61 protein-coding genes (1 of these 61 running past the window's edge) are annotated in these 56,687 nt (G+C 45.5%); 29 read left to right on the top strand and 32 right to left on the bottom strand.

Annotation, left to right across the window (positions count from 1 at the left end):
- A protein-coding gene (locus A3IE_RS23195; protein WP_020396396.1) for a polysaccharide lyase crosses the window boundary here: on the bottom strand, positions 1-354 show its beginning. It extends 633 nt beyond the left edge of the window; 354 of the gene's 987 nt are visible here — the first part of the coding sequence; the start codon lies at positions 352-354; the stop codon falls past the left edge of the window.
- Positions 355-720: 366 nt separating this feature from the next.
- Here A3IE_RS23195 and A3IE_RS0114745 point away from each other — a divergent pair, with 366 nt between their 5' ends.
- From A3IE_RS0114745 to A3IE_RS20855, 3 genes are read left to right on the top strand one after another with little or no spacing between them, the layout of a single operon-like run.
- Entirely contained in the window at positions 721-1,281 is a 561-nt protein-coding gene (locus tag A3IE_RS0114745) for a uracil-DNA glycosylase family protein (RefSeq protein ID WP_020396395.1), read from the top strand.
- A gap of 18 nt (positions 1,282-1,299) precedes the next feature.
- Positions 1,300-1,962 carry an arylesterase gene (locus tag A3IE_RS0114740; protein WP_020396394.1) on the top strand — a complete coding sequence of 221 codons (663 nt, stop codon included), beginning with the start codon at positions 1,300-1,302 and terminating at the stop codon, positions 1,960-1,962.
- The gene (locus A3IE_RS20855) at positions 1,943-2,584 is read left to right on the top strand and encodes a thermonuclease family protein (RefSeq protein ID WP_020396393.1); all 642 of its coding nucleotides are present in this window, start codon (positions 1,943-1,945) and stop codon (positions 2,582-2,584) included. Before A3IE_RS0114740 ends, A3IE_RS20855 begins: the two co-directional genes overlap by 20 nt.
- An 8-nt stretch (positions 2,585-2,592) precedes the next feature.
- Here the strand turns inward: A3IE_RS20855 and A3IE_RS0114730 are convergent, their stop codons facing one another.
- The 4 genes from A3IE_RS0114730 to nfsA all read right to left on the bottom strand — a co-directional run bounded on the left by A3IE_RS0114730 (position 2,593) and on the right by nfsA (position 5,476).
- Complete coding sequence (locus A3IE_RS0114730; protein WP_020396392.1) at positions 2,593-2,937, bottom strand: zinc ribbon domain-containing protein YjdM; 345 nt, start codon at positions 2,935-2,937, stop codon at positions 2,593-2,595.
- Positions 2,938-2,963: 26 nt separating this feature from the next.
- Complete coding sequence (locus A3IE_RS0114725) at positions 2,964-3,500, bottom strand: GNAT family N-acetyltransferase (RefSeq protein WP_020396391.1); 537 nt, start codon at positions 3,498-3,500, stop codon at positions 2,964-2,966.
- Positions 3,501-3,672: 172 nt separating this feature from the next.
- Positions 3,673-4,662: a glucokinase gene (glk, locus tag A3IE_RS20850; protein WP_020396390.1), complete on the bottom strand. Its 990-nt coding sequence runs from the start codon at positions 4,660-4,662 to the stop codon at positions 3,673-3,675.
- A 76-nt stretch (positions 4,663-4,738) separates the two neighbouring features.
- Positions 4,739-5,476: an oxygen-insensitive NADPH nitroreductase gene (nfsA, locus tag A3IE_RS0114715; RefSeq protein ID WP_020396389.1), complete on the bottom strand. Its 738-nt coding sequence runs from the start codon at positions 5,474-5,476 to the stop codon at positions 4,739-4,741.
- 101 nt (positions 5,477-5,577) lie between these two features.
- Here nfsA and A3IE_RS0114710 point away from each other — a divergent pair, with 101 nt between their 5' ends.
- Positions 5,578-6,537, top strand: a complete 960-nt coding sequence (locus A3IE_RS0114710; RefSeq protein ID WP_020396388.1) for a hypothetical protein — start codon at positions 5,578-5,580, stop codon at positions 6,535-6,537.
- Here A3IE_RS0114710 and A3IE_RS0114705 read toward each other — a convergent pair.
- A complete protein-coding gene (locus A3IE_RS0114705; protein ID WP_020396387.1) occupies positions 6,534-7,757 on the bottom strand; it encodes a multidrug effflux MFS transporter in 1,224 nt (407 codons plus the stop codon). The genes A3IE_RS0114710 and A3IE_RS0114705 overlap by 4 nt on opposite strands.
- Positions 7,758-7,951: 194 nt before the next feature.
- On the opposite strand from A3IE_RS0114705, the gene A3IE_RS0114700 reads away from it, so the two are divergent.
- The 6 genes from A3IE_RS0114700 (at position 7,952) to A3IE_RS0114670 (ending at position 13,007) form a co-directional block, all read left to right on the top strand.
- On the top strand, positions 7,952-8,536 hold the full coding sequence (locus A3IE_RS0114700; protein WP_020396386.1) for a superoxide dismutase: 585 nt from the start codon (positions 7,952-7,954) through the stop codon (positions 8,534-8,536).
- A 142-nt stretch (positions 8,537-8,678) separates the two neighbouring features.
- Positions 8,679-9,266 carry a class I SAM-dependent methyltransferase gene (locus tag A3IE_RS0114690; protein ID WP_020396384.1) on the top strand — a complete coding sequence of 196 codons (588 nt, stop codon included), beginning with the start codon at positions 8,679-8,681 and terminating at the stop codon, positions 9,264-9,266.
- A 29-nt stretch (positions 9,267-9,295) separates the two neighbouring features.
- Complete coding sequence (locus A3IE_RS0114685; protein WP_020396383.1) at positions 9,296-9,949, top strand: class I SAM-dependent methyltransferase; 654 nt, start codon at positions 9,296-9,298, stop codon at positions 9,947-9,949.
- A gap of 145 nt (positions 9,950-10,094) precedes the next feature.
- Positions 10,095-11,294, top strand: a complete 1,200-nt coding sequence (locus A3IE_RS0114680; protein WP_033407302.1) for an aspartate aminotransferase family protein — start codon at positions 10,095-10,097, stop codon at positions 11,292-11,294.
- 12 nt (positions 11,295-11,306) lie between these two features.
- Entirely contained in the window at positions 11,307-12,224 is a 918-nt protein-coding gene (gene argF / locus A3IE_RS0114675) for an ornithine carbamoyltransferase (protein ID WP_020396381.1), read from the top strand.
- Positions 12,225-13,007: an exodeoxyribonuclease III gene (locus tag A3IE_RS0114670; RefSeq protein WP_020396380.1), complete on the top strand. Its 783-nt coding sequence runs from the start codon at positions 12,225-12,227 to the stop codon at positions 13,005-13,007. It begins immediately after the preceding gene.
- Positions 13,008-13,049: 42 nt separating this feature from the next.
- Here the strand turns inward: A3IE_RS0114670 and A3IE_RS0114665 are convergent, their stop codons facing one another.
- Both A3IE_RS0114665 and A3IE_RS0114660 read right to left on the bottom strand, forming a co-directional pair.
- Positions 13,050-15,461: a hypothetical protein gene (locus A3IE_RS0114665; RefSeq protein WP_033407300.1), complete on the bottom strand. Its 2,412-nt coding sequence runs from the start codon at positions 15,459-15,461 to the stop codon at positions 13,050-13,052.
- 192 nt (positions 15,462-15,653) lie between these two features.
- On the bottom strand, positions 15,654-17,030 hold the full coding sequence (locus tag A3IE_RS0114660; RefSeq protein ID WP_020396378.1) for a copper amine oxidase: 1,377 nt from the start codon (positions 17,028-17,030) through the stop codon (positions 15,654-15,656).
- A gap of 325 nt (positions 17,031-17,355) precedes the next feature.
- Between A3IE_RS0114660 and A3IE_RS20845 the strand changes: the two genes are divergently transcribed.
- From A3IE_RS20845 to A3IE_RS0114640, 4 genes are all read left to right on the top strand, one after another.
- The gene (locus A3IE_RS20845; RefSeq protein WP_020396377.1) at positions 17,356-17,901 is read left to right on the top strand and encodes a protein-tyrosine phosphatase family protein; all 546 of its coding nucleotides are present in this window, start codon (positions 17,356-17,358) and stop codon (positions 17,899-17,901) included.
- A gap of 263 nt (positions 17,902-18,164) precedes the next feature.
- Entirely contained in the window at positions 18,165-19,361 is a 1,197-nt protein-coding gene (locus tag A3IE_RS0114650) for an RtcB family protein (RefSeq protein ID WP_020396376.1), read from the top strand.
- 183 nt (positions 19,362-19,544) lie between these two features.
- Positions 19,545-20,444 (top strand): hypothetical protein, encoded by a 900-nt coding sequence (locus A3IE_RS0114645; RefSeq protein ID WP_020396375.1) that lies wholly within the window; start codon positions 19,545-19,547, stop codon positions 20,442-20,444.
- Between the two features lie 10 nt (positions 20,445-20,454).
- On the top strand, positions 20,455-20,655 hold the full coding sequence (locus A3IE_RS0114640) for a hypothetical protein (RefSeq protein ID WP_020396374.1): 201 nt from the start codon (positions 20,455-20,457) through the stop codon (positions 20,653-20,655).
- Here A3IE_RS0114640 and A3IE_RS0114635 read toward each other — a convergent pair.
- The 12 genes from A3IE_RS0114635 to A3IE_RS0114580 are packed head-to-tail and all read right to left on the bottom strand — an operon-like array spanning position 20,642 to position 31,933.
- A complete protein-coding gene (locus A3IE_RS0114635) occupies positions 20,642-21,145 on the bottom strand; it encodes an ureidoglycolate lyase (protein ID WP_020396373.1) in 504 nt (167 codons plus the stop codon). The genes A3IE_RS0114640 and A3IE_RS0114635 overlap by 14 nt on opposite strands.
- 1 nt (position 21,146) lies before the next feature.
- Positions 21,147-22,142, bottom strand: a complete 996-nt coding sequence (alc, locus tag A3IE_RS0114630; RefSeq protein WP_020396372.1) for an allantoicase — start codon at positions 22,140-22,142, stop codon at positions 21,147-21,149.
- A gap of 13 nt (positions 22,143-22,155) precedes the next feature.
- Positions 22,156-22,665: a 2-oxo-4-hydroxy-4-carboxy-5-ureidoimidazoline decarboxylase gene (uraD, locus tag A3IE_RS0114625; protein ID WP_020396371.1), complete on the bottom strand. Its 510-nt coding sequence runs from the start codon at positions 22,663-22,665 to the stop codon at positions 22,156-22,158.
- The gene (gene puuE, locus A3IE_RS0114620) at positions 22,662-23,603 is read right to left on the bottom strand and encodes an allantoinase PuuE (protein ID WP_020396370.1); all 942 of its coding nucleotides are present in this window, start codon (positions 23,601-23,603) and stop codon (positions 22,662-22,664) included. The genes uraD and puuE overlap by 4 nt, the downstream gene beginning before the upstream one ends.
- A gap of 24 nt (positions 23,604-23,627) precedes the next feature.
- Positions 23,628-24,809, bottom strand: coding sequence for a urate hydroxylase PuuD (locus A3IE_RS0114615; protein ID WP_020396369.1), 1,182 nt, complete (start codon positions 24,807-24,809; stop codon positions 23,628-23,630).
- 57 nt (positions 24,810-24,866) lie between these two features.
- Positions 24,867-25,955, bottom strand: a complete 1,089-nt coding sequence (locus A3IE_RS0114610; RefSeq protein ID WP_020396368.1) for a BMP family ABC transporter substrate-binding protein — start codon at positions 25,953-25,955, stop codon at positions 24,867-24,869.
- 33 nt (positions 25,956-25,988) lie between these two features.
- Positions 25,989-26,918: an ABC transporter permease gene (locus tag A3IE_RS0114605; RefSeq protein ID WP_020396367.1), complete on the bottom strand. Its 930-nt coding sequence runs from the start codon at positions 26,916-26,918 to the stop codon at positions 25,989-25,991.
- A gap of 4 nt (positions 26,919-26,922) precedes the next feature.
- Positions 26,923-27,978 carry an ABC transporter permease gene (locus tag A3IE_RS0114600; protein ID WP_020396366.1) on the bottom strand — a complete coding sequence of 352 codons (1,056 nt, stop codon included), beginning with the start codon at positions 27,976-27,978 and terminating at the stop codon, positions 26,923-26,925.
- On the bottom strand, positions 27,975-29,513 hold the full coding sequence (locus tag A3IE_RS0114595) for an ABC transporter ATP-binding protein (RefSeq protein WP_020396365.1): 1,539 nt from the start codon (positions 29,511-29,513) through the stop codon (positions 27,975-27,977). The genes A3IE_RS0114600 and A3IE_RS0114595 overlap by 4 nt, the downstream gene beginning before the upstream one ends.
- A gap of 26 nt (positions 29,514-29,539) precedes the next feature.
- Positions 29,540-30,355: a xanthine dehydrogenase accessory protein XdhC gene (gene xdhC, locus A3IE_RS20840; protein ID WP_020396364.1), complete on the bottom strand. Its 816-nt coding sequence runs from the start codon at positions 30,353-30,355 to the stop codon at positions 29,540-29,542.
- A gap of 33 nt (positions 30,356-30,388) precedes the next feature.
- Positions 30,389-30,718 (bottom strand): SMR family transporter, encoded by a 330-nt coding sequence (locus tag A3IE_RS0114585; protein ID WP_020396363.1) that lies wholly within the window; start codon positions 30,716-30,718, stop codon positions 30,389-30,391.
- Positions 30,719-30,730: 12 nt separating this feature from the next.
- A complete protein-coding gene (locus A3IE_RS0114580) occupies positions 30,731-31,933 on the bottom strand; it encodes an exo-beta-N-acetylmuramidase NamZ family protein (RefSeq protein WP_020396362.1) in 1,203 nt (400 codons plus the stop codon).
- 317 nt (positions 31,934-32,250) lie between these two features.
- Between A3IE_RS0114580 and A3IE_RS0114575 the strand changes: the two genes are divergently transcribed.
- Both A3IE_RS0114575 and A3IE_RS0114570 read left to right on the top strand, forming a co-directional pair.
- Positions 32,251-34,356 (top strand): reprolysin-like metallopeptidase, encoded by a 2,106-nt coding sequence (locus tag A3IE_RS0114575; protein WP_020396361.1) that lies wholly within the window; start codon positions 32,251-32,253, stop codon positions 34,354-34,356.
- Positions 34,357-34,381: 25 nt separating this feature from the next.
- Positions 34,382-34,921, top strand: a complete 540-nt coding sequence (locus A3IE_RS0114570; RefSeq protein ID WP_020396360.1) for a DinB family protein — start codon at positions 34,382-34,384, stop codon at positions 34,919-34,921.
- Here the strand turns inward: A3IE_RS0114570 and A3IE_RS0114565 are convergent.
- Positions 34,918-35,802, bottom strand: a complete 885-nt coding sequence (locus A3IE_RS0114565) for a TetR/AcrR family transcriptional regulator (RefSeq protein WP_020396359.1) — start codon at positions 35,800-35,802, stop codon at positions 34,918-34,920. The two genes, A3IE_RS0114570 and A3IE_RS0114565, sit on opposite strands and share 4 nt — an antisense overlap.
- A gap of 167 nt (positions 35,803-35,969) precedes the next feature.
- On the opposite strand from A3IE_RS0114565, the gene A3IE_RS0114560 reads away from it, so the two are divergent.
- The 12 genes from A3IE_RS0114560 to A3IE_RS0114505 all read left to right on the top strand — a co-directional run bounded on the left by A3IE_RS0114560 (position 35,970) and on the right by A3IE_RS0114505 (position 48,954).
- A complete protein-coding gene (locus A3IE_RS0114560; RefSeq protein ID WP_020396358.1) occupies positions 35,970-37,007 on the top strand; it encodes a branched-chain amino acid ABC transporter permease in 1,038 nt (345 codons plus the stop codon).
- A complete protein-coding gene (locus A3IE_RS0114555) occupies positions 37,004-38,794 on the top strand; it encodes a branched-chain amino acid ABC transporter ATP-binding protein/permease (RefSeq protein ID WP_020396357.1) in 1,791 nt (596 codons plus the stop codon). Before A3IE_RS0114560 ends, A3IE_RS0114555 begins: the two co-directional genes overlap by 4 nt.
- Positions 38,794-39,546 carry an ABC transporter ATP-binding protein gene (locus A3IE_RS0114550; protein ID WP_020396356.1) on the top strand — a complete coding sequence of 251 codons (753 nt, stop codon included), beginning with the start codon at positions 38,794-38,796 and terminating at the stop codon, positions 39,544-39,546. The genes A3IE_RS0114555 and A3IE_RS0114550 overlap by 1 nt, the downstream gene beginning before the upstream one ends.
- Positions 39,547-39,587: 41 nt before the next feature.
- The gene (locus A3IE_RS0114545) at positions 39,588-40,727 is read left to right on the top strand and encodes an ABC transporter substrate-binding protein (RefSeq protein WP_020396355.1); all 1,140 of its coding nucleotides are present in this window, start codon (positions 39,588-39,590) and stop codon (positions 40,725-40,727) included.
- A gap of 78 nt (positions 40,728-40,805) precedes the next feature.
- Positions 40,806-42,659 carry a feruloyl-CoA synthase gene (locus A3IE_RS0114540; RefSeq protein ID WP_020396354.1) on the top strand — a complete coding sequence of 618 codons (1,854 nt, stop codon included), beginning with the start codon at positions 40,806-40,808 and terminating at the stop codon, positions 42,657-42,659.
- A 25-nt stretch (positions 42,660-42,684) separates the two neighbouring features.
- On the top strand, positions 42,685-43,455 hold the full coding sequence (locus tag A3IE_RS0114535; RefSeq protein ID WP_020396353.1) for a crotonase/enoyl-CoA hydratase family protein: 771 nt from the start codon (positions 42,685-42,687) through the stop codon (positions 43,453-43,455).
- Positions 43,452-44,708 (top strand): thiolase family protein, encoded by a 1,257-nt coding sequence (locus A3IE_RS0114530; protein WP_020396352.1) that lies wholly within the window; start codon positions 43,452-43,454, stop codon positions 44,706-44,708. The genes A3IE_RS0114535 and A3IE_RS0114530 overlap by 4 nt, the downstream gene beginning before the upstream one ends.
- A 9-nt stretch (positions 44,709-44,717) precedes the next feature.
- Positions 44,718-45,485 (top strand): 3-hydroxyacyl-CoA dehydrogenase, encoded by a 768-nt coding sequence (locus A3IE_RS0114525; protein WP_020396351.1) that lies wholly within the window; start codon positions 44,718-44,720, stop codon positions 45,483-45,485.
- 9 nt (positions 45,486-45,494) lie between these two features.
- The gene (locus A3IE_RS0114520; protein WP_020396350.1) at positions 45,495-45,911 is read left to right on the top strand and encodes an acyl-CoA thioesterase; all 417 of its coding nucleotides are present in this window, start codon (positions 45,495-45,497) and stop codon (positions 45,909-45,911) included.
- A 23-nt stretch (positions 45,912-45,934) separates the two neighbouring features.
- Positions 45,935-47,728 carry an acyl-CoA dehydrogenase gene (locus tag A3IE_RS0114515; RefSeq protein ID WP_020396349.1) on the top strand — a complete coding sequence of 598 codons (1,794 nt, stop codon included), beginning with the start codon at positions 45,935-45,937 and terminating at the stop codon, positions 47,726-47,728.
- Between the two features lie 161 nt (positions 47,729-47,889).
- Positions 47,890-48,297, top strand: a complete 408-nt coding sequence (locus A3IE_RS0114510; protein WP_020396348.1) for a DUF3461 family protein — start codon at positions 47,890-47,892, stop codon at positions 48,295-48,297.
- A gap of 84 nt (positions 48,298-48,381) precedes the next feature.
- Positions 48,382-48,954, top strand: coding sequence for a glutathione peroxidase (locus A3IE_RS0114505; protein ID WP_020396347.1), 573 nt, complete (start codon positions 48,382-48,384; stop codon positions 48,952-48,954).
- 5 nt (positions 48,955-48,959) lie between these two features.
- On the opposite strand, the gene A3IE_RS0114500 is transcribed toward A3IE_RS0114505, so the two are convergent.
- Positions 48,960-49,373 carry a DUF1877 family protein gene (locus A3IE_RS0114500; protein WP_020396346.1) on the bottom strand — a complete coding sequence of 138 codons (414 nt, stop codon included), beginning with the start codon at positions 49,371-49,373 and terminating at the stop codon, positions 48,960-48,962.
- Between the two features lie 137 nt (positions 49,374-49,510).
- A complete protein-coding gene (locus A3IE_RS21685; protein WP_051062539.1) occupies positions 49,511-49,702 on the bottom strand; it encodes a VOC family protein in 192 nt (63 codons plus the stop codon).
- Positions 49,703-50,070: 368 nt separating this feature from the next.
- Here A3IE_RS21685 and A3IE_RS0114490 point away from each other — a divergent pair, with 368 nt between their 5' ends.
- A complete protein-coding gene (locus A3IE_RS0114490) occupies positions 50,071-50,673 on the top strand; it encodes an NUDIX hydrolase (RefSeq protein WP_020396345.1) in 603 nt (200 codons plus the stop codon).
- A gap of 21 nt (positions 50,674-50,694) precedes the next feature.
- On the opposite strand, the gene A3IE_RS0114485 is transcribed toward A3IE_RS0114490, so the two are convergent.
- The 9 genes from A3IE_RS0114485 to A3IE_RS20810 all read right to left on the bottom strand — a co-directional run.
- Positions 50,695-51,138, bottom strand: a complete 444-nt coding sequence (locus A3IE_RS0114485) for a YiiD C-terminal domain-containing protein (RefSeq protein WP_020396344.1) — start codon at positions 51,136-51,138, stop codon at positions 50,695-50,697.
- Positions 51,139-51,245: 107 nt separating this feature from the next.
- Complete coding sequence (locus tag A3IE_RS23440; RefSeq protein WP_425425141.1) at positions 51,246-51,503, bottom strand: SH3 domain-containing protein; 258 nt, start codon at positions 51,501-51,503, stop codon at positions 51,246-51,248.
- A gap of 127 nt (positions 51,504-51,630) precedes the next feature.
- A complete protein-coding gene (locus A3IE_RS0114475) occupies positions 51,631-51,972 on the bottom strand; it encodes a type II toxin-antitoxin system PemK/MazF family toxin (RefSeq protein WP_020396342.1) in 342 nt (113 codons plus the stop codon).
- Positions 51,973-52,341: 369 nt separating this feature from the next.
- Positions 52,342-52,593: a J domain-containing protein gene (locus A3IE_RS20830; RefSeq protein WP_020396340.1), complete on the bottom strand. Its 252-nt coding sequence runs from the start codon at positions 52,591-52,593 to the stop codon at positions 52,342-52,344.
- A gap of 135 nt (positions 52,594-52,728) precedes the next feature.
- A complete protein-coding gene (locus A3IE_RS0114460) occupies positions 52,729-53,343 on the bottom strand; it encodes a hypothetical protein (protein WP_157832883.1) in 615 nt (204 codons plus the stop codon).
- Between the two features lie 112 nt (positions 53,344-53,455).
- Positions 53,456-54,289 carry a DUF2167 domain-containing protein gene (locus A3IE_RS20820; RefSeq protein ID WP_020396337.1) on the bottom strand — a complete coding sequence of 278 codons (834 nt, stop codon included), beginning with the start codon at positions 54,287-54,289 and terminating at the stop codon, positions 53,456-53,458.
- Positions 54,290-54,473: 184 nt separating this feature from the next.
- On the bottom strand, positions 54,474-55,358 hold the full coding sequence (locus A3IE_RS20815) for a tetratricopeptide repeat protein (RefSeq protein WP_020396336.1): 885 nt from the start codon (positions 55,356-55,358) through the stop codon (positions 54,474-54,476).
- A gap of 443 nt (positions 55,359-55,801) precedes the next feature.
- A complete protein-coding gene (locus A3IE_RS0114440) occupies positions 55,802-56,197 on the bottom strand; it encodes a hypothetical protein (protein ID WP_157832882.1) in 396 nt (131 codons plus the stop codon).
- A gap of 45 nt (positions 56,198-56,242) precedes the next feature.
- Positions 56,243-56,687 (bottom strand): IS982 family transposase (locus A3IE_RS20810; RefSeq protein ID WP_020396334.1); only part of this gene is annotated, 445 nt, incomplete at its 5' end.

Raw genomic sequence — 56,687 nt, 5'->3', positions numbered from 1 at the left:
CTTATCCAAGCCCATCGTCCAGTCAGGACAATTCCAATCCCGCAAATGATCCTTTTCCCCATAGAGGCCAAGCTGATTCTGGTTAAAATTTACTACCCAAGCCTTCCCTGAGCTTAAGGGAGTTGTACCTTCACAATAAGCATTGAGCTTAAAGGATTGATACCCGATATTTTCCCCTGGTTTTGATGGGTGACGCTTGGGATCGGATAAATGACTCAAATATTTCCATACGGGATGCTCTTGAGGCGGATTCGCGGCACCATTATACAAAACCAATACTTTATCCCAGTGTTGATCATGCGGATTCCACTGTAGTTTAGCGGCCATATCAAAGGGTTGGCGCGCATCTTTCATAGAAATAATTCTCACCGATTCAACAGGAAGTGTCTCAGCGGATTTAGTTGATGCCGAAGTATTTACAGCGGTAGGTGTGGCGGCTAGTGCAGATTTCCCCAAAAAAACTGTACACACCAGCGTTCCTGCTAGTTTAGCTATCCTTGTCTTTTGCATAAAAATTAGCCCTAATTCAAATAAAAACAATGCCCATTTTTCTGAAGGCCTTATAATCCCTGAGCAGGCTGGAAAAGCCTTCGGAAGGGTGTTAGGGTAATGCATCCTCGTTGAGAACAAAAGCCACCTGATTTAGTGATCCAGACCCCGATATACACCCAACTGATTCAACACCAGCACGAACTCAAACACTGTACGCGTTGTGTCAATATGCATCCCCCTGTTATTACTTGTCCACCCGTGGTAACGCGTATTATGTCGATTGGGCAAGCGCCTGGGCCTCACGAAGCAAAAGCAGGCCAGCCTTTTGGTTGGACAGCCGGCAAAACCCTGTTTCAATGGTTTGCGAGTATTGGGGTGCAGGAGGAGGCATACCGCGCACAAGTCTACATGGCAGCGGTCTGCCGCTGCTTTCCCGGCAAACAAATCCAGCTCAAAGGAAAGACAGGCGATCGTGTCCCATCCCCTGAAGAAATCGCCGCTTGCCGCCCTTGGTTAGAACGAGAACTGGCACTTTTACAACCTGAGCTCTTGATTTTGATCGGCAAACTCGCCATAAATCAATTTCTGGCTGTGGATAAATTGACCGACGTGATTGGCAACATATACCAAATTGAAGTACAAGGACGAAATGTAGATCTACTACCTTTACCTCACCCTTCCGGTTTATCTACATGGTTTCGTACTGAGCCGGGCAAAACCTTATTACGACAAGCCTTGTCCAAGTTAGCAGCACATCCAACTTGGCAACACACTTTTAAGCATGAATAGGAAGAAAGGATAAAATCTGTGATAATACAATGGCCTAAAGGCGCTTGGCTCTTTTTATGTAGCTTATTATTAATAATGCCCTTGATACCTACGCTAGCCTTGGCCGAAACCACGCCTACTCCACCCAAAACTATCTTAATCTGGGGCGATAGCTTAAGTGCTGCCTATGGTATACCGGTGGAAAAAGGCTGGGTTAATTTATTGCAAGAAAAACTGGGGACATCCTTTAAACTTGTGAATGGCAGTATTAGCGGCGAAACCACTAGCGGCGGACTAACACGCCTGCCTGAGGCTTTAAGCACACATAAGCCCGATTATGTTTTGCTTGAATTAGGTGCAAATGACGGGCTGCGCGGTCAACCGACGACGGAAATGCAAGCGAATTTGGAGAAAATGATTCAACTGAGCCAAGCCGCTAATGCCAAAGTCATCTTAATCGGCATTTATATGCCGGCTAATTATGGCAGCGTCTATACCAAGCGTTTCGCACAAGTTTATCAGGATTTAGCTAAACAATATGAATTAACCTTTATGCCCTTTTTATTAGAAGGGGTTGCCCTCAATCCCGATCTCATTCAGGCCGATGGCTTGCATCCGAATGAGAAAGCACAAACTATCATTTTAGAAAATGTCTGGAAAACCCTAGAGCCTGTGTTGTCCCATGCCACCGCGTCCCACTAAATTCAGTAGCTTCACCCAAAAACATTGGCGTCATTTAAGTATAGCCACTTTAGTGGTCGGACTTATTTTAGCGAAAATTTTTGCCCCCGATTTATTAGACGGCAATCAAAATACCACTGTAGATATTCCCAAAACGACAAGTCCTGCACCAGCTACTAAACAAGGCTTAGAACAATTAAATACTCAACTAGCTAAATCCAAGATTGATCATATTAGTGATGGCGATAGCTTTTCGGTGCGAACACCGGACGGCCAAATTTATAAAGTTCGTTTGCGCGGTGTAGATGCCCCAGAGAAAAGCCAAGCTTATGGTGAGAAGTGCAAACAAAGTCTGATTGAGTTAACGGGGCGCAGTACGATTGTGGTGACTGCTCACAAAAGTGATCGCTATGGTCGCTTAGTTGTTAGTGCTAAGGCTGGCGGAAAAGATTTAGCTATGGAGCAAATTCGTAAAGGCTGTGGCTGGTTCTACGTCGCCTATGCTAGTGAATTAAGCCCTGCTGAACGCGAGGCTTATGCTGCACTGGAGCAGCAGGCGCGCAAAAATGACACAGGATTATGGCGCGAGGCTAAGCCACAAGCGCCTTGGGATTATCGCAAGCAGAAACGTGAGGCAGATTAAGATGCTGATTAAGCCTTACGGACAAACTCAGACTTTAATTTCATCGCCCCAATACCGTCGATTTTGCAATCAATATTATGATCGCCCTCCACCAAACGAATATTTTTGACCTTGGTACCTACTTTTACTACCAAGGAACTGCCTTTGACTTTTAAATCCTTAGTAACCGTTACTGAATCACCTTCTTGCAATTCAGTGCCGTTCGCATCTACAACTTTTAATTGATCACTCTCTAATTCCGATGCAATGCCAGATTTTGGCCATTCATGCGCACATTCGGGGCAAATATATAATTCCCCATCTTCATAAGCATATTCAGACTGACACTGTGGGCAAGCAGGTATTGGAGGCATGGGGATTCCTTAGTTAAAAAGGCGCATTATACCGCCTGACGAGCCAAACCATACACCATATGATCCACAACTTTACCATTTAAGTTTTCTGAACAGGTGATAACACCTTCTAAACGCATGCCTAAGCGCTCGCAAACAGCACAACTGCGGTTATTCTCCGGTGCAACGCGTATTTCTACTTTTTTCATATTCAAATCGTTAAAAGCATACTCAATCATACGTTTGCAAGCTCGGGTCACAATACCATTGCCTTGTGCACTTTTAATAAGCCAATAGCCGATCTGCAATTTGCCTAAGGTATAATCAATAAAGTGAAAACCAATACCCCCCACCATTTCATCTTTATAAAAAATTCCACAGTTCACACTGCGTCCGGCCGCATACTCGTGGAGATAACCATTGATGAAATTATAAAATTCTTGCTCGGTGCGGCAATAGAGAGGCCAGCCCATCCACTTCATTAAATGCTCATAATTCTCACGCGTGGCTTTAATGTAGTGTTTAGCAAATGTGCGGTCTACTAAACCTAATTCAATATCCTCATCAACTTTCATTGTAAACATGTAGCACCATCCTGTTAGCTATATCAATATTGTTGTGCGAAGGTGCTCAGTATAATCTTCCATCACTTTGTGCAAGCTGAAACAAGACAAACTGTAGCGAGTGAGGGTTAGGGAGTAGTAAGCCGCACAAAGAATAGGCGGCTTTTGTCAGGGAAAGCTTGTGCAAAAAACCTTAAGCGCGCCAGGTCAGACCAATGCGTTCAAATCGGACTGACAACGCACTAGCAGCACCGCGTAAGGCCGGCTGATCGGCATTAATAATATAAACCGGAATACCGCGCATAAAGTTTTGGAAACGCCCTTTCGTTTCAAACATTTCACGGAAATTCGATTTAATAAAATAATCACCCAGTTTGGGGACAATACCACCACCAATATACAAGCCACCCGTTGCACCCAAGGTCAGCACTAAATTCGCTGACACAATACCCAACCATTCGCAGAACATATTCATGACTTCAATACAAATTGGGCAAGATTTATTCACCGCACGTGCTGAAATTTCTTCAGGTAATAAAGGTTCAGCTTCAATACCATTTAATTTGGCGATCACTACATAAATTTCTTCCAAACCGGTTCCTGAGAGCAAGCGCTCAGCGGACATATGCCCATAACGCTCCCAAAACGCCGAGAAAATCGCTAATTCGCGCGCATTGCGTGCCCCAATAGTGACATGCCCACCTTCACCAGAAATAGGATACAGGCCTGCGGCTGAACGCACTAAACCGGATACGCCTAAGCCGGTTCCTGGCCCTAATAGGCCAATCGTGCCATCAGGATCGGCACTCCCCTGCCCAACCAACTTGAGTTCATTAGGCGATAGCAAGGGAATGGACAAGGCTAGCGCCGTAAAATCATTGATCACTTTGACACGCTGAAAGCCAAACTGCTGACCAATCGCACTAATACTAAAACTCCAATCATGATTGGTGAGCTTGATTAGATCGCCCGTCACTGGTGTTGCTACATCAATACAGGCCTGTTTGATGGCATGAGGCGGCGCTTTGCTTAAGAATAAACTGATCACATCGGCAAGACTGGGAAAAGCATCAATTTCATAAGTTTCTACATATTGTGGCACTAATAAATTCTGCGCCAACAAACCTAAGCGAATGTTGGTACCACCCATATCAATTACTAAAGCATCCAGCAATGTAGTCATTGTCGTCTCTTGCTATTCCAGCGGTTACTCATGTGATTCTTTTATTTTACATCATGAAAAAAAAATCTTCATCGAATTACTGGCGCAAAAAACCACGCTTTTGTAAAAAGCTTAGCATGTGCTGACGCAGCTTTCCCTGTATTGCTTTCGCAGTTTGTGCTGACCACGTTGAAGTACGTGCATTACGGGTTCGTGCTTGATAATAGCTTTGCATCTTGGCGTCGTACTGTTGGATGTTTTCTTGTATTAAGTCCGTTTGATACTTTCCCTCATGCAAAATACTTGTGACCGGAAGACGAGGCTTTAAGCTCGTTTCTTGATTCGGATAGCCCAAACACATCCCGAAAACCGGATAGACCAAATCAGGCAAGTCCAATAACTCACTTAAGGTTTCTGGATCATTACGAATGCCACCGATGAATACTCCCCCCAAACCCAAGGATTCGGCAGCACTTAATACATTCTGTGCCATCAAAGCCACATCAACGGTTGCCGCGATAAAATGCTCCGTGTGTCCTTGTAAGACCCCCTCACCTTGTGCCATACAGCACTGATTAATTCGATATAAGTCGGCACAAAACACTAAGAACTCAGGGGATTGTTCAATCCAAACCTGTCCACCCGCCAAAGCTGCTATGCGTGCTCGGTGCTCAGCATTCGTCACACGGATCACCGAATAGGCTTGAATAAAACTAGAGGAAGCCGCCGCTTGACCGCATTGAAGCAAAGTGTTTAACAATTCGGGGGCAATAGCTTGTTCAGTAAACTGGCGCACTGAACGGTGATTTAGTAAAGTGTCAATCAAGGGATTCATTCGTTTATCCATAGTCAAACGCGCTTACATTGCCTTCTGAGCATAAACTCTCAATAATACCGTATCGACCCTCATAAAATAGCTAAACAAGCCTTTATCTTATGAATAATCCAAAGTTAATCACCAGTACTAGCCCTAAAAACTTGCTATTTTGGCTGGCTAGTGTAGGAACTATCACTTTTATTGCCCTCGTTCAATGGCTAGTGGATTGGCGTGGCGTTTTCCAAGCATGGCAAAACGTAGCGTGGCAAGCTTTATTCATCGCTGCGACTTTCGTTGCAGCCAGTTATGCTGCACGCGTCTGGCGCTTGATGGACTTTTTTCCTAACACCCTAAGCCATCACCCCAAACGTGCAACACACCTCGCCCTACTCGATCATTTTTTTAATCAATTCGGTTTACCACGTCAAGCTAATAACGCTTTCGCTGCGATGATGCATCGTGTTTCGGGGATTGCCTATGCCGAATCTCAATCCGCTACTTTGTGGTTTCGCTTACTTGATTGGCATACCTTGCTATGCTTTCTAATTTATCCCCTACTCGTGATTACGCCGTTTCGACGTCTCGCAGTTATAGTCATTGCGTTATGGTTATTGATTCCGCTGGTTATTTATGCGACTCGTCATATACTACAGCGCCGCTTTTTAGGCGATGACACTAACCTAGGTATCTTAGCTCAACAAACTTTAAGCGGTTTACCGGATAATTTTATTGCCTTCTTAAAAAGCTGGGGCATTACTTGGCTCATTTGGGGAGCTTACCTGCTCGGATTAGCTTGGTTCCTGCGTCAACTCATGCCTGATCATAGTTTTAATGTGCTAATTCTGGCGTTGGTAGCAGGCGAATTGGCTTTATTCATCCCACTACGCTCGCTCTTTAACATGCCATTGTATGAAGTCGGTGTGGTATTTGCGCTATTTGGATTTATCGGTTGGCAAGCGGCTCTGGTTCACGCACTTAATCTGCATTTATTTAGCTTAGCCGCTGCGTTAATCGCGGGGAGCATAGCTTGGTTATTTAGCGATAAGACTCAACAACCAAGCATGATGACGAAAATTTAAAGGGTTTGCGCCGTCTTAGGCATTGGCTTTGCTAAACTTTCTACCCAGATCATCAGCAATAAGCCCACAGCACTGAGTGTAGTAAAGCCAATCACTAAGGGTTGTACGGTGCCATTATAGCTTTGCCCAATCCATGTTCCCAAAGGAATCGCCACAATATTAGACACAGTCCCCACGATCGAAGCGCCCATGCCCACATATTTATCCAAGGTCTCCATGGCTAAAGCATTCAAATTTCCAAACAACAAGCCCACGCAAAAAAACAGTACGATCAGATAAGGCATCAACACCCACAAAGGTGGTTGCTCCACACTTAGCCACTCCATCACTAAAAATAAGGTCGATAAGACCGTCATCACGATTAGGGAGCGGCGCGACAATAAGCGCATTCCTAGGCGGAGCACCAACTTGGCATTCACAAACGACGCCACTCCCACCGCTAGTGCGGTAATGGCAAAATACAGTGGAAATTGGCTGCCTAACGCATACTGCACCTGCAATACCTGTTGTACGGAGTTGAGATAGCCCATAAAAGCGCCGAAAATAACCCCGCTAATCACACTATAAATCATGGCGTGTTTATCTTTTAAGGTAGAAATAATCGCCTCACGCTGCTCTTGCCAAGTAAAGGGAATGCGCTTTTCCCGAGGTAAGGTTTCTGGCATCCGTAATACAAACCAGAAGCATACGAGTAGTGCCAACAGAATAAATACCATAAAAATGGCTCGCCAACCTGCTAGATAAATAACAAGCTGCCCCAAGGCGGGTGCTAAAGCAGGTACTAAAATAAAAACCATCATGGTGAAAGACATAATTTGCGCCATTGCACGTCCGACAAAGCAGTCACGCACTAAGGCCATGGTAATCACACGCGTCGACGCGGCCCCTAAGCCTTGTAAAAAACGTCCCAGCAACATAATGGTAAAATTGGTCGAAAACATCGAAATCGCGCTACCCAGTATGAATAAGCCTAAACCAGCGTAAATCAAGGGTTTGCGCCCCGTACTATCAGAAATCGGGCCAAACACGATTTGTCCAACCGCCAAACCCATAAATAAAACAGAAATAATTAATTGCGCATGATTCGGATCCGCCACACCTAAAGTAGTCGCAATCTCGGGCAAGGCTGGCAGCATTGCATCGATGGCTAAAGCGGTAATAGAAGTTAGGAACGCGGTTAGTACAATAAACTCAACGCGCCCAGGGAGTTTAGGATTCACTTATTATTCCTTGATCAATCGTCGTATTCTGAAAAGCTTGGCGAGGCCAAGTTTGCGCAGTGTAATCCAAGCCCAAACTTTAGAAAAATGTTCGACTAGAAAAGACGTTTATTGCGCAATAGTAGCTGAATAGCCTATCTTACTGTTTTGCTCTACTTTGCTTTCAACACAAATGATATTTAGGAGTACTCATTATGGCTTTCACTTTACCCGCTTTGCCTTACGCTCAGGACGCCTTGGCGCCACATATTTCAGCTGAAACCTTCGAGTACCATTATGGCAAACACCATGCTGCTTATGTGAATAACTTAAACAACCTCATCCCAGGTACAGAGTTTGAAAATAGGTCGCTCGAAGAGATTATCAAAACCTCTAGTGGCGGCATTTATAACAATTCCGCACAAGTCTGGAACCATACTTTTTTCTGGAATTGCATGAAACCACAAGGGGGTGCAGCCCCTACCGGAGCTTTGGCAGAAGCGATTAACAAAAAATGGGGTTCTTATGAAGACTTCAAAAAAGCCTTTCAAACCTCCGCTGTCGGCAATTTTGGATCTGGTTGGACATGGCTGGTGAAAAAAGCCGACGGTAGCGTTGATATTGTCAATATGGGCGCAGCAGGCACACCCTTAACCACGGGCGATAAAGCCTTATTGTGCATCGATGTTTGGGAGCACGCTTATTATATTGATTATCGTAATTTACGCCCCAAATTCGTCGAAACTTTCCTAAATCAATTAGTCAACTGGGATTTCGCGGCGCAAAATTTTGCAGGTTAATGATTCAGCTTAGCTTCAGTGAAATAGCTTATTTTCCCAAAGCCGGTCAAATTGTCCGGCTTTTTTTGCATTTAGGACTTGCTGAATTTTGACATTGCAGTTAAAACATCGCCCCAACACCCGTCTGCTTGTGAAGGAATTTATGATAACTAAAACCCTAAGATTAAATGAAACCTCCTCGTTTCTGGTAGAGTGGATTAAGGCTCCCCTTAGAACAGCTTCTATCATTCCTTCTAGCGAACAACTAGCCAAAAAAATGGTTAAGGGCTTAGGTGCTGACAGTGGCCCTGTGATTGAGTTAGGCCCGGGCACAGGGGTATTTACCCGTGAATTACTCCATGCAGGTGTGGCGGAAGCGGATTTAACCTTAGTTGAATTAAATCGAAACTTCGCGTACAGGCTCAAATCACGTTATCCCCAATCGCGCGTTTTCAATGCACGTGCAGAGCAGCTCCATAAATTAAAACTAGCGCCTGCGGGTGCTGTAGTGAGCGGTTTACCTTTCCTTTCCATGCGCGATCAAATTGTCGATGAAATTCTAGATGGCGCTTTTAAGGCTTTAAAATCCGATGGTGTTTTTATTCAATTCACATACGGCCATCGCTGCCCAGTAAAATCGCACTTATTACAAAAGCACGGCCTAGTGGCGGAACGTAGTAGCTTTGTTCTGAATAATTTTCCACCGGCTAGTGTTTACCATATTCGCCGCCACCACAGCTATCCTTTTTAATTTTAGGTTGATGTAATCAAAGTCACATCATGCAATTAGATAGCTTATACCGCTCTTATGCACTCAGTATGAAACTCTTGGGTATGGAGCACAGCATCCAAGAATTTATCTTTAACTTACCGCTAGACTCTTTTCCGAACGCGAGTATTTTGGATGCAGGCTGCGGAACAGGCATTATTGGCTTGAGTTTATTAAAAAAATATCGTCACTCACGATTATTATCGACGGATTTAAATAGCGAATTATTAAAACAAACGCAAAAAAATGCCTTAAAAAATGGCATTAACTTGGCTCAAATTCGGGTAGGCATTGCTGACATCACTATACCTAATCAAGTCAAAGACTTAAAGGGTAATACCTTAAAGCTATTACCCGCTAGCTTTGACGTCGTTTCAACCGGTGGTGTTATTGGTTATTCGAAAAACCCCGTTGCGACTGTCACCGATTTATTTAATCTAGTTAAGCCCGGTGGTTATTTTCTAAATATTGAAATGAATCAATCCAAAATCGGTAGATTAATTGCCAAGCGCTACCATTACTTAACACCGCCTGATAAATTCTTCAAGGGCATGGCGGAGCGTCATGAATTTGAATTGGAAGTGATTCCAGTGCATATCTTCCCTGCGAATCTGACACGTGTATGTTATTTAGCCAAACGTCCGAGTCAAAATCTAGCTTATTGAACAACATTGAATCTAAACTTGACAAAAGCAAAATTTAGTTAATTGACAAGTCAGGATACATCTCCTATATTCGGAACTTAGATTTTTTAAAGGCAGCCTTTAATGGCTGCCTTTTTATTTTTTTAAGCTAGACAGAGGGTTAGCTATGACAACTGCGTCGACTGGATCTTATGTAATGCCTACTTACGCGCGCTTACCAGTGACCTTTGTTCGAGGTGAATTAGCCACCTTGTGGGATGAAAATGGTAAAGCCTATTTAGATGCATTGGCTGGTATTTCTGTGTGCAATATCGGACATGCACACCCTGAAGTTGCGGATGTCATTAGCGAACAAGCGCGAACCCTCGTCCACACCTCGAATGTCTATCATATTGCTTACCAAGAAGCCTTGGGCGCTAAACTTTGCCAACTTTCTGGCATGGAAAAAGTATTTTTCGGCAACTCTGGCGCGGAAGCCAATGAAGCGGCGATTAAATTAGCGCGCTTCCATGGCAATCGAAAAGGTATCGCCGTTCCTAGCATTATTGTGATGAGTGACTCCTTCCATGGTCGTACCATGGCAACGCTCACTGCCACAGGTAACCCTAAAGTACAAACTGGCTTTGCCCCCTTAGTCGAAGGCTTTATTCGTGCTCCTTATGGTGATGCGCAAGCGGTCGCCGATTTATTAGCGCAGAATAATAATATCGTTGCGGTCATGGTCGAGCCGATTCAAGGTGAAGGCGGTATTCGCGTACCGCCCGCCGACTATTTGCCAAAACTACGCGCACTCTGTGATCAATATGATTGCTTATTGATGCTAGACGAAATTCAAGCGGGCTTATGCCGAACGGGCTATTGGTTTGCTTGGCAAGCAAGCAACACGAAACCTGATGTCATGACCCTCGCAAAGGCTTTGGGCAATGGTATGCCGATTGGTGCGTGCTTAGTCAGCGGTAAAGCCAGTGACTTATTTAGTGCTGGTAATCATGGCTCGACATTTGGTGGTAACCCCTTAGCCTGCCGTACAGCGCTGACTGTTTTAGGCATTATGGAACGCGACCAACTCGCTAGCAAAGCCGCTGAATTAGGCGCTTATATGCTAGAACAATTTAAAGCAAAGCTTGCTCATACCCAAGGAGTAACGGCGGTGCGTGGGCGAGGTCTAATGCTGGGCATCGAACTAGAGCGTGATTGTGGTGATTTGGTCAAACAAGCCTTAGAGCAAGGGCTTTTAATCAATGTAACCGCAGCTAAAGTGATTCGCTTATTGCCCCCCCTTATTATCACACAAGCTCAAGCCGATCAGATCGTTAATCTTGTGGTGGATTTAGTGCAGCGTTTCCTTGCAGTTCAGTCACGTTAGAGGAGAAAAATCATGCAAACTGTCAGACATTTTCTAACCTTAAAAGACTGTAGTCCTGCTGAATTAACGGCGCTGATTGAACGTGCTATTGATTTAAAAGCGATGACTAAACGTGGGGAAACCTATCAGCCGCTTAAAGATCGTACGCTGGCTATGATTTTTGAAAAGGCCTCAACGCGTACCCGCGTTTCTTTTGAAACCGGCATGACACAATTAGGTGGACATGCACTATTCCTATCGCCGGATGATACCCAATTAGGACGTGGCGAACCCATTGAAGATTCGGCGCGCGTTATTTCGCGCATGGTCGATTTGGTCATGATACGCACGTTTGAGCAAGAAAAAGTCGAGAAATTTGCTGCCTACTCACGCGTACCCGTCATTAATGCTTTGACCGATATGTATCATCCATGTCAACTCTTAGCCGATATTATGACGTGGACTGAACAACGTGGTTCACCGAAAGGCCGTACTGCTGCCTGGATTGGTGATGGTAACAATATGTGTCATTCGTGGATGAATGCCGCCACCCAATTTGGCTTCACCTTAAATATTGCCACACCGCAGGGTTATGATCCCAATCCTCAAGTTGTGGCAGCCAATCAAGCGCAATTACATTTTTTCCGTGATCCAAATGAGGCTGCCAAAGGCGCTGATGTCATCATTACCGATACTTGGGCCAGTATGGGGCAAGAAGCAGAGAAAAAAGCACGCGAAAAAGCGTTTGCTGGCTTCCAAGTCACTGAAGCAATGATGGCCTTAGCTCATCCCGATGCTATTTTTATGCATTGCTTGCCAGCTTATCGTGGCCTAGAAGTAGCCGCAGAAGTCATCGATGGCCCCCAAAGTGTCATTTGGGATGAGGCGGAAAATCGCCTTCATGCCCAAAAGGCACTGATGGAAGCCTTATTCTTAGGCTTTCCTCATTAAATGCGCATTATTACCGCGAATGTTAATGGCATTCGCTCTGCCACCCAAAAAGGTTTCATGACTTGGCTTTTGGCACAACAGGCTGATGTCGTCTGCATTCAAGAAACAAAAGCACAAATCTGGCAACTAGAAGAAAATCGCAAGTTATTTTTTCCTGAGGGTTATTACTGCTATTACCATGATGCACAAAAAAAAGGTTATAGCGGTGTAGCGATTTATGCGCGCCAACAGCCGGATCAAGTTATTTATGGTATGGGCTGTGAGGAGTTTGACTCAGAAGGCCGTTATATAGAAGCACGGTTTGGAAAATTAAGTGTTGCTTCATTATATTTACCCTCGGCCTCCTCACGCGAAGAACGACAAGATGTTAAATATCGCTGCATGGCACACCTAGAAACTGTCATGAATAAATTAACTGACGATAAGCGCGATGTCATTGTTGGCGGCGATTGGAATATTGCACATCAAGAGCGCGATATTCGCAATTGGAAAAGCAATTTGAAGACTTCTGGTTTTTTACCAGAAGAGCGTGCTTGGTTAGACAAACTCTTTAATAATTGGCAATGGGTGGATGCCTTTCGTGAATTAGAACAAGCTGAACACGAATATACTTGGTGGTCTATGCGTATGCGAGCTTTTGAAAAAAATGTGGGCTGGCGCATTGATTATCAAATCTTAAGCCCGTCCCTGCGCGGTACGGTTAAGGCGACTCAGATTTATAAACACGAACGTTTTTCTGATCATGCTCCTTTAATTATTGATTATAATTACACTACCAGCTAAAAAAGGCCAGTTGGTTGGCCTTTTTTAATTTCTTAATATCCGTTAACAAGCAGTCCACCAACAATTTCCCACTGTTTCTTGAAACTGCATAGCTTTATCATATTTTGGTGCGGCACTACGCTCTTGGTTTAAGTGCTCTTTAATCCCAAACGTCCCAAACTTATGATAACTCTGTGGCATCGTAAACAGTGTGAATAGTTTACCGCCATTGGCCTTAAAAGCATTTAATAACTGAGTATAGCGCTCACCCATACGCGGATCACGATTTGCACCACGAATAAGACTCTGCATTCGTGCAATTTCAGCATTAATCTGCGCAATTTCAGCAGCACTAGCGCCACTTGGAATTTGATAATGGCTATAGTCAATGGTTAAGTGCTGTCCACCTTCATAAGTGTAAAAATCTAACTTCTTGCCACGATCGTTGGTAAATTCATTGGCCACCACAGCTTGTCGTGTTAGCCAATAGATGGTTTTAGCCATGCCATAAGGATCATTAACATTATCAATAATCGAGAAAATGTCATCAACGCTGACAGCCTCCTTCACTACTTTGGGGATAGCTACAGTATCTGAGCAAGCCGCAATAGGCGTACCATTACTGGCAGCACGACTCCAACAGCCATAAAAATAAGGTGCACTTGCTAATACATCAACATACGTCGCATTGCCATTATAAGCGAGCATATTACGCGAACCCCATTCATCTAAATTATAGGTATTTAATACCCTTACTAAACGATTAGTGCCGCCAAAGATACGCGCCCACTCTTTAAATATTTCTACTGAACGATTGGAATAATATTTATAACCTGCTCGATAACCATTAGTGTCTAAATCTTTACCTTTTTCACGGACGTATAGCGAAGCCCAGAAGATACCATTCCACGTTTCATTACTGTACTCAATATGTGCTTTTAAAGTCGCTTTTAAATTATCACGTACATAAGTAGCATAATTGCTAATATATTCAGCCGTTGCATTATGTGGAATATTAAACCAAGGATCACGATTTAATTGATTCGCTAACGCAACAGCTACCTCTAAAGGCACACCGCGTGCATAACGCTCTAATAGTGACGTGCGAGCAGACCCACCCCATGTGGCTTGATTCATTTGCGCACGTTGGCCCCAAGTAAATTCTTGCAGCAAACAGGTTTTGTAAGCATCACCTGTCAGGGTATAACACGGATTGCGCGGGCTAGCCTCCATGAAATTCATCATGCGTAAGACTTTAAAGTCTTTTAGGAAGCGTAAATAATCGGGATTAAAAACAACATTATTGCGATTCGCTTTGAGCATTGTTTCAAAGCTCAAATATTTTCCACTAGCACATTGAGTCGCATTATCGACCCGCACTAAAACATTTCCAGAGCAAATCCCCCCCGGCATAATCACGCGAATATTTTTAACTGGATTAGCCTCGTTAGTGCTATTAATCGTGAGGCGTAAACCAGCCCGATTAGTCGTCACATTATTCATTAAGACTGAAGTGACTTCGATTACATCACGATTGGCCGTACTTTCCGCTGCAATTTTATTGGCTATACCATAGTAAGTAATCGTGCCACTGCCTTCATAAAGTACCGTGTATTTACCGAGTGGGATCGCGCCAACAGGCACACCTTGCAACATGATCGCCGTCGCATAACTAGGCACTTTGAGCACTGCATGATTTTGTGTCGCACAAGAAGCAGGTATCTTGGTCGGCCAGCCATTCGTGTCATAGCTAATGTCGGTGCAAGAATATTCTTTAAACGGGCGCGCAATACGGAAAATATCTGCAAACGGCGCTGGCTGCCCACCGACATCATCGGCCTCAGGCTGTGGCGATTCCACATTAATCGCTAAAGAAGGTTTAAATAAAGCTAACGGCTGCCGATTATACAAAGCTAATTGCTTGGCCAGAGCCGCTTCGAATACATCTTGGCTTGCGTGTAAAACCGTCGGTAAATTAGCGTAATTGGGAAGTGGCGTGGTACTAGCTAGGCGAATACCCGTGCTTGCATTGAGATCATTATCGGCGCTCAATAAAGCACGCTGTAGATTTTTTGTAACGGTATAGACACAATTGCTCGCTGCACCCACTACATTCGTGCAATAACTTGCTGCTAAATCTGCTTCTGTTATCAAGGCCTTTGCATCAATAGGGCCAAAATTTTGATTAAATAAAGTAAAACTTAGTTTATCTTGTTGATAATATTTGAATTGGGCTGAAGTATTGGTGACACCAGTGAGCGTAGTTTGGCTAGTATTGGTGGAGGCTGACTGATAGCGAAAGTTAATTAAACCCACTCTCGTCGTACTAGCTGGAAGATTAATCATGAGTCTACCATTGAGCACACTCCCTATGCGCTCAGCCGCTTGTCCTGCTATCGTACTTTGTTGAGTATCGTCAACACAAGCTTGTAATCCCAGTATTGTTACCAAGATTAGCGCTATTTTTTTAAGCATAAACAAGCTCCCTTTGTCAGCCATGCCACTATTTATATATCCTAACAATACTAGCGTAATGCAAAGAGCTAACACTAATCGCTAACTTTTATCGGCATTATAAAGCTGACGACTGGAGCTTTATACTAAAACTATATTGACTATACTATCATTCAAAATACTTTTCACTTCATAGAAAATTAGTGATGACAATTAGCGACCAAATGCCTTATCAAACCGATTTATCCCTCTACGATTAAAACGCAATAGTCCTATTAAGCCTAATAATATAACCGAGAAACTGCCTGCACCACCTGCAGTACGCTCACCACTGACTCCACCTGAACCTGCATTACTCCCACCGCCGCTACTGCCCAGAGCGATAGGTGCACCTGTGCCTCCTCCTTGGCTATTCGTTAAAGGATTTATGTCATTCAAATCGCGTGGCGTAATAGCGATCGAGGACCAATGGGCGTCCATACGTGGGGAGTCCTCAGCACGCGGTACATGATAAAATGTTGTACTCGGCCACAAAACAAGGTCTTGATTGGCTAAAGATTCATTATTGGCAAAGGCATTTAAACTAGCAGCACAAGCACCGCCTGTTGGATTATGTGAAGCAAATAACTCACAGGTTTTTTGTCGGGTAACATAAAAATCATATTGATTGAAAGCCTCTATCGCAGGCCCATCTTCGCGCTGTACTGATTGAGGTAAACGAACTTCATAAGAAATTGGCAAACCTTTCGCATTCTTGACCGCACCATCGACAATACGCCAACGTCTTAATTGCTCAGGATTTACCGAGCGCCCCGCCTCTTGATTGAAGCGTGTGGTGTTTCTGGCTAATTGCCCCGCTTGATTAGGCGTAAAATTCAGCTCTTCCACATAATCATCATTGGCGGTTCCAGCAAGATCGAAATCTAATTTCCAGAAGAAATTGTGGGTGTGCGAAATGCCCACTTTATTATCGGCTACTAACCACCCTTGCTCGCTCGCGGCCATAGTCCCATAACGTTGTAAAGCACCTGTTGCACCCACCAACGCTTCAATCGACCCATCATCCAGAAAACGCCATGTAGGAATATAGTTATAGGCGCCAATCGTAGACACACTAAATAAACTCAGCGCATCACCATGTAGCTGCTTGTCTACTGTCGCATAACCACTGCTGGCAGGCGTAATTTGCTGGCAAATAACCGACTTACCGGCATAGTTCAGTAAGCGACCATTCGGACACTCGCTAGTTGTCAGACTCGCCATATATTGATTGCCTAAACCATAATCCGAAATATCATGGTAGCGTGCGCCATTGTCATCATACGGGACGTGGATTTGCGCGAGCGCTGCTAAATTCAGAATCTGCAAGCGTTGGCCATGAGGCGGCGTATAGTGCATTTTGTGTAACACAATGCCTTCGCGAGCACGGTGCTCCCAACACATATCCCAACGTGCCTGATTAGGTAAAGTGACATTGAGATAATACTCATCCGAACAATATTCAGCAGCCTGTCCCAGCTCTGAGCCTAAAAACAAAGTGAGTAGTAACGATATTTTGCGGTTCATGGTGGATATGGTTTTAGTATTCATGATCCCATTTTAGGTGTAACCATAAGCACAATCTATTAAACTAGCTATTGACGGTAAAAAGTTACGGATAAAAGACAAAGCAAATAAATATTTATTATAATGTGCACTCGCTAGTTAAGTTTTACGCAATAACGCCACTATAGTGTTCACAGGATAATTTTTTTGAAACGATGAACCTTTTACCAGCTACAAACCACCATTAAGAAGTTGGTAAAAAATTTTACTGAATCTGACCTAGAAATGACGTAAGATGCTTTGTCTCATTTCTACAACGTCATTCTTAAGTTCTTGATTCCCCTAAAGACCATTTACCTATAGCTTATTTATGCAAAGTATTTTCTTTGAAGTAAAAACAATCGGTTCAGGCCGTTTATTTATTATGCCTTGCCCAAATGGTGAGCAGCTTGCGGATGAAATGGTCAACTACATGGAGGCAGGCTTTAATAAAATAGTTTGCTTGCTGGAAAACCAAGAAATGATGCGCTTAGGTGTCGCCTTTGAGCCACGTTTGTGCTTACAATTAGGGATGGAGTTTGAGCACTTCCCTATTCCTGACCGCCATACCCCTACACGTCATAAACCGTTTCATGAGCTAGTGGAAAAACTCTATCAAGACCTACAACATGGTAAAAATGTTGCGATTCATTGCTATGCCGGTATTGGTCGCACGGGTGTATTGGCGGGCTGCTTATTAATTCGCGATGGAATGAGTGCACAAGATGCGACTGAATTACTGTCGAGCATTCGTGGTCACAATATGCCACAAACACAAGAGCAATATGATTTTTTACTAGAATGGCCAAACGCAGCCCATACTCCCCATAAACCCAGTTCAAAAGGTTGGTTTAAGCGTTTGCTCACTCCCGCTTAATTAAAAAATAACCTTGACACTACTTGGGTTTTAGTTCTACGATTTCGCCAACTTTCAAACGTTTACTTAGGAGACATACAACATGCTTGTCAATTACACACAACGCTCCATTCATTTACATTAATGTCTCCCGCTGCTTGTTGGGAGACTGATCACAGTCATCCGGCAAGTACGCGCTAGTGTGTAAAAGCATGTCAAAAGCCCGGATGGCGTAAGTCTCCGGGTTTTTTTATGCCCGGAATAAATACAGTAAGAGAGACTTTATGCCTGTTAAATTAACCCTCGAGCAGGGGAAAGTTCCGGTCAAGATTTATACTGATGAAGTAGATCAGGGCTCATTGAATCAGTTGCGCAATATTGCACAGCTACCCTTTATTCATAGCCATATCGCTGCTATGCCTGATGTACATTATGGCATTGGTGCAACGGTCGGCTCAGTGATCCCTACCAAGGGGGCTATTATTCCGGCGGCGGTTGGGGTAGACATTGGCTGTGGTATGAACGCTATTCGTTTATCACTCAAAGCCGACGACTTACCCGACAATCTTTACAGTGTACGCAGTGCAATTGAAAAACTAGTGCCGGTTGGATTTGCTCAGCATCGCAGTCCATCAATCCAAGCTGCAACCCTAAAAAATATGGAAAAACACTTGAATGTCATCACGGATAAGCATCCGGGCTTGCTCAAAATGTTAAATAATTTCCAGCGTGTTTGGGGCTTACAACTGGGGACTTTGGGTGGCGGCAATCACTTTATTGAACTTTGCTTAGATGAAAGTGATGATGTTTGGGTCATGCTGCACTCAGGTAGTCGCGGCATTGGCAATGTAATTGGTCGTTATTTTATTGAAAAAGCTAAAAAAGATGTGGGTAAAGCATTAGGTAATTTACCCGATAAAGATTTGGCTTATTTTACTGAAGGCACACAGCACTTTGATGATTATGTGGAAGCGGTAGGCTGGGCGCAGGACTATGCCATGGTCAATCGGCGCGAGATGATGCGTTTGGTGCTGGAGGCTTTACAGACCCAATTAAAGCCTTTTAGCACGACGCGCGAAGCCATCAACTGTCATCATAACTATGTGCAAAAAGAAACCCACTTTGGTGCAGAAGTGTACTTGACGCGTAAAGGCGCTATCAGTGCACAAGCAGGTGAGCTGGGCATTATTCCGGGTAGTATGGGTGCAAAATCATTCATAGTACGCGGCCTAGGTAATGAACATTCTTTTTGCTCGTGTTCACATGGTGCTGGGCGGCGCATGAGTCGTACGGAGGCTAAACGCCGTTTTAATGCCCAAGATTTAGCGAAACAAACTGAAGGTGTTGAATGTCGAAAAGATAAGAATGTGGTGGATGAAATCCCGAGCGCTTATAAAGACATCGATACTGTTATGCAATATCAAAACGACCTTGTTGAGGTAGTACATACCTTAAAACAAGTTTTGTGTGTCAAAGGCTAAGCCTTTGCGCACAGCTTAAGAGGATTAAATCATGAAAGCTCAAAAATTTGTCTCGTGGTCAGGCCCAGCGCCTGACTGTCACTTTACGCTCGGCAGAAGAATAAGCCGTAGCTATGCCCTTATCCGAACAAGTGACCACTCGCCACTAGCTAAGCCTAGTGGCACTAACACGAGATTAGCATTATGGAGAAATACGAATTAGACGAAATTCTGGCAAGCTTGCGTGGCGAGCGCACGTTATTTCGTTACACACGCGATGCTTATGCCTTGCAATTATTGCGTGATTATATTGGTCAAGGCATGAGCATCGCGCAAGTACGACAATCACCTTTTGCCAACTGGCTAAATAAGCCTATTGTCAAACAAGCGCTGGCTTATGCAGGAAAAGGTGAGTTAAAACCGCAGCATTTGGAATGGGCGACTTGGGAACAGCCTATGTTGAATTTTGTGCTCACGCTGGATCAATGGGGTGATGAGCGCAATAGTCAGCGTAAGTGGAAACAAATGTCACGTACCGGCTATCATTTGGTAATGCAATTGAATTTCGCTAATGACCATCAAGAGCGCTTCCAACAATTAGTCAAGGGTGCAGATCATGGTGAATTCTCTTATTGGGGTCACCCGATCAATAAGTCCAAGCATGAGACCTTAGCCTGGGCGCGGATTGATGTGGACTTTGCATCTAATCAAGCCTTGATTGAGGAATTACAATCTGATTGGGTACGTCAGGTAAAGCGCGATTGGCAGACCTGGCGTTTTGATAATATCAACACTTACCGCGAAGAAGTGCTCAAGCCTTATGCGCAAGTGTGGGATGAAGCTTTAATGGCGGCGACGATTCAATTGATTCGTCATGATTTAGGCATTAAAGAGATTTTTTATAATAGCTTTGACACCGGCAATTTTTTGAAAGGTATTCGTGGCGACAGCAAGCCTCCACGCTCCATGTACACGACCTTACCTGAGAAATTTGCTTTTACCCTGACTGACGAAGTGCCACGTTTTTTGGAAGGTTTGCGCGAAGTCAATAAAGCGCAACGCAAACTGAGCCAAGGTGCACGTTGGTTTAAATTTCCCAACTAAGGAAGCAGTTATGCCCAGTAAAATCAAGATAAAGCCGCAAAAACGTGTGCGTGTAAATCCGATTGCACGCGCCCCGATTCTGCGTAAAGGCGGTGAACATCGCAAGTCACGTTCTGGTGAACGACAGGCTGACAAACGCCAATTACGTAAATTATTAGCAAAGGTAGGAGCCGGCGACGGCTCCGCCGACTTAACGTTTACAGTGCAATAACACCCACAATAATCTCTTCCTCAAAGTGATGCTCATCACAATTCTTGCCGACGCCACCGCTTCGATCTAAACACAGAAAATCCCTTTCGCCTGCTGGACTAAACAGATAGTGGTGCCACACACCGCGATGATAGTTAATGCCTTGATGTGCACCCACTACAAATAAACGTATTTTATCTACCTCAGGCCGCTCAGCGCGTGGTGCTACGATGGTTAAGAAAGGTAGCCGCTCCATGGAAATAAAGCCTTGACTACTCAGGGGATGACGCTCCATAACGAGAATACGTAGCGGGAAAACCGCAGGCTGAGAACGAAAAATACTCACCGTCGGCTTACCGCCATTTTCCAGCGTATCTAATAAAGCCAAATCACTATAACGTGCAGTTTTACCATAATTGATGGTGTAAGAATCACGCCCTGCCCGCTCAATCACATCACCAAAGGGAGCAAATGCTTCTGCGGTCAAGGGTTCAGGAATGAGAACTTTCATATTAACCTGCTGCACTTAAGTGACCAAAGGCACGTAAACGACTCACACCACCATCTGGATACATATTTAGGCGCAGATGCGAGATAGCGCCAATCTTGTTTAACTGCTCAACATAGGTAAATTCGGTGTCTGCCGCCATACGTTGCAGTGGCAATAACTCCTGCCAATATAAACTTTGCGTGGCAATACTATTTTCATTGCCACCCGTATAGAGCGTGCCATAGACTGAGCATTCATAAGGATAATTTCCCTTAAAATGCGCCGTATCCAGTACTAAACGCCTCACCTCACCCACTCCCGCCAACCGTAAAATCGCCCAATCAAACCCCGGCTCACGTCGACGGCGTGTTTCCCAACCATCCCCCATATTAATACCACGCCCCGGTGCGATTAGATTACTAATGTGCCCATAATGCATATCACTCGCACACAAGGCACGACCACCATTTAGCATAGCGGCTAGATCCATTTCCTCATTTTTAAGCTGACTCAAATCGCGCTGCACTTGCCCATAAACCCGCAAACGTGCCACACCACCATCGGGATAAATATTTAAGCGCAGGTAATTCCACGTCTCGCGTGATTCAATGACGAAAGGATTATGGGTATTACCTTGCAAGGTTTGCGCACTTAAAATAGTCGTCCAAGCGGTATTTTCATTCGGTACATCAGCGCTATAGCACGCATCAATACTCGCAGAGGGCGCGAAATTACCCGTGAAATGCGAGGTATCAATATCAAAGCCATGAACCATACCGGGGCAAATGCGAATAATCGCATGATCATAGCCATTGCCACGTTTACGGCGTGTTTCCCAGCCATCCATCCACTTGCCATTATCATCGTATTTCCCCGGGATAAATACCGCAGGATCGGGATTTAACATACGCTCTAAAGGGGCAAAAAATTCATCACTGGCTGCAATGGCGGCTGCCCCTAGGCGCGGCTGGGCAAGATTAACATAAGCCTTCTGTAACTGTTCCAAGATGGCGCTCATTTTTGTTATATCCCTATAGTATTAAATCATTAACGCGAAACATGGCAATACGATTTATTTGACTTAAAGCCATCGCAAACTCTTCGCTTTTACTATTATGAAGTCGCGTTTCAAAGCCCCCTAAAATTTGCTGCCGCGTTGCATTTTTTACCGCCATAATAAATGGAAATTCAAAGCGATCTTTATAACGCGTATTCAAATCATGAAAGCGTGCTAATTCTTCCGGCGAGCATTGATCTAAACCAGCACTAGCTTGTTCATTAGTCGAAGCCGCCGTCAATTCACCACGCAAAGCCGCTTTTCCCGCCAAATCAGGATGGGCACGAATCAACGCTAATTGCTCTTCATAGGAAGCTTGAGCCAAGCTGTCACACATAGCCGTGAGTAAAGCCTCACGGTCTGCAAATGGCCTTGCGGGATAAGCGCGCTCCGCTACCCAAGGCGAATGCTCATAAACGCCTCCCAGTAGTTTCACGAAATCGGCTGGGTTTAACGCATTAAGTGCAGCAATCGTGTATTTCATACGCGACTACCTTTGGACGCGGGATGCTCCTTGATCCAATGTTCGGCTATATCAATGCGTCGACACAGCCAGACATCGGGATGGCTTTGTACATAATCGACAAAGCGCTGTAAGGCCGCGAAACGCGCAGGCCGCCCCACAATACGACAATGTAAACCAATGGAGAGCATTTTCGGCGTTTCAGCACCCTCCGCGTACAACACATCAAAGGCATCTTTTAGGTACTGAAAATACTGCTCACCGCTATTAAACCCTTGGAAGCTGGCAAAACGCATATCATTGGTATCAAGTGTATAAGGTATCACCAAGTGATTTTTGCCCTGCACCTGCACCCAAAACGGCAAATCATCGCTGTAATCATCCGCGTCATAAACAAAGCTACCCTGCTCAACGACTAAATCACGCGTATTTGGACTAGTACGTCCGGTATACCAACCCTTAGGTTTGGCACCCGTCATCTGCTCGATAATCTCAATGGCACGTTGCATGTGCTCGCGCTCGGTGTCTTTATCCATGAATTGATAATCAATCCAACGCCAGCCATGACTACAAATTTCAAAATCTGCTTTTAGCATGGCCTCCACGGCACGAGGATTACGCGCTAAGGCCATCGCAACACCGAAAATAGTCAGCGGGATATGGCGCTCATGGAATAATTTATAAATACGCCAAAAGCCCACACGACTACCATATTCGTAAAGAGATTCCATGCTTGGGTGACGCATTCCCTCATACGCACGTGCACCAATAATTTCGGAAAGAAAGGTTTCAGACGCCGCATCGCCATGCAGAATAGAATTTTCTCCGCCTTCCTCATAATTCAGAACGAACTGTAGCGCAATCCGCGCCCCACCCGGCCAATTAGCTTTGGGTACTTGGTCGGCATAGCCTATTAAGTCACGTGGATAGTTGGAGTCTTTTTGCTGAGGAGTCATCATGCTCACTAGTCCTTGCAGTTTATCTTATGGCTGTGATTGTGCCCATTGCACCAATAAGTTGCGCTCATCCTCGCTCATCTGAGTCAAATTCCCTAAGGGCATCACCTTAGTACTGACCTGCGTAACAATCAAAGCCGCTTTAGCCTTCAGCTCAGCCTCTGTGTCAAACATCACCCCTTTCGGTGCAGTAGCAAATAAAGTGCTAGTGGGTTTCGCGGCGTGGCAGTTCACACAGTGCTTATCGACGATCGGTTTAATCTGCGCATAAGTCAGTGGGGCGTTATCACTTAATGCCAGTTTGATTTGCGGATAACTCGCCAGTAGCGCTACACCTACAAATAAAACCAACGATACGATGAGCATCCATGCTGCTTGGAGATTGCCTTGCTTTTCACGCACATTAAAGTAATGGCGCACAAGAATACCAACTGCAAACAAGCCAATTAAAATCAACCAATTATAAGCACTTCCGAAAGTAGCGGGATAGTGATTACTGATCATGCAGAACAGTACGGGCAAGGTAAGATAATTATTATGCAGTGAACGCGCACCTGCATCCGCCGCAAGCTGCTTATCCTGTTCACGACCTTCCAGGGTCGCTTTCACCAATTGACGTTGCGCTGGCATAATCACAAAAAACACATTGCCCGTCATCCAAGTTGCTAGCATGGCGCCTACATGTAGAAACGCGCCACGCCCACTAAATACCTGTGTGAGTGCAATGGAAACCACTAGCACAAACAAGGTAGTGATGATTAAACCAGCTTTGGGATTGTCGCGCGCAAATCGACTCGTCCAGAGAAAGTGATAAACCAGCCAAGCGCCCGCTAAGGTAAATAAGCTGATCAGAATTGCTTGCCAAGGTTTTAATGCCAGAACAGCAGGATCAATTAAATAAGCTTCAGCGCCAAAATAATAAACAATAACAAGCAGTGTAAATCCACTAATCCACGTCCAATACGACTCCCACTTGAACCAATGTAAAGGTTCAGGCAACTTTCCGGGCTCAATATTGCGCTTTTCGACGTTAAAAAAACCACCGGCGTGTAAGGCCCACAGCTGCCCTGCAATTTTAGGATCATCAGCAGTGAGAAGGTGATTGAGTAACCAGTTAAAATAGAAAGAGGCACCAATCCAAGCAATGCCAGTAATGATATGAATCCAACGGAAAGCTAAACTGAGCCATTCAATTATTATAGTTTCCACAGCATACCCCGCTCTACGAGAGACCCTCCCCACAGTTGAGGAGGGTTAAAAGCGTCCTTACTTAGGCAATTTGCCTTCCACGCCTTTTACATAAAAATCCATTTTGGCTAGGGCTTCATCGTCCATATTCTTACCGGCTGGCACTTTCTCCGCGCCATCTTGATCCAACACTGGGCCAGCAAACGGATGTAATTTTCCTTCGGCAATATCTTTAGTCGCTTGTTCCACTTTGGCTTTCAGATCCGCAGGAACATCATCGCTAATCTTAGCGAGGCTCACCATACCTTCTTTAATGCCACCCCAGACATTACCCGGCTTCCAATTACCGTCTAAGACTTTTTGTACTTCATCGGTATAAAATTTTTCCCAATGATGGGTAACAGCCGTCAATTGTGCTTTAGCGCCGTATTTAGACATATCTGAGTTGTAAGCAACCGCGTATTTACCTTTTTCCTCTGCCGCTGCAACCACCGCTGTCGAGTCAGTATGATGGGTAATAACATCCGCTCCCTGATCCATTAGTGCTACTGCTGCTTCACGTTCACGACCCGGATCAAACCATGAATTGACCCACACGACTTTCATTTTGATGTTAGGATTAACTGCTAAAGCACCGCGTGTATAAGCATTAATCCCTTGAATCACTTCCGGAATCGGAAACGCTGCCACATCGCCTAATATATTTGTCTTGGTCATGCCACCGGCAATCATACCCGCCAAATAACGGCCTTCGTAGAAACGTGCATTATAAATCCCAACATTATCCGCTGTTTTATAGCCTGTCGCATGATTAAACGCCACATCCGGAAAAGCTTTCGCCACTTTCAAGGTTGGATTCATGAAACCAAAGGAAGTCGCAAATACCATCTTACTCCCATCGGCGGCTAGCTCGCGAATCACGCGTTCTGCTTCCGCGCCTTCAGGCACACCATCAACAAACTTGACCTTAATTTTATCGCCAAACTTTTCTTCCAGCGCTTTACGGCCTAAGTCATGCTGATAAGTCCAACCCGCATCTCCCACTGGACTCACATAGACAAAGCCCACTTTTACAGGATCGGCGGCTTGGGCGGTACTGGCCATACCCACCAGCAAAGCAGCGCCCAACAGACCTTTTATGGCTGCGATTAATTTGTTTTGCTTCATTCAACATGCTCCTCAATAAAAAATCTGAAATGCTTAATGGCCTTGCTTATGAAACGGCTGCCCCAATGAAGCCGGTGCGTTTAGACGAATCAAACCTGCATCACGCGAGATCACCACTAAGACGAGAATGGTTGCCAGATACGGCAACATAGACAAAAACTGTGCAGGAATTTCAATGCCAATACCCTGCACATGAAATTGGGCAATAGTCACCCCGCCAAATAATAAGGCACCTATTAACACCCGAGCGGGTCGCCAAGTCGCAAACACCACCAACGCTAGCGCAATCCAGCCACGCCCGGCAATCATTCCTTCAGCCCACAATGGCGTATAAGCAGTCGACAAATAAGCCCCGGCTAAACCGGCCATGGCACCACCAAATAACACCGCTAAATAGCGAACTTTGATTACCGAAGCGCCCAAGGCATGGGCTGAACTCGGTGATTCGCCAATAGCGCGTAAGACTAAACCTGCACGACTACGGTATAAAAACCAAGAAATGGCTAGAAAAACCAACACTGCAAAATAAACAAAACCATTATAGGAAAACAAAAGCTTTCCCAATACTGGAATGTCACTTAATATAGGAATAGTCATGGCTTTCGCCCCATCTAAAGCCACACTGGTATATTTTAAACCCAAAAAAGCGCTTAAACCTGTGCCGAACAAAGTGAGTGCCAAGCCAGTTGCTACTTGATTAGCCATTAAGGTCAAGGTGATAAAAGCGAAAATCAAAGACATCAAAGCACCTGCCAAAGCACCTGCCAGCGCCGCTAGGCTTAATTGTTGGGTTTCAACCGCAACCGCAAAAGCAACAATAGCGCCCACCGCCATCATGCCTTCAACCCCCAAATTTAATACGCCTGACTTTTCAACTACCAGCTCCCCTAAGGCTGCTAAAATCAAGGGTACACTGGCCGCAACGGTTGCCACCAAAATCAATACGATAGCGTCTAGACCCATAATATTAACTCCAACGCAGCCGGTAATTAATCAAGACATCGGTGGCTAATAAAAAGAATAAGAGCAAACCTTGGAACACACTACTCACAGAGGAAGGTAACGACAACTGCATCTGTCCAGCCTCCCCGCCTAGATACAATAAGGCCATTAACAAACTTGCTAGAAAAATGCCAATGGGATTTAAGCGCCCTACGAAGGCTACAATGATCGCGGAAAAACCATAGCCGGGTGAAACCGGAATGAGTAATTGTCCAATCGGCCCTGCAATCTCACTCGTACCCGCCAACCCCGCTGCTGTGCCACCTGTTAATAAGCCAATCCATATCATGCGCTTCTGATTAAAACCCGCATAAGCCGCTGCCCGTGGCGCTAAACCTGTGACATTCATTTTGAAAGCCATTAAGCTCCAGCGGAAAAAAACATAAGCGACGACTAATGCCACTAGCGTTATCAACACACCAGCATGAGTACGCGTGCCAGCTAATAAAATCGGGAGCATAGCCGCATCACTAAAGACCAATGACTGCGGAAAACCATAGCCGTCAGGATCACGCCAGGGGCCATGAATTAACCAACTTAGCAACAAATTCGCTACATACACCAACATTAGACTGACAAGGATTTCATTGGCATTAAAGCGCGTGCGTAACCATGCGGGAATCGCTGCCCAGAGCATACCGCCCAAAGCACCGGCAATAAACATGAGTGGCAAGACCCACCACGCTGCTGTTTCGTGTAAGGCTAACGCAACGCCCCCAGCAGCAATCGCCCCGACAATAAGTTGCCCTTCCGCTCCAATATTCCAAATGTTAGCGCGAAAACCTACCGAAAGCCCCAAAGCAATGAGAGCTAAAGGAGAGGCTTTAATGAGCAACTCACCAAAGCCATACCAATTATCAATAGGCTTAATAAAAAAGGCGTGAAAAGCTGCGGCAGGCGATTTTCCGAGCGCGGTAAATAATAAAACACCCACAAATAAGGTTAGGCTAATAGCAATCACTGGCGAGAGGTAGGCCATGACCTTAGAGGGTTGGAGGCGTGGCTCAAGATGTAAACTCATACAGCTTGCTCCTGCTTGGCAAAGCCTGCACCACCCATTAATAAGCCAATCGCTTCACGATTAGTTTCATTCACCGGCTGAGCCTCAGAAAGCTGGCCTTGATAAATCACGGCAATGCGATCGCAAATTTCAAATAACTCATCCAATTCTTCAGAAACCACTAAAATCGCAATCCCTTGGGCGCGCAAATCTAATAAGGCTTGGCGAATAAAAACGGCTGCCCCTACATCAACACCCCAGGTAGGTTGCGCTACTAAGAGGACTTCTGGATGGAGCATTAATTCGCGCCCAACGATAAACTTCTGCACATTGCCCCCCGAAAGACTACGCGCCTCGCTGTATGGGCTATTGCATTTTACGCGGAATTTTTCGATACAAGTGGCCGCAAATTGGTGGATAGTGTGGTAATTAATAAAGCGCTTAGGACTCAAACCTGAATCATAACCGGTCAGTAAAGCATTTAAGCTCAAGGACATCGCCGGTACAGCTCCACGCCCTAGACGCTCTTCAGGAACAAAACGTAAGCCCTGTTGGCGACGCTGATCCGCTGCCAGACCTAGTACTGACTTTCCTTTAAGCAGAATATCGCCCCTGACTTGCTTGGCGGATTTATCTAAATATTCACCACTTAGTGCGGTCATTAACTCTTGTTGACCATTGCCTGATACGCCAGCAATACCCACGATCTCACCACTGCGCACTTGTAAATTAATGGCCTGCAAAGGCGTACCAAACGGGTCATCAGCACGACGACTAAGCTGTTTGACTTCGAGTCTGATATCACCCGTGTTTTGCAGTTCGCGCTTTTCAAAACTCGGCAAACGACTACCAATCATCATTTCAGCCAGTTCGCGCGCGCTTTTCTCACGCGGATCCGTTGAACCTATGACCTGCCCCGCTCTTAAAACCGTGGCTTTATGGCATAGCTCGCGAATTTCATCCAGTTTGTGACTAACATAAAGAATGCTACAGCCCTCATCGGAAAGACGGCGTAAGGTTTCAAATAACTTACGAACCGCTTGAGGCGTTAATACCGATGTCGGCTCATCCATAATCAGGAGTTTCGGCGCTTGTAATAAACAGCGCACAATTTCAACACGTTGGCGCTCACCGACTGACAAACTATGCACTAAACGCGCTGGCTCTAAAGTCAGACCATAACGTTCCGAAATTTCACGAATACGCTGACTTAAATCCTGACTATCAGTATTTTTTTCTAAGGCTAAAGCGATATTTTGAGTGACCGTCAGGGTTTCGAATAAGGAAAAGTGCTGAAACACCATGCCGATACCGAGTTGGCGCGCTTGGGCAGGATTTTGTATCTTGAGAGGTGCTCCATTCCAGAGCATCTCACCAGCATCAGGCTTGACTACCCCGTAGATAATCTTCATTAAGGTGCTTTTACCTGCACCATTTTCACCCAACACCGCATGAATTTCACCAGCCTGCACGACCAAATCAATCGCTTGATTGGCGACTACCGAGGGGTAATGCTTTGTAATACCACGTAATTCCAAACGAGCGGTTGGATTCATGTTCAGCCTTGATGATCTGGGGACTATTAATGCTGACTGCGTATTTGCAGCAATTGTGCCACTACCGACACCGCAATGGCAGCAGGCTGCTTATGACGAATCCCTGAGATGCCCACCGGACAAACTAAGCGCTGCAATTGTATAGCACTCAAACCGCGTTCTCTTAAACGGTGTTTGAACTTTGCAGCTTTGCTAGCGGATCCAATCAAGCCCAAAAAGGCAAACTCATCACGCGCTAAAACATGGTCACATAAGTCCAAATCCAGCGCATGGTCATGCGTCATAATGAGAAAATAACAGTCTGCTGGTAAATCAGCAACATAGGCTGGCGGGCTTGGGTGAAAAATAGTTTTAATAGCGGGCTTAGAAATAGCTGGAAATTGTTCCGGACGATTGTCAATCCACGTGATGGAGCAGGGTAAACTGGCTAATAAACTCACCACAGCCTGGCCCACATGCCCTGCCCCAAACACCGCAATATGCCAGTCAATTGGCTTCACTAGCTCCGGTAAGCAAAGCGGTTGCCAATCCGTTAAAACAGGCAATGTAAGCCGCTCAAAATGCAAAGTCACCACACCACCACAACACTGCTGGCAATCAGCCCCTAAGGCATAAGAGGTTTGGAAATATTGAGGGGCATCCGTTTGGTTTAAGGTAGCGCGGGCACGTTGAATGGCTTGGTATTCTAATTGACCACCGCCAATCGTATCAAAAATAGCCTGTGTTGTGACTAACATTCGCGCACCCACTTCACGTGGTGCCGAACCCTTGACGCTTAAAACGGTGACAAGAATAGCTTGGTTAGCCGAGTGTTGCTGTAACGCTGTTTGCCAATCAAACATGGATTAGCCTCCCTTAGTGAGGCTAGCAGCGTATCAGTGTGGCACGATTTTGGAAAATACATTAATGACAATCACACCGGCAATAATTAAACCCATGCCAATGATGGCTGGCATATCCACCTTTTCATTGAAAAAAAATACACTGGTAAGGGTAATTAATACAATGCCAACACCTGACCAAATCGCATAAGTAACACCCAGTGGAATGGTACGTAATGCCATAGTCATAAAATAAAAAGTCAGCGCATAGCTAACACACATGATCACTGACGGCCACAACTTAGTTAGGCCACCAGAAGCTTTTAGCGCGTTCGCTGCAATCACTTCAGCGATAATCGCCAAACCTAAATACACATACTCCATTCTTTTTATGCCTTAATATAGAAGAAACGGCTGGCGAATAGCTTGCCATGCTTGCTCGTCAGGCAACGTGATACGCTCTAAATCAGCCGCTGTAGCGTGCGGATCATCCACCCACTCACGCAACAAGGGGCTTCCATTGATCACATCGATAGGCAGCTTTCCAAATTCATACTCATAGGGAAACTCACGCCACAATGCATAGTCTGGATATAGCTGACGTATTGCTTTAAATGCTAAAGCTTGTACACGCCAAGGTTTAAAAATGTCATGCTGGTAAAAGGGCGCCTCCGCATGAAGTTGTACGCCTGAGCATAGCTTAGCCTGATGTTTATGAAAGGTTGGTTCAAACCAACATTCTCTTAAAGTACATCCCTCCAACCACTGCGGCGCAAGTTGCTGCATCGTTTTAATCACAACGCGCGCTTGAATATCAGGTGCACCAAAGACTTCCAAAGGACGTGTCGTTCCGCGCCCTTCAGAGAGCGTAGTGCCCTCCAACATCACGGTGCCGGCATAGCAGCGCGCCATTGCTACATTCGGAGCGTTAGGGCTTGGATTCACCCAAATACGCTCCCCCAGCGGCCAACCAAAGCCTGGTGCTGCTGTGGGCTGCCAACCTTGCATACTAATAACGCGATAATCAAGTTCCAATGCTAAATCATGGATAAACCACTGACCTAATTCCCCCAAGGTCATGCCATGGCGCATGGGCATTTCACCCGCTCCGACAAAGCTTTCCCAGCCTGCGCGTAAACTTAAACCCTCAATAGGTCGACCAATAGGATTGGGGCGATCTAAAACCCACACCGCTTTGTGGTTTTGTGCTGCGGCTTCTAGTACATAACGTAAGGTGGTAATGAAGGTATAAATACGGCAACCGAGATCTTGTAAATCGACTAACAAGACATCAAAACTATCCAGCATGGCCGCCGTAGGACGACGTACTTCGCCATATAAACTGAAAACGGGAATACCATATTGCTCATCGACGAAATCGGGCGACTCAACCATATTGTCTTGTTTATCGCCTTTAATACCATGTTGTGGGCCGAAAGCAGCGCTTAGCTTAATATCCGGCAAAGCAGAAATCGCATCTAAAGCATGATGTAGATCGTGCGTTAGCGAGGCAGGATGCGCTAATAAGGCGACACGCTTGCCCTTCAGTGATGCGCGTAAGCTTGCATCTTGTAAAAAACGATCAAGGCCAAAATTCATGTTGTTATTCCAAGCCACGTACAAATCATGCTTCCCATGCTGTGGTGCATTCAAAAGGTGCACATTGTAACCTGAGAAACGTTAAGGCGAAACCTAGCTAAAAGATAGGCCATCTTATGGTTTGCTAAGATAATAACCAAGCCATCTGACTAGAAAGTTAATTCTTAAGGTATTTTTAGCACCACCGCTCATCAGCCAATAACTATAACTTATTACCTTTAGCGCGAACTCCGTGCCAAACCTCACAAAACCAGCACTCAGGCGAACTCGTTTTGCTTAGGATCAGGCCATAGATGATAAAAACGTGAGTGTATGACATGCAGCCTGTAACCCCTTTTCACCTACTCTGGTTAAGTCTTTTATCAATGGCAGTACAGGCTGAGACTTGGCAAGATCAAGGCGAACTCAATTCCAATGATGGGAAAAACACGCCAAGCACTGCACTAGACGCACCACTACAACAGTATCGCCAACTTACCCTCGATGAAGGTGCATTTCGCGAAATCTTAGCTAACTTGTCTCCGGCACAAGTCGCAGCACGCGGTGTTGATACACAGCGAAGTATTGAACTACCCCTACCGGATGGCAGTTTTACGACAGTCACCTTAGAAGCGACAGAAACCTTAGCCCCTGACATTGCCGCATTTTATCCTGATATTCAAACGTGGAAAGTGACCGGTAGTGATGGCAAGGTAGTCAATGGCGTTTTGGATTTTACAGCGTTAGGCTTTCATGCCATGTTGGAAATGGCCAATGGTGATACCGTATTTATTGACCCACAGAATCAAAGTGGTGAACGCATTTATACCAGCTTTAGCAAGCGTGACAATGCGGTGATGTTTCGAGATGATTGGAGTTGTGATGCCCACAATCCCCTCGCGCATCAATTAGCTGCTAGAAGTGCCTTAACAGCACGCTTATTACCCACACAACCTGTAACACACTTACACACTTATCGCCTAGCAGTTGCCGCTACCGGCGAATATACAGCCAAAAATGGTGGTAGTGCTGAGACAGCCTTCCAAGCAATAGTCACTACCATTAACCGTGTGAACCAGATCTATCAACGTGATTTAGCGATTCGCCTTCAACTGGTATCTAACACGAATCTGATTTATATCAATCCAGATGAAGACCCTTTTGATAACACCAGTTTGAGCCTGCTGATGAAACAGAATCAGACCAACACCGATACGGTTATTGGTGCTGCAAACTATGATATTGGGCATGTATTTAGCACAGTTAGCGGGGGTCGCTCTTATGTTGGCTCAGTCTGTAGCGACGGCACAAAAGCACAAGGCGCATCGGGTTTAGCCAATCCTAACGGCCAGACTTTTGATATTAGTTATGTTGCACACGAATTAGCGCATCAATTTGGTGCACTACACACCTTCAATAGCAAGACGGCAAGCTGTGGCGGAAGCAATCATCAAGCCGATCACGCGTTTGAACCCGGTAGTGGTAGTACCATTATGGCTTATGCAGGTGTCTGTGGCAGCGACAATCTTCAAACTGAAGCCGATCCAATGTTCCATAGTGCCTCGATTACTGATATTCGGAATTATGCTCATTTCGGCTTTGGAGCAAGCTGTGCAACAGTCACCAGTCTTAACAACCAAGCACCCATGGTGAATGCTGGCAAAGCCTATGCCATTCCTGCAAATACACCGTTTTCTTTGCAAGGCTCTGCTACGGATGCGGATGGCGATGCACTGACTTATAGCTGGGAGCAAATCGATACGGGCGATGCCTCCAAAGCTGAGGTAGACACGGGAAATAATGCCCTGATTCGCACTTACTTACCCAGCCACAGCGCACAACGCAGTATTCCAAGACTCCATGACCTAATGACAAATGCACGCGCTATGGGTGAAACCTTACCGAGCACTTCACGCAACTTAAATTTTCGCCTAAATGTACGCGATGGTAAAACGGTAGCACACAGTGATACACAATTGCAGGTGGTGGATACAGGTAGTACTTTTCGACTGACCGGCGCTAGCAAAACTTGGGTGCCCAGCAGTATAGAAACGCTTGAATGGGAAGTAGCGAATACTAACCAAGCCCCTATTTCTTGCAGTCAGGTTGATATTGCTCTCACCAGTGACCAAGGCAAAACGTTTACTACACTTGCCAAACAACAACCCAACAGTGGCTCAGCGACTGTCACCCTACCGAATAGCCTTGGGGCAAATAACTATGTGATGATCAAATGTAGCGACAATATTTTCTTCGCTCTATCTGCCAATTACCCAGCCGCTGCACGTACCGCGACGGGCAATACTAGCGCTGGATCAAGCTCCAGCAGCTCTGCCTCCACGAGTACCACTGCCAATACCAGTAGTGGTGGCGGTGGCTCGATGCCAGTAGGACTATTAATTGGAATGCTAGCTTTAGTAGTGATTCGGATTAAAATAGACTGATCTCGTTCAAACGCAAGTCATACTCATGCAGTGCAAAACACAATTACGCTTACTGGCCGAATATAATACTGGGATGAATCAACAGCTTTATCAAGTCGCTGCACAGTTGTCACCTGAAACCTTGGGCGCTGATAAGAAAGCTTTTTTCAAGTCAATTCTAGGTTCATACAACCATATTATGGTGGGTGATTTAATTTGGTTAAGACGTTTTACTAAACACCCGACTAGCTTTGATTTACTAACAGCCCTACACAGCTTTCCCACTCCGCAACGCTTAGACGAAATACTTTATGCGGATTTTGTAGAGCTTTGGCAAAAACGTACTCAGTTGGATCAAATTATTGAGCAGTGGACAAGTAGTTTAGACGAGGATAGTTTAGGGATAACCTTAGCCTATCACACAATGAAAGGCGCTCCCGCAAATCGTATCCTAGTGAGTTTATTAATGCATTTTTTTACACACCAAATTCATCATCGCGGACAAATAACCACCTTACTTGCTCAAGAAGGCTTAGATTTTGGCGAAACCGATTTATTGTTGATTATTCCCAATATAGAACCTTAAGATTCCACCCCTTTACGAATCATTTCCACAATCGCATCCGCAATCTCAATCGTGGAGCGTTTACCTTCTTTATACCAAATAAATACCCAATTCATTGCACCTAATAAGGTTAAACGCAATAACGAGCGATCCACATGCGGTGCTAAAGGTAAGGCAGCAATCAAATCTTTGAACACTTTTTCATAGGCATCACGCTCGGGTTTGATCAGTGACAATAACTCATTATGTGTAAAAGCTAAGCTGTGTCCGGTTAAACGATCCACGGGTGTACCTGAAAACATTTGATTGACGTGCATTTCACAGGCACTACGCAAACTTTCCCATGGATCAGTATGTTTGCTAATCGCAGCTTGTACTTTTGCCATAACCGCGCGAAAACCCTCCTTGTGTACCGCAATGAATAACTCTTCTTTAGAGGTGAAATGGTGATACACCGAGCCAGGGAGTAAACCAGCTTTACTCGCAATTTCACGCATAGAAGTACGGTTATAGCCCTGTTCGGAAAACAACTCAGCAGCAGCATTTAGGATAATTTGGCGACGCTCTAAAGGTACATCCTCACCCAGCTCTGTATAGAGGCCAGCTTGGCTTAATTGGTGCGTGACTAAACCCCGTTCTAATAGCCTGCGCTCATTCTCCTTTAAAGCATCCAGACCCTCCTCATGCTTAGCCGTTAACGCTTGTAAACGTTTGACAGCAGTCTCTAGACCATGTTTTTTCCAAATATAGCGCACACCTGAAGCCGAAATTTTCAAGCCAGATTGTTGTAGACGTTCCGCTACGGCTGCTTGTCCAAGCATGGGATTATCGTGAGCCAATTGCACAATAGCTTGTTCGATTTTGGGGTCGTGAGTGTTAGTTGATTTAGATAAGTGGGTCATACACACAAGGCTTAAGTCGGTTTGCGCCATTTTAGCCGATGACAAAGACTACAACAAATTTTAACTAATTAATTGAACAAACGATTGACAAGTTAGTTAGTAATTCTTTATTGTAGCGATAACAATTAGGAGGAGACACATATGGAAAATATGTGGAAGGAGGCTAAATGGATGCCCAGATAGCCTTATTGCTCAGTCAAGACGGTATTACCAATGGCGCTATCTATGCACTCTTGGCTCTAGCCTTAGTGATGGTATTTGCGGTCACTCGCATTATCTTTATTCCGCAAGGTGAGTTTGTATCCTACGGCGCTTTGACCATGGCGATGTTCCAAACTGGCCTTGTCCCTAGCACGATTTGGTTATTAGTGATACTCGGTATCGTTGTCGTACTACTAGATAGTCTTGCGCTAATCAAAACTAAACAAAACCAAAAACTTTTCAAACTCCTAGGCATTAACCTAGCCTATCCCTTAGTACTCGCAGGACTCTTATACCTATTGCCCGTGAAAGACATGGGTATGTTGCTACAAACTTTATTCACCCTAGCGATCTTGGTTCCCATGGGCCCCATGCTCTATCGCCTTGCTTTTCAACCTGTGGCTTCCGCCTCTGTGCTCACCTTATTGATTATCTCGGTTGCAGTACATGTGATGATGGTAGGTTTAGGCTTAATCTTTTTCGGAGCAGAAGGCCTGCGAACCGAAGCATTTAGCGATGCTCGTTTCGAATGGGGCATGTTAAGCGTGAATGGACAAACCCTTTGGGTCATTGCCTCCTTCTTTAGCCTGATTACGGCGCTCTATTTATTCTTCGAACGCACTATTTACGGCAAAGCCTTACGTGCCACAGCCTTAAATCGTGTTGGCGCAAGATTAATGGGTATTCCACCCGCGCTATCCGGCAAATTAACCTTTTTCCTTGCGGCACTGATTGGTGCACTGTCTGGCATTTTAATCGCGCCTATCACCACTATTTACTATGACACTGGCTTTATTATCGGATTAAAAGGCTTTGTAGCTGCGATTATTGGTGGTCTAGTAAGTTATCCCCTAGCCGCTGGCGGAGCCATTTTAGTAGGTTTAATCGAAGCTTTTTCCTCGTTCTGGGCATCGGAATACAAAGAAATTATTGTCTTTACCCTGATTATTCCGGTGTTGCTATGGCGCTCGTTAAGAAGTCACAGCATGGAGGATGAGGAATGAAACCCTTACTCAGCAGCCGCATGGTATTGGGTGTATTCATCGTATTGATCGCTGCCACCCCCTTGGTGATGTCACCATTTTATATCACCTTGCTGAACTATATTGGCTTAGCGGCTCTCGTCGCTTTAGGGCTAGTGCTATTAACGGGTATTGGCAATCTTACTAGCTTTGGGCAAGCTGCTTTCGTCGGTGTTGGCGCTTATAGCACGGCCTTTGTAACTACTTCATCGAGCTTCGCATGGTTAGGCAACTCACCGTGGGCAGGCTTCATTATTGGCCTACTCATTACTTCGGCGGTGGCACTGATTCTAGGGGCTATTACGCTCAAACTTTCTGGTCATTTCTTGCCGCTTGGTACGATTGCATGGGGCATTAGCCTCTACTACCTATTCGGCACAGCTGAGGCCTTGGGTGGCCACACAGGCATGACCGGCATTCCACCCATTTTAGTATTGGGTTGGGTCTTAGATCAAGGTTATGAAATTTACTACCTAATCTGGGCCTTCTTACTCGCCGCCATCATTAATACCAAAAACTTACTCGATTCCCGTGAAGGCCGTGCGATTCGTGCTTTAAAAGGGGGGCGCATCATGGCGGAGGCCATGGGTGTTAATACACTGTATTCCCGCATGGCGATTTTCTTATTCGCCGCCCTACATGCTAGCACTTCGGGTTGGCTTTATGCGCACATGCAGCGCTTTGTGAACCCCACGCCTTTCAATATTCACAACGGCATTGAATACCTATTCATGGCGGTGATTGGCGGCGCCAGTAGTGTATGGGGTGCCATTGTTGGCTCTAGTTTGATTACCATTTTAAAACAATGGCTACAAGATTTGCTGCCCAAACTGTTCGGTCAAAATGGCAATTTCGAAGTAATTCTGTTTGGCCTCATTATGATTATCGTCTTGCAACGCGCCCAGAATGGTCTTTGGCCTTTGCTTGCCAAACTGCTGCCGGTCCAACACGAACTCAAAACCATTAACCCTCATGCAGAGCCTCTAGCGCAGCGCACTTTACCTACACATGGCGAAGTGATTCTGGAAGCTAAAAATGTTACGCGTAAATTCGGTGGTTTAATCGCCAATAACAATATGAATCTCACTGTCCATGCGGGTGAAATTCTAGCGCTGATTGGCCCTAATGGTGCGGGCAAAAGTACTCTATTCAATCAATTATCCGGTGTGGATACACCAAGCTCTGGCGAAGTATTGTTCTTAGGTAAACCGATTGGTGGCCTGCAGTCCCGCACGGTAGCGGCAATGGGAATGAGCCGTACTTTCCAGCATGTGAAATTACTCCCCACCATGACGGTATTAGAAAACGTGGCCATTGGAGCACATCAACGTGGCCATAAAGGGGTTTTCAGTGCGGCATGGCGTTTGGAGCGTGCCGAGGAAGAGCGTTTACTAGCCGAAGCAGCGCGCCAAATCGAGCGCGTTGGTTTAAAAGAGCTGATGCACGTGGAAGCCGGTAGTCTCGCCTTAGGCCAACAACGTATTTTAGAAATTGCCCGTGCTTTATGCTCTGACCCTTGTTTATTACTGCTAGATGAGCCTGCGGCGGGTTTACGTCATCTTGAAAAACAAGCTCTCGCTGACTTATTACGCAGGCTCAAAGCCCAAGGCATGGCAATTTTATTAGTCGAACACGATATGGATTTCGTGATGGGTCTCGTGGATTACGTGGTGGTTATGGAATTCGGGCAAAAGATCGCCGAAGGCTTGCCAGAAGCAGTGCAACAGAATCAAGCAGTCTTAGAAGCATATTTAGGTGGAGTAGAATAATGAGTGCCACACCTCTCCTACAAGTTAAAGATCTAAGCGTTTCCTACGGCAAAATCGAGGCCTTGACTAAAGCTAATTTAAGCGTCAATCAAGGGCAAATCGTTACCGTGATCGGTCCGAATGGGGCGGGCAAAACCACTCTACTTTCCGCCATTATGGGCTTATTACCCAGTCAAGGCGAAGTCACTTTCGATGGCACGATTGAAAAAGTGCCCGAAGTTGAGCGGATGGTGTCGCGTAGCCTAAGCCTTGTTCCAGAAAAACGTGAATTATTCAGCGATATGAGCGTGAGTGACAATTTAGTGTTGGGCGCGTTTCAACGTTATCGCAACGGACAACGGGACTACAAAGACACGCTCGAAGAAATCTATAGCCTATTTCCACGCCTCAAGGAACGCCAACACCAATTAGCTGGAACCCTATCGGGTGGCGAACGCCAAATGTTAGCCGTTGGGCGTGCACTCATGGGTAAACCCAAATTACTCATGCTGGATGAGCCTAGCCTTGGCCTTGCTCCACTGATTGTACGTGAGATTTTCCGCATTATTACCGAGCTTAAAAAACGTGGCGTGTCCATTTTATTAATTGAGCAAAATGCACGCGCTGCCCTGCAAGTAGCTGATTATGCCTATGTCTTGGAAACCGGACAGGTAGTGATGGAGGGTGTCGCTCATGAGCTAAGCGATTCACCACAAATCATTGAAACCTATTTGGGCTTAGGTGGTAAACATCAAGCTATCTTGACCACCTAAGTCTTAACCGTTTGCTGTGTTATTTATCTGGAGGAGAACCTATGAAATTCAATAAATTAGCTTTCACTTGTGCCACCGCCTTATTACTGAATAGTTGTTTTGCCTTAGCCGAAATCAAAGTAGGTGTGTCTTTATCGACTACCGGCCCCGGTGCTGCTTTAGGTATTCCTGAGAAAAATGCGATTGCCATGCTACCCACCAAAATTGGCGATGAAACAGTCACTTATATCGTACTAGACGATGCGACTGACCCTTCTGCGGCGACTAAAAATGCGCGCAAATTAGTGGATGAAGATAAGGTCGATGTAATTATTGGTTCCTCCGTGACACCCACCACGATTGCGATTGCTGAAGTCGCGAATGAAACCAAAACCCCGAATATTGCTGTAGCGCCCGCCAATTTGCCGCCAGAAAAAAACGCGTGGGTATTTCGAACACCCCAGCACAATAATATTATGGCGAGCGCTTTAGTCGATCACATGAAGGCTAATAATGTGAAGACCTTAGGTTTCATAGGCTTCGCAGATGCTTATGGCGAAGACTGGCTAAGCGCACTGAAAAAACCTTTGGAAGCAGCGGGCATTAAATTAGATCCGATTGAACGTTATGCGCGTACTGATACCTCAGTGACTGGCCAAGTATTAAAACTAACCTCTGCAAAGCCTGATGCTATCTTAGTCGTGGGTTCAGGTAGTCCGGCAGGCTTACCACAAACTAGTTTGGTAGAACGCGGTTATAAAGGTCAAATCTATCAAACCCATGCTGCAGCAAGCCCTGCCTTTTTTAAAGTAGCCGGTAAAGCGGCTGAAGGCGTCATTATGCCGATTGGCCCTGTGGTAGTAGTCGATCAAATTGCCGCAGATCATCCTTCCAAAGCAGAAGGTGAAAAGCTCGTGAAAGCATACAATGCTAAATATGGTGATGCGAGTTTCACTTCTTTTGCAGGCCACGCACACGATGCTTTTAAACTCTTAGAAGCCGCCACTCCCATTGCTTTAAAAACTGCCAAACCCGGCACTCCAGAATTTCGTCAAGCCTTGCGTGATGCCTTAGAGGCTAGCAAAGAAGTGGTTGGAGTGCATGGGGTTTATAACATGACTCCAGACGATCACTTTGGCTTAGATCAACGTGGCCGCGTCTTAGTCAAGGTAGTGGATGGCAAATACCAATTAATTAAGTAATCCACCCTATTCTGAGTGTGAAAGGCAACTTTTACACTCTGACACGCTAGGCTACAAGAGAAAAAGGAGGAGAGAAGGATGACTGCCGTGAATAATGTATTACATGCCACTCCTGAGGTAGTACGTGAAATCCACCCCGATGGTACTCAGTATTTGCGCTCGAAAATCAGCCTGGAAGATACTTATCCCTGCTGTGTGGGTGAGTGGTTGGAACACTGGGCGAAAGAAACACCCGAACACCTTTTTATTGCTGAGCGTGGTGAAGGGGGTGAATGGGAAAAGCTCAGTTATAGACAAGTACGCGAACAAGTCATGGCTATTGCCACTTGGCTTTTGGGACAAAACCTTTCGCCCGAACGCCCTGTTGTAATATTGTCCGACAATTCCGTTGAACATGCACTCATCATGTATGCAGCCATGCATATTGGTGTGCCATCTTGTGCTATTTCAGCAGGTTATTCGCTTCTCTCCAAAGATCACGAACGCCTCAAAACCAATATTCAACTGTTAAATCCGGGCGTAGTATTTGTCGATGTAGCAGAACGTTTCGTACCTGCTTTGCATGCCATTCGTCCTTTACACGATGGTGTTGTAATAGCCGGTAAACGCAGCCAAACTAGCGAAGGTAATATCCCTTTTTCTGAGCTTCTAAAACATAGCGATGAAACAAGGGTACTAGCCAAATTGAAGCAGATCACTCCTGACACCATTGCGAAATTTCTATTTACCTCAGGCTCTACAGGCACGAGTGGCACAGCAAAAGCCGTTATCAATACCCAACGTATGTTGTGCTCCAATCAAGCCAGCAAAAAGCTTATGTGGCCTTTTTTAAATAATACTAAACCTGTATTACTGGATTGGTTACCATGGAGCCACACCTTTGGCAGCAACCATAATCTCAATATGGCGCTTTACACGGGTGGGACTTTCTATATTGATGAAGGTAAACCGGTTCCCCATTTGCTCGATAAAACGATTAGCAATATTAAAGAAATATCGCCCACACTGTATTTCAGTGTGCCGCGTGCCTATGACATGCTAGTGCCACTCTTACGCGAAGATGAAGAGCTACGTCAGGCTTTCTTTAAAAATCTAAAAAGTATTTTCTACGCGGGTGCAGCGCTACCCGCACACTTGTGGTTAGCCTTGGAAGAATTAGCCACACAAAGTGGAAACCCTGAAGTCTTAATTGTCTCAGCTTGGGGCTCGACAGAAACAGCGCCTAATGCTGTCGACTGCCATTTCCGTGCCTCACGCCCCGGTGTCATTGGCATTCCTGTCCCTGGTACGACGTTGAAACTCATTCCAAACGCAGGCAAATTGGAAGTACGCGTCAAAGGCCCGAATGTATTCCCGGGATATTGGAAACACCCCGAACTCTCGGCAAAAGCGTTTGACGAGGAAGGGTTTTATAAAATCGGCGATGCCATGAAATATGTAGACGATGCCAAGCCGGAATTAGGTTTGCTGTTCGATGGTCGTGTGAGTGAGGATTTTAAATTATTGAGTGGTACTTGGGTTGCTGTGGGTTCTGTACGAATTAACGCTATCGATGCCCTAAAACCTGTCGCACAAGACATTGTTGTGACAGGGCATGAGCAAGATGAAGTTGGCTTTCTCATTTTTCCCAATATACCAGAATGTCGACGTTTGGCAGGTTTGAACGAGGAAGCCAGTATTGCTGCTGTCTTACAGCATCCTAAAGTACGCGAGCAGGTACAAAATGGCCTAGCTGCTTTGAAGCAACAAGGCGGTGGTACATCAAGCTATGCAACCCGTGCCATGCTCTTGGAAGAGTTACCAGCTGCTGAGGCAGGCGAAATTACGGATAAAGGTTATATCAATCAAAGCATGGTGTTAAAGCGGCGTGCTGATCAGGTCACACTACTTTATGCTCAAACACCTCACGCCAAAGTAATTTATTTGCCCTAGCGTTGACAAGAAAGGATTGAAGATAATGATTGAGACACTGGTTAAATCCTCGTTTGAGGACAATATTTATAGCGTAATACTGGCACGCCCTGAAAAGCGTAATGCTGTTAGTGACCGCCTGTTGGCTGCTTTAGAAGCGGCTTTAGTAGCGACCCCGGAAGGGACACGCGTTATTATCTTGGGGGGTGAGGGTGAGCATTTTTGTGCAGGTTTAGATTTATCAGAACACCAACACCGTGAGCCATTTGGTGTCATGCTCCATTCACGTGGTTGGCACCGAATTTTTGATCGCATTGAAAATGGTGGTATCCCCGTCATTGCAGCCATGCAAGGCGCAGTCATTGGAGGGGGCTTAGAATTAGCAACCGCTACCCATGTGCGCGTGGCCGAGCCTAATACGATTTATCAATTGCCAGAAGGCCGACACGGGATTTTTGTGGGTGGCGGTGCATCAGTACGCGTGGCAAAAATCATTGGCCCTGGACGTATGTGCGAAATGATGCTCACCGGACGTATTTTAAAAGCGGAAGAAGGCCAAGCCTTAGGCTTATCACATTATGTGGTCGAAGCTGGCCAAAGCATGGCGAAGGCACGTGAATTAGCCTATCGCATTGCTGAGAATGCACCCATGGCTAATTGGGCGATGGTCTCTGCGATTTCACGCATTCACAATATGGCTGCCGATGATGGCCTATTCGTCGAATCCCTCACCGCCGCGCTGACCCAAACTAGCCCCGAAGTAGTAGAGCGCATTGGCCACTTCCTTAATCGTAAATCTAAAGGTCCCCAACTATGACTGCATTTGCCGCTGCTGAAGCGCACGCGCTTAGCCAAACTTACGATGATATTTACCTCGTGGCTGGACAGCGCACACCGTTCGCTGATTACAATGGTGTGCTGCGCGATGTCTCCCCCACTGATTTAGGCATTGCTGCCACGCGTGCATTATTTGCTAAAAGTGGCATTCCAGCGAGCGAAATCAATGCGATTATTGCGGGTAATATGGCTCAAGCCAGCTTCGACGCTTACTTTCTACCACGTCATATTGGCTTATATGCTGGCGTCAACCCGCTCGCTCCAGCACTTTTAGTACAACGTTTATGCTGTACTGGTTTTGAAACCATTCTCACGGCCGCCGACCATATTAAATTAGGCAAAGCGAAAGTCGTGTTATGTGTCGGTACAGAATCGATGTCACGCAATCCTATCGCCTCTTATACGCAACGTTCTGGATTCCGAATGGGGCAAATCGATTTTAAAGACTTCCTCTGGGAGGCTACTAAAGATACTGCTCCAGGGATTGGCATGGGTGATACGGCTGAGAACTTGGCTAAGCGCTATCACATTTCACGCGAAGAAACCGACCAATTTGCAGCACAAAGTTTTGCTCGTGCAATAGCAGCGTGGGACACGGGCTATTTTGATGACGAGGTTACTACGCTTACTAATGCCACTTGGGAATTAGAAAATTATAAGCCGCGCAGCCTGAAATTGGCAGATCGTGCCCAAAGTTTCGAACGTGACGGGCATGTACGCCCTACCCCTGTAGAAACACTACAAAAACTCAAACCTGCTTTCGGTGGCGTACAAACCGGCGGTAATAGCTCAGCGATTGTAGACGGTGCAGCCTCGGTGATTGTGGCAAGTGGTGCTTGGGTACGTGCACACGGCCTAACACCTTTAGCGCGAATCGTGGCGGGCGCAGCCGTAACTGTTCCACCTGAGATTATGGGAATTGGCCCAGTCCCCGCAATACGCGCTGCCGCTAAAGTAGCAGGTTTGGGCGTAACAGATTTAGATCGGGTGGAAATTAATGAAGCTTTTGGCGCGCAATACCTAGCCTGTGAACGTGAGCTTGGTTTAGCGCGTGAGCGCGCTAATGTGTATGGTGGTGCGATTGCGATTGGTCATCCTTTAGGTGCATCTGGCATACGTTTAACGCATACCCTAGCACGCGCCTTAAAAGAGTCGGGCGGACGCTATGGCGTCTCCTCAGCTTGTGCGGGTGGCGGACAAGGTGTAGCAGTAATTGTAGAAAATATTGGCTAGGAAAATATTATGAAATTTGCAGGAAATACCTTTATTGTTACCGGTGGTGCATCGGGTTTGGGTGAGGCAAGTGTACGTGCACTCCATGCCGCACAAGCAAATGTCGTGATTGCCGATTTGAATGTAGAGCGCGGCCATGCTTTAGTGGCTGAATTAGGCGAGCATGTAACCTTCCAAAAAACCAATGTCGCGGATGAAGCAGATGCCCAAACAACGATTGATACTGCCCTTCAAAACTTTGGTGCAATACATGGCCTAGTCAATGCAGCAGGGATTGGGACGGCTGCCCGCGTGGTAGGTAAGAATGGCCCACAAGCCTTAGCTGATTTTTCACGCGTCATTCAAGTGAATCTACTAGGCAGCTTCAATATGCTGCGCTTAGCTGCTGCTGCGATGTGCAAAAACGCGCCACAAACCGATGGCGAACGTGGCGTGATTATTAATACCGCCTCAATTGCCGCTTATGATGGGCAAATCGGGCAAGCGGCCTATGCCGCTTCCAAAGGTGGGATTGTAGCCATGACCTTGCCAATTGCGCGCGAATTAGCCGGGCAAGGTATTCGCGTCGTGACCATTGCGCCCGGCTTATTTCTCACCCCTATGATGCTAGGTTTGCCGGAAGACGTGCAGCAATCCTTGGGCGCATCCGTACCCTTCCCCACACGCTTAGGCAAACCCGAGGAATTCGCCAAGCTAGTACTCAGTATTGTCGATAATCCTATGCTCAATGGTGAAACCATTCGTTTAGATGGTGCACTACGTATGGCCGCACGTTAGGAGCTTGGGATGCGAACCAATATTTATAAAATGCGCATTGCTTTTAGTGATTGTGACCCAGCACAAATTGTATTTTTTGCTAATTATTTCAAATGGTTTGATACAGCAAGCCGTGAGTTTTTTAGTGCTTGTGGTGTACCAAGTTGGCGCGAGACCACGCGTGAACGCGGCATTATTGGTACACCGCTCGTGGATGCGCAGGCTAGTTTTAAAAACTCTGCCACTTATGGTGAAGACATTGAAGTCGCATCATGGATTGAGGAATGGCGGGGCAAGAGCTTTACTATGAAACACGTAGCGCGACGTGGTGACACGGTCTTATGCGAAGGACGAGAAGTACGTGTTTTTGCTATGCAAGACCCAGATGATCCGATGCGCATTAAGGCCGTACCAATTCCTGAAGACATTCGTGCAGCTTGTGAATAAGTAGAAAAAGTGAGGAAGAGACCATGTACGACTACCAAGCACCATTAAAAGATATGCAATTTATCCTTAAACACTTAACAGGTTTGAGTGAAATTGCGACTTTGCCAAACTATGAAGAGGTTTCGGAAGAGTTGGTGGCGAGTGTGTTGGAGGAAGCAGGCAAATTTGCGGCGGGCGTACTCGCTCCCATTAATCGCCAAGGTGATTTGCAAGGTTGTCGTTTGGAAGCCGATGGGCGCGTAATCACACCGGAGGGTTGGCAAGACGCTTATAACGAATTTTGTGCAGCAGGCTGGTTAGGCATGGCTTTGCCTACTGAATACGGTGGACAAGGCCTACCGAAATTGGTTGCGACGCCTGTCTGGGAGATGTGGTTCTCGACCAATATGGCCTTTACCATGTTGCCCCAACTCAATGTCAGTCAAGCTGAAGCACTCTTAATTGCGGCTAGTCCTGCGCAAAAAGCCTTGTGGTTACATAAAGTAGTCAGTGGTGAATGGGGAAGCACCATGAATCTCACTGAGCCACAGGCCGGTTCGGATTTGGCTGCAACCCGCACTCGTGCTGAGCCACAAGCTGATGGCACCTACCGTATTTTTGGGCAGAAAATTTTTATCTCCTATGGCGAGCATGAGATTACTCCAAATATTGTGCACTTAGTGTTGGCACGTTTGCCTGATGCACCGGCGGGTGTGAAAGGCTTATCGCTGTTTATTGTGCCCAAATTTTTAGTCAATACCGATGGCAGTTTGGGTAATAAAAACGATATTCGCTGCATCGCTATCGAACACAAAATGGGCATTCATGGTAGCCCCACTTGCAGCTTGAGCTTTGGTGATCAGGGTGGTGCGCTAGGCTATTTGATTGGTGAGCCGAATAAAGGCTTGGAAACCATGTTCATTATGATGAATGAAGCACGTTTTGGCGTGGGCATTCAGGGCGTGGGTTTAGGAGAACGTGCTTATCAATATGCCCTGAATTATGCACGCGAACGTGTACAAGGGCGAGATGCCATCACCGGTGAAACTGGCAAACCGATCCTGTGCCATCCTGATATTAAGCGCACCATCTTTTCCATGCGTGCACGCGTCATGGCGATGCGCGCCCTGCTTTATACCGCAGCGAGCTGGTTTGATTTGGCGCATCATCACCCTGATCCAAACCTAGCAGCCAAGTGCCGAGCTTATGTCGATTTACTCATGCCCGTCGCCAAAGGTTGGTGTACCGAAGTCGGCAATGAAGTCTGTGATGATGCACTTCAAGTATTTGGCGGTATGGGCTTTGTGGAAGAAACTGGCATTGCGCAATATTTCCGCGACGCACGGATTATTACTATCTATGAAGGCACGACCGGTATTCAAGCGAATGATCTGATTGGACGTAAGATTTTGCGTGAACAAGGCGCGACATTACGTGAGCTGATGAGTGAAATGCAAAGCATCGTTACAGCTTTACAGCATGTACCAGCGCTTGCTGCTTTAGCGCCACGCTTTGAAACGATGCTTGGTGATTTACAAACTGCGAGCGATTGGATTTTAGCTAATGGCAAAACCCATATAGAACAAGTTCTAGCCGGTGCCGTACCCTTTCTTTACCTGATGGGGACAGTGTGTGGAGGCTGGCAAATGGCACGTTTAGCCTTAGCAGCGAATGAGCAATTAACTACGGCGCCTAAGGATAACTACTATCACAATCTTGTGGATTTGACGCGCTTTTATTTCGCCTGCTATGGCTCACAAAGCAGTGGCTTTAAAACAAGCGTAGTGGAGGCAGGCGAGTCTTTAACGCAAGTGAACTTTAATAGCTTATCAGTTTAAAAGTTCTCACGGTTAAACCGGCTGTTGTTTAATGCGCCACGTGTGGAATTAGCGTATATTAGTTAAATCAAAGCGCTTTGATTGATGAATAGTAATAAATAAAAGCGCTTTTTTAATGTTATACCAATCAACGACAACCACCTTAGTTAGAGCAGTGACACATGACTACTTCATACCCTCACTTAGCCCAAATGGGCGTACAAAACCCACAGCAAATTATTGGCTACACACTATCGCATGTCGCACCCGATACCGATATTCTAAAAATTAAATATCAACGCCCTAAAGGCTCGTTTTTACCTGTTACACGCAGCTACCAGATGGGACGCTCCGCCCATACCCGTATTGTGGATAGTGGCACTAATAAAACGGAAGAAATTTATGAAATTTCTCCCTTACTCACTAAAGCTGTCGTGGAGCTCGATAGTATTGTTGATGCGCACTCCTCCCAATCAGAAGTGAAACAAAAATTATTAGCGGAAATCAATCGCGTACAAGTTGAATTTAATGCAGAACTCAATGCGCTAAAGCAATTAGTACAACAGCTCGATAGCATATCGAACCAGTAATAACTTAAAGCTTTTATGGCTAAGCTCCTAGGTCACAGAACCGTTGTATACTAGCGTGTATATTTCGATTTGAGGGAGATGATTATGCCAAAATGGTTAGGTTTATTACTTAGCTTCTTTGCTTCTACACAGGTCATGGCAGCACCAATAAAAGGTGCGCCGACCGATACTGGTTGCCCTGCCGCGCTGAACTTTACCTTACGTGAGCTTGGCAGTACCCAGACGATTAATCTATGCGAAGCTTATAAAAATAAAGTGGTTTTGATCGTAAACACTGCAAGCAAATGCGGCTTTACGCCACAATTTGAAGCTTTAGAAAAGCTTTATAAGGATTATAAAGAACGTGGTTTAGTAGTGTTAGGTTTTCCATCCAATGATTTTGCTAACCAAGACCCCGGTTCCGAGCAAGAAATCAAAGATTTTTGTAAGCTCACCTATGACGTCCAATTTCCCATGTTTGAGAAAATGCAGGTTAGTAAAGACCAAGCTTCTGATTTTTATAAAACCTTAGGGGAGATGGCTGGCGAATATCCGAAATGGAATTTTCATAAGTACCTACTGAACCCTAAGGGTGAGCTAATTGGTAGCTTTACCAGCTTTGTTAAACCTAATAGCCCCGATCTTATTAAATTGATTGAGGCTAATTTACCGAAGTAAAGTTTTTAGGTAATGCGCAATAACACCGCGTCGCCATTTTGTGCGGCGCGTTGATAAAAGGCCGTGAGACTTTTAGTGAGTTTCTTGAGGGTTTTGAAGTCGACATCTAGCTCCAAATCGTCATAACGCTCTTTCAGCTCTTCATCATCAATCTGTGCCAAGGCTTTAGCCACTTTCTTGACCATTTTGGCATCGTTATAACTTGCCATTTTAGGAATTTCTTTGGTCTGCGTTTTACCGCCAGCCTTTTCATCATCAAGCAAGGCGACTAAATCCTCCCACGCAGCACCTACGTCAGAAAAACACTCGCGCGGCTTTTCATCCTGCTTTGCAGTGAAAAACTTGCTGTAATCCAATTCGCCTTCTAATAAAGCGTTTAATTGGTTGTCGGTTAATGCGTAAAAATCACTACTCGCCATCGTTGACTTACTCCTGATTATTCTTCTGTCTATAAAGTATCATTATCAGCGACCTATTGCAGCGTTATGTGCTATTCAAAACCTCACTGAATAAACAAAAACGGCTTAACCGGCACTGACTGGGCTACAGATCTCAATCAAAATTCCATTGTCATCTGACACATAAGCAATGGCTTGTCCCAAGGCATTTCGCTAGCTGCCTTGACTAAAATTGCTCCAGCGTTTAAAGCCTGTTGCACAGCATTCGCTACTTTGTCAGTTTCTAAAGCAATTTCAAATACCGGATGTGCGCTATCAGCTTGCGCTGGCTGTTTGCTTAACTGCCGCATTAAAGCAAAGGATGAAAAGGCCACTCCTCGCACAGACTAGGTACTAATCTTAGTACATTTAAGCGCTTGGCGACACCTGCTTATAGGACTAGTTAAAGCTAAACATACATGGCCTCATGACTCAAGTATGTATAAGGAGAATCCCAACTCACTTACCCATCCGGCTAGTCATCCATCGCTAAGCCAAGACTTGATAAACTAAAAATAAAACAAAACTTGAGGAGTAGGACTCTTAGCAGCCTCATACTACTGCACTTGAACTACTGAACCCGAAGCGCATTGGCTTAGCAATTGCATCCTTAAGCGTTCAGGACTAGAGTCCAACTAACATCGCAGTAATGCTATCTAAAAACAAGGAAATTTAACGCATGGATTCTTTAGATCAACTAACGGGATCTGATATTGCTCAGCGACTGCGCAATGCAGTACCCCATCACCATGAACCCAGTTTTATAACGACCTCACACTATCGTGAAGCGGCTGTTTTAGTCCCCTTTATTCGCGTGGATCAAGCATGGCATATTTTATTTATTCGACGTGCGCAATGCAGTGGAGATCGCCATAGTGGCCAAGTTGCCTTTGCGGGCGGCAAACGCGAATCCAGCGATGAAAATGCTATTGCTACTGCACTACGCGAAGCTCACGAAGAAATTGGGGTACTCCCTCACGATGTCTGCCTGTGGGGAGCGCTGAACCAACATTATAGTTATGTCAGTCATTTTCGAATTACGCCCATTGTCGGCACTCTCGCTTGGCCTTATCCGGTTAAGCCTGATCCACGTGAGGTTCAACGAATTTTTAGCATTCCTTTAGCGTGGCTCAGTGATAAAGCGAATTATGAAATACAGGCGCGCGATTTGAACGGTATTTCAGTACCAGTCGTTTATTTTAAAGAATACGAAGGTGAGTTATTGTGGGGAGCGACAGCTCGTATGGTAGTCAGCTTATTAGACATTCTAACGCAGGCCTAAACATAGACTTCCCACTAAGCGCTAGGCTTTCAACGCAACAAATTGGCCACGAAAACGTCCTGTGATTTGTTCAGCATAACTTAACACAGAGATCACAGTAATTTTTACCTTACCACGTTGTTGCAGCGTCTTCATTTGTTCTGCCCACAGCTCGGGTTGCTCTAAACTGGCAATGGCACTAAATCGCCCAGCAATCGGCTTGTCATAATCCATTTCGCTATGCCGCACCACCAAATGATTAGCCACTCCCTCAGCCTGCAAACGCGTATGTAACAAGCACCATGCCGCCAACGTGGCCATAGTCCCCACACTCCCTCCAAATACGGTGTGATGCGGATTAATGTTGGGCGCTAGTGGGGCTTGTAGAATCAGTGTGTTTGGCTCAATGCTCAACACCGACACCTGCATGGCTTTAGTGAGGGGAATATAAGAATGCAAATAAGTTTCAAGCTCGTGAGTTTGCATAATTCCATCCATCAACTCAGTAAAAGAGCATTTAACGTGAAGGTAAGGCACTGCGCTTTAACGCAGTCCCAGCCCGAAGGCGACCTTAACCACAAGCTTAGGTATATTCAGTCACCACGATAATCTAAGGATGTGCATAAAACCCAGCCCTCATTTCCAGTGTGAGTACGAATCTGACATGCCCAATAGTCTTTTCCGTAAGTATTGCCTAAAACGGTCACGATCTCGCCTTGAGGCAAAGTTGTCAACGGAATCGCAATCACATTTGCGTATGCAGCGTCCGTTTCTGTTGCATAGATATTTACGTGCTCCTTTGTGCGAGATTCCACCTTGGTGCATCCAGAAGCTAGCGCACAAATCAGCATGACTTGCATGAACCTCCTCATATACCTAACGTCTCATGTGACGGGCGCGGCGGGGAGTCAGTTGGTCGGAGTCGCGGACTGTCACCGCATCCATCGTCGATGTTCTCGTTATGCTTTTTTTTGTCACTCAAAAGATGGATAAGCTTAATTTTAAGCCCTCATCAAGTGCCGATATTTTTTTGTCAGGCAACCCGCCTATCTTCTCGACTAGCAAAGACTTATCAATGGTCACAATCTGTGAAACATTGATAACTGACTCTTTTGAAAGTCCTGAATCTCGCTTAGCTATAGAAATATTGCCCGGCGCAGTCGCTAACCGTAAATTTGAGGTCACTATGGCAACGATGACTGTTTGTATTTTGCTTTGGTTGAAAGCGTCAGATGAAACAATCACAACAGGTCTTTTGTAACCCGGCTCTGAACCTCTGGGTTCTTCAAGAGAAGCCCACCATATTTCTCCTCTTTTCATTACCACTCCTCGTGGGGAATGGATTTGATCTGCATTGAATACAGTTCATGGTCTAAGGCAGAAGATTCGTCTCCATAAATTCTATTAAGTGCTTCCGTAACATTTATGAATCGTCTTGATGCTATGTATTCTTCAATAGCTTTGGCGTAAAGCTCACTTCTGGATATGCCAAAGTGATTAGCAAACAGCTCTGCTGCTTGGAATATTGGATCAGGTATTGATATTGCTGTCTTCATATTGCTTAGGGTATGACAATGGTCATACCATGTCAAGAAGATGATCTATCAATGAGCATAACATCAAAGCTCAGGGGTAGGGCAAAAGTGGAGCTTTTGTCCACCCCTCTGGAGCGAAATGTTAGGCTGGTTATCATTCGCGTAATTTCATAGCATATTCGTATGCAGCATTAATTTGCTTCGACTTGAATTCGGCAAGTTCTCGTATTTCAGCGCCCATCTGAGCCACTTTATCCGGGTGATATTGGCGAATCTTCTGTTTGTAGGCCGTTATGATCTGCTCCTTGGTAGCGCCTTGCGACACCTCAAGAATGCTGAACCAGCTTGTAGGGATGTATTCTTCCTCACATGAATTGCCGTTGCCAGGTTCCTCAGTGTGTGCCATTCTCATGCGCCTTCTTCCCAGCATCATTATTCGAATTAGTATTGGTTGAAGAAACTGGCTTCTTATTGAACAGGCTTGCAACTATCCAGTAGCCCAACAACAGGCCACCGACTATGACAATTATTTCAGTGGACGTCATGAGGCCATACTCGCAATTCTATTTTTAAAGTCTTTAAGTGCACTATACCGAGGACTCGCTTCATCCTCGAATTCAATCTCTTCATCCACCCGATGACACAAGATTTGAACTAACTGCGCAAATGCGTCGGCATCTAATACTTGATGAGCGAAACGAACTGGGTCGCCTACCAAAGAACGATGCAAAGTTATCTTGCGCACCAAGTTAAGCGCGAATGGAGCGCAAGCAAAAGAGTCGAATGCCAATTTCGCAAACGTTTTCCTGGACAGCCCAAGCTTGTCCCGTTGCCTGTAAATCAGGGCCAACATTACAGAAATAGTGCAGTAAATAACTCCAAGCAACAGAAGTAATGCCAAGCCTGTGCCGAACTTCAAAAGCACTACCGGCAGCCCGATAAGCAGCAATACAAAAAGGCTGAAGGTCATATAACGTAACGGATTAAGCTCGTTAAGAAACTGCTGCAATTTTTCTATATCCTCTTGATGTTCATCGGCCGCAGAAGAAACCACCCAGCATGCACGAAATAATGGATGGTCTGGAGTTAATGGGTTTGGTACGTAAAGATTTTTCCTAACATCTGCCACCCCCATTCCGGGCGACCAAACACCCATTTCCCGTTTTTTTCTACGAAGACCAGTTCATTGACATAAAGCAACATTGCCGAGTCGAATAAGTAGAACCCAACAATGCCCAGAACCAACATTATCTCGAATGACATTGTCACTACTTGCTCTTGAATAGTGAACGTAACCAAGCGAACAAACCCACTACGGCAACAGCTATAAATTTCCATGCGGCAGCAAAAAATCCGGCGATTACTGCCCAGAAACCTTTTTTCGTTGCGACAGCAGCAGCTCCACCGGCGATGTGTGCTGCCAACCCGAATTCAGCCACACGGTCTCCTTGCTTGAATTCTGCATAACGTTCCCCGCTATTGAACTCAAAACCAAGAAGAGCTGCTTTGAAAGTCCGCACATCTGCATCGAATGTCTCTGGGTTTGATACAAGCGTGGCATTCATGACGCCAGTTCTGCCTAGTAATCGAATGGTGTAGTTGAGAACTACCTGTCCTTCACTGCGAAGTTTGAGACCCCATTCGAGACGATTGGACTCAACATCATAATGAGGAGGTACATACCATCCTTCGGTGTGCAGTGGAGGGATGCCTAGTCTCTTCCTTTCTTCGTTTGCAGCGGCCTCATTGTCTTTCAGTTGTTGAAGAAGAGCATCAGGGTCGATTTTTTCATCGTCCTTAACGTAACCAAGAGGGTTAAAGGAAAACGTGGCCCACCAATTGTGCTGGGTGGATAAAAGAACAAAATTACCAGACTCAGGGATGTTGCCAGTCAACTCTAGAAATCTTTTGCTATTTCCCTCATCAAGAAATGCAAGCGTCGAATCCGTATTCAAGGTCGCCTTGGATGCAACATCCTCAGTTTGAGGTCCGACATGCCAGTCAAGCACTCTAATAGCGTTCGCCGCTTCATCCAGATTAACTGCTGCACTGGCAACACCTGAGGTAAAACAAAATACGAAGATAAGAAAGATCAGTCTCATGCTTGAACTCCTGGCGTTTGAGTGATGGATGGGATCATTCTACTTGGCCTAACGCCATAGCTGACGGGCGCGGCGGGGAGTAGAAAATATAGAGTTGCGGACTGCCACCGCGTCCGTCGTCGAGCAGCTTGTTGGCGAATTAATTAATGGAATTATACTCTCCTCTTCTCAGAAGGGGGCGGAACTACTGCATTTTATTGAGGATGGCTTGTGCATCTACGTTGCCCTGCTCGGCTGCTTTCTTGAGCCATTTAACAGCCTCAGTGCTTGATTTTACTACGCCAGAACCTTCGTAGTACATCTTACCCAGTTTGTACTGTGCCTCACTAAGACCACGTTGTTCTTCTCCGTCACCCGCTTCTGAGGCTTTAAGATACCATTTCACAGCTTCGCTATCGGACTGTTCCACGCCTCTACCTTCTTGATACATTTCACCTAGCCTATATTGTGCGGCTGCATCACCCATCACTTGGTATGAGTCACCCGGCTTTATTGCATGGTCTGTTGCTGCTTTGAGATACCATTTGAAAGCTTCTTTATCGGATTGCGCCACACCTTTGCCTGTCGCGTACATCCAGCCTAAGTTATATTGCGCATCTACCTGTCCCTGATCAGCGGCTTTCTGGAACCAAAATAGGGCTTTGCTATCGGATTTCCCCACGCCAGTACCTCTGTAGTACATTGAACCTAAGTTATATTGTCCGAGAGCAAGACCTTGATCAGCAGCTTTTTGAAACCACTTGATGGCTTCCGTATCGGACTGTGCTACGCCTCTACCGTTGGCGTACATCGTGCCTAGCTCTGATTGTGCACTCGGCTCACCTTGATTTGCTGATTTTCTATACCATTTAATGGCTTCATCATCAGATTGCTTTATATCCTTGCCTTGAGCATACATCCAACCCAGTTGATATTGGGCTTTTGCATCACCTTTTTCTGCTTTTAGTTGTATGTCTTCCAGCTTACTGCCGCAACCAATAAGCATCAACAGCAACCCACAAATTAACCCTGAGGATACAAGCATTTTTATCACTATCTTGCGTGTAACACTTTGAGTAATATTATTCACACCCTTCTCCTCTCTAATAGTTTCAAGGTGATAAAGTTTCCATTTATAAATCAAATGCTTAAATTGATAAAGTCATTATTTTTGAAACTTAGCACGTTTTAGCGCAGATTATGAACATATTTCCCGAAGGTAACGTCAGCACGGCAACCCACTGCACCTCTACGCGCCATGATGAACGAGCAAAATCAAAAAAGGACACTCCACAGTTCTTTCTGCGGATCAGCACGGCGTACTCGCTTTTTTAAAAGATAGCACAGCGCTTCTCGCTTTAGTGCATGACAAAATCATATTTTTTCGATCCTTCTGTTTGGCAAAACGTATCGACATTTATAAATGCCAACGCCGTTGTAACCGGCCCAAATTGCGGAGCGGTTTTGTGTTATAAGCGCAGCGAACACAAAACTGCGCAGTAATTTGGTTCCAGTTACAACTTTGTTAAATGACTAGTCGCCAAAACCTTCATTTTTAATGACACCATTTTCAAGCCAAATATCGTATCCCATATCGCCCCAGGTATCGTCACCAAGAATCATGGCGGAGACCCGATCCAGCGACTCAACATCTATTAATGCAAGATGCCATTTGGTGGGATCAATAAACACATTACCCCAACCTTTACACATGTTTCTGACATTTTTATCAATGTAATCTTTGTGAGAACTAACCCACGACAAATATAATTCTAGAATTTCGACTTTAGGTAGCTCGATGCTTGCTTGAGCATATGTAAATTCGACACCTTTATACTCTAGAGACCAGAAATTTTTCTTTCGATCATATACCACGGTATACGAATCGGTTTTTATCGACGACCTTGGCTTTTTTTTGAATCCGAACATGTTGACTACATTTAACATTTTATTAACGTGAGTTTTGCTTAAGAGTCACACACAAAGCATGTGAGCTTCAGTAGCCCATTGAAGGGAAGGCTTCTTAGGTTGCCAGGTATAGGCAATGAGCGCACAGAGCAGATTGACCCTAAAATTAGCCATACTGCGATGCCGCGTGTGTTCTAGCTGGGAAATATTTTTGAGCTGATCATTGACGGTTTTAATTAAGGCGCGTTTGCGCAGGAGAATTTTATCCTCTACGGGCATCAGTTGGTTTTTCATATTATGTTTCACACGAGTAATAAGCTGTAAGCCTTGTTCCATCAAGGTTTCAAAGAGCTTTTTAGACCAATAGCCTTTGTCGCCCAACAGCTTGCCAGTTAGCCCCTGAGTGAGTTTAGGAACCGGTTGGCGGTCATCAGTATTGGCGGGGGTCACTTGAAAGGCGAGTAGTTCCCCGCGATCATTAATGACTAAATGGAGTTTGAACCCATAGAAC

The organism is Thiolinea disciformis DSM 14473 (assembly GCF_000371925.1).
Classification (GTDB): domain Bacteria; phylum Pseudomonadota; class Gammaproteobacteria; order Thiotrichales; family Thiotrichaceae; genus Thiolinea; species Thiolinea disciformis.
Note: the sequence above shows the minus strand (reverse complement) of the source record. Positions and strands in the feature narration are given on the sequence as shown.

Excerpts from the sequence above, each read along its gene's own strand:
- A3IE_RS0114570 (WP_020396360.1), top strand. The coding sequence starts at position 34,382 with ATGCAGTGCAAAACACAATTACGCTTACTGGCCGAATATAATACTGGG.
- xdhC (WP_020396364.1), bottom strand. The coding sequence starts at position 30,355 with ATGTTTGATTGGCAAACAGCGTTACAGCAACACTCGGCTAACCAAGCT.
- A3IE_RS20820 (WP_020396337.1), bottom strand. The coding sequence starts at position 54,289 with ATGAGACTGATCTTTCTTATCTTCGTATTTTGTTTTACCTCAGGTGTT.
- alc (WP_020396372.1), bottom strand. The coding sequence starts at position 22,142 with ATGAGCGCCATCTTGGAACAGTTACAGAAGGCTTATGTTAATCTTGCC.
- A3IE_RS0114665 (WP_033407300.1), bottom strand. The coding sequence starts at position 15,461 with ATGCTTAAAAAAATAGCGCTAATCTTGGTAACAATACTGGGATTACAA.
- A3IE_RS0114635 (WP_020396373.1), bottom strand. The coding sequence starts at position 21,145 with ATGAAAGTTCTCATTCCTGAACCCTTGACCGCAGAAGCATTTGCTCCC.
- A3IE_RS0114690 (WP_020396384.1), top strand. The coding sequence starts at position 8,679 with ATGATAACTAAAACCCTAAGATTAAATGAAACCTCCTCGTTTCTGGTA.
- A3IE_RS20855 (WP_020396393.1), top strand. The coding sequence starts at position 1,943 with ATGCCACCGCGTCCCACTAAATTCAGTAGCTTCACCCAAAAACATTGG.
- A3IE_RS0114500 (WP_020396346.1), bottom strand. The coding sequence starts at position 49,373 with ATGGCGAGTAGTGATTTTTACGCATTAACCGACAACCAATTAAACGCT.
- A3IE_RS0114440 (WP_157832882.1), bottom strand. The coding sequence starts at position 56,197 with ATGTTCGGATTCAAAAAAAAGCCAAGGTCGTCGATAAAAACCGATTCG.
- A3IE_RS0114700 (WP_020396386.1), top strand. The coding sequence starts at position 7,952 with ATGGCTTTCACTTTACCCGCTTTGCCTTACGCTCAGGACGCCTTGGCG.
- A3IE_RS0114475 (WP_020396342.1), bottom strand. The coding sequence starts at position 51,972 with ATGAAAAGAGGAGAAATATGGTGGGCTTCTCTTGAAGAACCCAGAGGT.
- A3IE_RS0114745 (WP_020396395.1), top strand. The coding sequence starts at position 721 with ATGCATCCCCCTGTTATTACTTGTCCACCCGTGGTAACGCGTATTATG.
- A3IE_RS0114595 (WP_020396365.1), bottom strand. The coding sequence starts at position 29,513 with ATGAATCCAACCGCTCGTTTGGAATTACGTGGTATTACAAAGCATTAC.
- A3IE_RS0114515 (WP_020396349.1), top strand. The coding sequence starts at position 45,935 with ATGTACGACTACCAAGCACCATTAAAAGATATGCAATTTATCCTTAAA.
- A3IE_RS0114560 (WP_020396358.1), top strand. The coding sequence starts at position 35,970 with ATGGATGCCCAGATAGCCTTATTGCTCAGTCAAGACGGTATTACCAAT.
- A3IE_RS0114585 (WP_020396363.1), bottom strand. The coding sequence starts at position 30,718 with ATGGAGTATGTGTATTTAGGTTTGGCGATTATCGCTGAAGTGATTGCA.
- A3IE_RS0114485 (WP_020396344.1), bottom strand. The coding sequence starts at position 51,138 with ATGCAAACTCACGAGCTTGAAACTTATTTGCATTCTTATATTCCCCTC.
- A3IE_RS0114680 (WP_033407302.1), top strand. The coding sequence starts at position 10,095 with ATGACAACTGCGTCGACTGGATCTTATGTAATGCCTACTTACGCGCGC.
- A3IE_RS0114660 (WP_020396378.1), bottom strand. The coding sequence starts at position 17,030 with ATGAATACTAAAACCATATCCACCATGAACCGCAAAATATCGTTACTA.
- A3IE_RS0114530 (WP_020396352.1), top strand. The coding sequence starts at position 43,452 with ATGACTGCATTTGCCGCTGCTGAAGCGCACGCGCTTAGCCAAACTTAC.
- A3IE_RS0114510 (WP_020396348.1), top strand. The coding sequence starts at position 47,890 with ATGACTACTTCATACCCTCACTTAGCCCAAATGGGCGTACAAAACCCA.
- A3IE_RS0114580 (WP_020396362.1), bottom strand. The coding sequence starts at position 31,933 with ATGAATTTTGGCCTTGATCGTTTTTTACAAGATGCAAGCTTACGCGCA.
- nfsA (WP_020396389.1), bottom strand. The coding sequence starts at position 5,476 with ATGAATCCCTTGATTGACACTTTACTAAATCACCGTTCAGTGCGCCAG.
- A3IE_RS0114575 (WP_020396361.1), top strand. The coding sequence starts at position 32,251 with ATGCAGCCTGTAACCCCTTTTCACCTACTCTGGTTAAGTCTTTTATCA.
- A3IE_RS0114550 (WP_020396356.1), top strand. The coding sequence starts at position 38,794 with ATGAGTGCCACACCTCTCCTACAAGTTAAAGATCTAAGCGTTTCCTAC.
- A3IE_RS0114540 (WP_020396354.1), top strand. The coding sequence starts at position 40,806 with ATGACTGCCGTGAATAATGTATTACATGCCACTCCTGAGGTAGTACGT.
- A3IE_RS0114545 (WP_020396355.1), top strand. The coding sequence starts at position 39,588 with ATGAAATTCAATAAATTAGCTTTCACTTGTGCCACCGCCTTATTACTG.
- A3IE_RS0114555 (WP_020396357.1), top strand. The coding sequence starts at position 37,004 with ATGAAACCCTTACTCAGCAGCCGCATGGTATTGGGTGTATTCATCGTA.
- argF (WP_020396381.1), top strand. The coding sequence starts at position 11,307 with ATGCAAACTGTCAGACATTTTCTAACCTTAAAAGACTGTAGTCCTGCT.
- A3IE_RS0114505 (WP_020396347.1), top strand. The coding sequence starts at position 48,382 with ATGCCAAAATGGTTAGGTTTATTACTTAGCTTCTTTGCTTCTACACAG.
- A3IE_RS20830 (WP_020396340.1), bottom strand. The coding sequence starts at position 52,593 with ATGGCACACACTGAGGAACCTGGCAACGGCAATTCATGTGAGGAAGAA.
- A3IE_RS0114730 (WP_020396392.1), bottom strand. The coding sequence starts at position 2,937 with ATGCCTCCAATACCTGCTTGCCCACAGTGTCAGTCTGAATATGCTTAT.
- A3IE_RS0114535 (WP_020396353.1), top strand. The coding sequence starts at position 42,685 with ATGATTGAGACACTGGTTAAATCCTCGTTTGAGGACAATATTTATAGC.
- A3IE_RS21685 (WP_051062539.1), bottom strand. The coding sequence starts at position 49,702 with ATGCGGCAGTTAAGCAAACAGCCAGCGCAAGCTGATAGCGCACATCCG.
- A3IE_RS0114600 (WP_020396366.1), bottom strand. The coding sequence starts at position 27,978 with ATGAGTTTACATCTTGAGCCACGCCTCCAACCCTCTAAGGTCATGGCC.
- A3IE_RS20845 (WP_020396377.1), top strand. The coding sequence starts at position 17,356 with ATGCAAAGTATTTTCTTTGAAGTAAAAACAATCGGTTCAGGCCGTTTA.
- A3IE_RS0114645 (WP_020396375.1), top strand. The coding sequence starts at position 19,545 with ATGGAGAAATACGAATTAGACGAAATTCTGGCAAGCTTGCGTGGCGAG.
- glk (WP_020396390.1), bottom strand. The coding sequence starts at position 4,662 with ATGACTACATTGCTGGATGCTTTAGTAATTGATATGGGTGGTACCAAC.
- A3IE_RS0114725 (WP_020396391.1), bottom strand. The coding sequence starts at position 3,500 with ATGTTTACAATGAAAGTTGATGAGGATATTGAATTAGGTTTAGTAGAC.
- A3IE_RS0114710 (WP_020396388.1), top strand. The coding sequence starts at position 5,578 with ATGAATAATCCAAAGTTAATCACCAGTACTAGCCCTAAAAACTTGCTA.
- A3IE_RS0114670 (WP_020396380.1), top strand. The coding sequence starts at position 12,225 with ATGCGCATTATTACCGCGAATGTTAATGGCATTCGCTCTGCCACCCAA.
- puuE (WP_020396370.1), bottom strand. The coding sequence starts at position 23,603 with ATGATGACTCCTCAGCAAAAAGACTCCAACTATCCACGTGACTTAATA.
- A3IE_RS0114650 (WP_020396376.1), top strand. The coding sequence starts at position 18,165 with ATGCCTGTTAAATTAACCCTCGAGCAGGGGAAAGTTCCGGTCAAGATT.
- A3IE_RS0114605 (WP_020396367.1), bottom strand. The coding sequence starts at position 26,918 with ATGGGTCTAGACGCTATCGTATTGATTTTGGTGGCAACCGTTGCGGCC.
- A3IE_RS0114520 (WP_020396350.1), top strand. The coding sequence starts at position 45,495 with ATGCGAACCAATATTTATAAAATGCGCATTGCTTTTAGTGATTGTGAC.
- A3IE_RS0114525 (WP_020396351.1), top strand. The coding sequence starts at position 44,718 with ATGAAATTTGCAGGAAATACCTTTATTGTTACCGGTGGTGCATCGGGT.
- A3IE_RS0114610 (WP_020396368.1), bottom strand. The coding sequence starts at position 25,955 with ATGAAGCAAAACAAATTAATCGCAGCCATAAAAGGTCTGTTGGGCGCT.
- A3IE_RS0114460 (WP_157832883.1), bottom strand. The coding sequence starts at position 53,343 with ATGGGTGTTTGGTCGCCCGGAATGGGGGTGGCAGATGTTAGGAAAAAT.
- A3IE_RS0114490 (WP_020396345.1), top strand. The coding sequence starts at position 50,071 with ATGGATTCTTTAGATCAACTAACGGGATCTGATATTGCTCAGCGACTG.
- A3IE_RS23440 (WP_425425141.1), bottom strand. The coding sequence starts at position 51,503 with ATGCTGATTTGTGCGCTAGCTTCTGGATGCACCAAGGTGGAATCTCGC.
- A3IE_RS0114640 (WP_020396374.1), top strand. The coding sequence starts at position 20,455 with ATGCCCAGTAAAATCAAGATAAAGCCGCAAAAACGTGTGCGTGTAAAT.
- uraD (WP_020396371.1), bottom strand. The coding sequence starts at position 22,665 with ATGAAATACACGATTGCTGCACTTAATGCGTTAAACCCAGCCGATTTC.
- A3IE_RS0114565 (WP_020396359.1), bottom strand. The coding sequence starts at position 35,802 with ATGACCCACTTATCTAAATCAACTAACACTCACGACCCCAAAATCGAA.
- A3IE_RS0114685 (WP_020396383.1), top strand. The coding sequence starts at position 9,296 with ATGCAATTAGATAGCTTATACCGCTCTTATGCACTCAGTATGAAACTC.